Source organism: Glutamicibacter sp. GQ173 (genome assembly GCF_059759215.1).
The window spans coordinates 172,454-230,124 of sequence record NZ_JCAXDT010000005.1 but is presented as its reverse complement, the minus strand read 5'-3'; the positions used below and the strand labels follow the sequence as shown (position 1 = coordinate 230,124).

Genomic DNA, 57,671 nt, shown 5'->3' with positions numbered 1-57,671 from the left:
GACGCTGAAAAAAGCTTGTTGGCTCTGCGCACCGAGCAGCTAGGCCAAAGCGCGTTGCGCCTGGCAGCTGCGCTGGAGGAGGGGCAGCCTTGCCTGGTGTGCGGTTCAGCGGAGCATCCTGCCCCGGCGCAAGCAGATGCTGATGCCGCTTTGATCGACGACAAGCAGATCCAGATCTCCGAGGAGCTGGTGGCCTCTGCCCGTGCTGAAGGACAAAAGGCCGCCCAGGCGCGGGACACGCTGGCGGCCAAACTGGAAACGGCGCAGGTCTCCGCGGGCGAACAAAGCGTCGCTCAATTGCGCGAGGAACTGGGCGCGGCGCAAAGCCAACTGGAACTGGCACGCAAGGAGCAAGCCGAGATCTCTGCCCGCGTGGCAAAGCTAGACCAGCTTCGTGCGCGGATCGAGCAGCGTACGGCTCGCGCAGCCCAAGCCACCCTCGAACATTCCACAGCGCGGCAAAACGCCCAGTCATTGGCTGCCCAGCTGGAACAGCTTGACGCGAAGCTGGAAGAGCTGCGTGCTGGCAAGGAAAGCCTGTCCGACCAGGTCCTCGGGCTTCAGAGGAAATCCGAGGGGCTGGCCGCTTCCGTGCAGGCCTTGCGCCAGTTGCTCGAAGCCCGGAAAGCGTTGATCGAGGCCGAATCCGCGTGGGATAGGGAACGGAGGGAAGCCGGCTTTGAAACCATTGGCGAGTTCGATGCCGCTGTGCTGGAGGCCGTAGAACGCGAGAGGCTGAAGCAGCTGCACCGGGCGGATGCAGATCTTGCCAGCGCCATTGCAACCCTCGAAAAATCCGAAGACTGCCGTGCGGCTCGGGAACTGGAAGCCAAGGGCGTCCAGGCTCCGAACGATGATGAAATTCTCCAATCGCGTGCCCTGGCCGCGGCTGCAGAGGAACAGTATGAAGCGGCCCGCGAACAGGTGGTTCTGGCGGCAACCTGCTTGGAACGCCACGAGGAATCGGTTGGACAGCTGCAGCGCCTTCGGGCAGATGCGGGTCCGGTGATCGAAGCCTACCGGCGCTTGCGCGGGCTGGCTGAAGTGATCCGTGGCGGGGGAGAGAACCTCTACAAGATGACGCTCAGCACCTATGTTTTGGCTGCCCGGCTGGAGGAAGTAGCCATTGCCGCCACCGAGCGCCTGGATGCGATGTCCGGTGGCCGCTATTCGCTGCATCATGATGATTCCAAGCAAGGGAATTCAAAGTCCGGATTGGGTCTGCGGGTTTTGGACTCGTGGACCGGAAAGTACCGGGAAACCCAAACGCTGTCCGGCGGCGAGACGTTCATGGCATCTTTGGCTTTGGCTCTGGGCTTGGCAGATGTGATTTCCCATCACTCGGGCGCGGTGGACATGCAAACCCTCTTTGTTGATGAGGGCTTTGGATCCCTGGATGCCGAGACCCTGGAAGAGGTGATGCAAGCGCTGGAGAACTTGCGAGCGGGCGGACGAACGATCGGCCTGGTATCCCACGTTGCCGAGATGAAGCAACGCATCTCCAACCGGGTGTCCGTGCTCAAGACCCAGCACGGCTCGACCATCCAGCGCGATAGCCTGCTGGGCACTGGCCAATAGGATTGGACTTGCCGCTTGCTGGTGGCTATCTTGAAGGTAGTGCCATCAGGCATGTCTGGGAATTTGTGCGTCGGGGGGTGTGGGACGGCGCACGCTTCGTTATGGAGTTTTGTTGACTCAGTATGCGTTGTCGAAAGAAAAACGCGAGGATTCGGCGATGAAATCCGGTTACTCTGCGCTTGTTCCCTTGGTCGGAGCCCCGTTCCTGCCACTGACATTCCTGGCCCGCTTGCCTTTGGCGATGCTGACCATCGGGTCGATGACCTTGGTCACCGCCACCACCGGATCTTACGCCTTGGGCGGACTTGCTGCGGCCATGGTTGGCCTTGGTTCTGCGGTAGGCGGACCCAGCATTGGCTATCTTGCCGACCGCTTCGGGCAGCGCCCCGTCCTGGTCACCGTCGCCTTGATCCACAGCATCTTGCTGGTTTTGCTGACCCTTTTGGGAAATAGCGGCCCGGACTTATCGGTGCCCCTGCTGGTCGCCATGTGCCTGGTCACCGGTGCTACCGGACCCCAGGTCGGTCCGATGTCGCGCGTGCGCTGGATTGCCATGACCCGCCAGCAGAAGAAGAATCCGAAGGTCTTGTCGGCTGCCTTGAGCCTGGAATCCATGTTTGATGAATTGGGATTCGTTTTTGGGCCAGTGGCGGTGGGCCTGCTGGCTTCGCTGGTGAACCCGGTGCTGCCGTTGTATCTGGCGGCAATCATGACCTTGGTATTGGTCCCGATTTTTGCCACCCACTCCACCGGTCGCGCGGTCAAGCCGGCCGCGGCCACCGCGACCACCGAGAAGGTGCGGATCTCCGGTGCCCAAGTGGCTTCGATCAGCGCACTGGTATTGGGCATGATCGCACTGGGTACGGTCTTTGGCTCATCGGCCGCTGGAACTTTGGCCTTCGCCGGAGACCAGGGAAATTCGAATGAGGGCGGCCTGCTCTACGGCGCCATGGGCTTGTCCAGCGCCATCGCGGCCATCTCGGTAGCTGCATGGCCACAGTACTTCCGGCAGATCAACCGCTGGATTCTCTGCGGCGCGCTATTGACAATCTTGAGCTTCGGGCTCCACATGGCTGCTACGACGCCATGGATGATCGTGGCGCTGTTTATTGCAGGTTTTGCCGTGGGACCCGTAATCGTCACCGTTATGACCTTGGGTGGAGAAGTCGCGCCGGCTTCCCGCCTGTCCACGGTGATGACGATGCTTTCGGCCGGCATCGTCGTCGGCACGGCAATCGGCAATGGCTTGGCCGGAGTCTTTGCCGAGTCGTTGGGCTACTTGGGGGCGTTTTGGGTATCCACCGGTGGCGCGGCAGTCATCTTCCTCGCGGCGCTGGCGATGAAGGTGATCGTCGCTAAGTCGCCGACGCTCTCCAGGGTTCGCTAAGGCACCTTTAGGCAGATAAGGGAAACCCGCAGCGGATCCAACTCGGATCCGCTGCGGGTTTCATGTTTATACGAGGGGTCGCAGCTAGTGGGCCAGCTTCTGGCTGATCCGTCCAGCTGACAGCTTCAGCGCTTCGATCACCGGCTGGTATGAGTCCACGGTGCTTGTCGCGAAGACGACGGCGAGGGCTGCAGGAGCTTGCCCGGGCTGTTCGATGGGCACGGCCAGCGAGGTGACGCCTTGGATGACTTCGTTTTCGCTCATGGCATAGCCGTCGAGCCGTGCTTGCGCTGCGGCATCGCGATAGGCAACGGAGGTGTCCATCGCTTCCCAGGCTTCCTTGCTGTAGCTCGATTGGATAGCGATGCCCGCGGCGCCCACGTCCATGCCGTGAACCGAACCAGGGCGATGGACGATGGCGCGCTGCGAGTTCAGTGGCGACACGGACTGCAATGTCGTGCACAGGTCGTATTCCCACACAGCGACGAATGCCGTCATTGAGAGTTGATTGGCCAGCGTGGTGAGTTCCGCGGTCGCTGTAGCCTGCAAGTCATGCTGAACGGAGCGGGCAAGTGCTGCTAGGCCTGACGCTGGGCGAATGTGGCCTGCCGCGTCGCGGTTGAGCAGGTGGTGTTGTTCGAGCGTGCGGATGATTCGATACGCAATTGAACGATGGACCTCAAGCTTCTCGGCAATTTCTGCAATCGACAGGTGTACCGGGGAGTCGGCGACCATTTCGAGGACGCGGATTCCGCGGGAAAGGGTCTGGGAAGTAGGCATGGAACTTCAATCTGGCGCGTGGCATTTGAGTAATGCTCGTCAGCGCCCTCGCGGTGAGCCTTGCGACTGCTGAATAGTTGCTTTAACCGCAATTTTAGTCGTTCTCTATTAGAACACCGAATTCTCTTCAGACGCGGGCGGCGGATCCTGGCTTCTAGCTTTGCCCTCCAGTCGCCGGTGTTGTGATCTTGTTCACTCTCAGATTATGATAGTGAGAACAATATACCGTCCGAACGGTCGGTAAAGTAACGGGCAAAGGGCAACTCATGTCATCTACAGTCACTCGCACCCAGGAAGAGCGCCGGGTACTCGCCGGAACTCTCGTGGGAACCACCATTGAGTGGTATGACTTCTTCATCTTCGCGCAGCTCACGGCCACCTTGCTGGCACCGCTGTTCCTCGCGCCGCTGGGGGAGTCGAATCCCGGACTAGCTCAGATCCTCTCCTTCGCGATGATCGGCATTTCCTTCTTCTTCCGTCCCCTGGGCGCTATTGTGGCCGGCCATCTCGGCGACCGGTATGGACGCAAGAAGATCCTGGTCCTGACCCTGATCTTGATGGGTGCCGCCACGGCGCTCATCGGCGTTCTTCCCACCTACGCTTCGATCGGTATTGCTGCACCTATCCTGCTGGTGCTGCTTCGCGTCATCCAGGGCTTCTCGGCCGGCGGCGAATGGGGCGGCGCGGCATTGATGGCAGTGGAGCACGCACCAAAGAGCCGTCGTGGCTACTTTGGCGCCTACCCGCAGATCGGTGTGCCGATCGGCATGATCCTGGCTACGGGACTGCTCTACATTCTTCGTGTGGCCATGTCTCCAGAAGCTTTTGCCGCCTGGGGCTGGCGCATTCCGTTCTTGCTTTCGATTTTGCTGATCCTCGTGGGCTACATGATCCGTCGCGCAGTAGAGGAATCGCCGGTCTTCAAGCAGCTGGCCTTGCGCAAGGCCGCAGAGCACACCCCGCTGCGCGAACTGATGGCCAAGCACTCAAAGCAGGTATTGCAGGCGGCGCTGATCTTCATTTCCAACAATGCTGCCGGCTACTTGGTGATTGCGTTCTTCATTTCCTACACCACCGCAGTCCTGAAGATGCCGGTGGCACCTGTGCTGTTGGCGACCACCATCGGTTCGGTAGGCTGGCTGATCTTCACCCTCGTCGGTGGATGGCTTTCGGATCTGATTGGACGCCGTACAACCTTTGTTATCGGCTACGCGATTGTCTTCGTATGGATGATCCCGATGTTCATGCTGGTGGATACCGGGAATATCGTTCTATACGCGGTGGCGATCTTCGTGCTGACCGTGGGCCTGGGATTGTCTTACGGTCCGCAGTCGGCCATGTACGCAGAGATGTTCCCGGCCCACGTGCGCTACTCCGGCATTTCGATCGGCTATGCCATTGGCGCCATTCTCGGCGGCGCCTTCGCTGCGACGGTGGCGCAGATTCTGCTGGAATCCACTGGAGCATCGATCTCGATCGCCATCTACATCATGGTGCTGACGATTATTTCGGTGGCCGCGGTGTTGTGGGCCGGAGAGACCCGAGGACGGAATCTGCACGTTGAAGAGGTCGAAGGAAGCTCCGAAGACCTGAGGGCTTCCCACTAAAAAGCAATCCAGAAGCAACCTGCCCGCGCCCTTGACCGGATTCGAACGATCCGGCCAACGGCGCGGGCAGCTTTTTAAGCCTGGACACGGTGCTGAAGGCGAGGGCTCGCTGTGAAGCGGGCAGTCTAGGACGCGTCGAGGGGGCGCGTGGTTGACGAGCGGACCACCAGGCGGTGATCAACCGTGTGCGCGTGCGCAGGCTCCTCGCCGCGGATGGCCCGCAGCAGCATGGCAACAGCCAACTCGCCTTGTTCATGAGGCCGTTGCTCTATGGTGGTCAAGCCGAACATTTCCGACAGGTCGTGGTTATCCACGCCAATGACCGAAAGGTCGCGGGGGACTTGCAGCCCAAGATCGCGGGCCGCGAGAATCGCGCCAATGGCCATTTCGTCGCTGGCGGCCATGAGAGCGGTGGGACGCGCAATCGGAGCGCCCAATAATTGCTTGGCCGCCGCGTAGGCCTGCGGCATGGTGAAATCCGCGCCAACGCAGAGCTTGTCGTCAATTTCGATGCCGGCCTGATCCAGCGCCTGCTCGTAGCCGGTGCGCCGTCGGCTTGGAACGCGGAAATCCACGTCGGTTTCCTCGTTCCCGCCAATAAACCCGATGCGCCTGTGCCCCAGGGAAATCAAGTGCTGGGTCGCGAGCGCAGAGATTCCTTCATCGTCAACATGCAGCGTGGGCACGCCAGGCAGCGGGCCGCCGACTCCCACCAGGGGCTTATCCAGTGCATGCAATGCCTGGACTTCCTCGGAATTCAGCTCAACATTGACCGCGATGACTGCATCGACGCGCTGGCGCAGGAGGAAGTCGGAAAAGACTTTTTCACGCTGGATGCGATCCTTCGTCAACTGGTAGAGCGTGGTGTCGTAGCCCTCGTCCATGAGCGTGCTGGAAATGCCTTCCAGGACGCTGGCATAGAACCAGTGGTTGATCACCGGGACCAGAACGCCGATATTTCGGGTGCGGCCCGAGGCCAGTCCGGAGGCTGAGGATGAAACGACGTATCCCAGCTCGGCAGCAGCGCGTTGCACCGCTTCCTGGGCGGTGGTTGACACCGATCCCCGCCCGGACAGGGCGCGGGAGACTGTTGCCACCGAGACTCCGGCAGCTTGGGCGACATCTTTGATCCCGGCCACAATACGTCCTTCCTTCAGGTATGTGGCCGCGATATGCGTGAAAGTGCATTGAGCACAGCGCGGCCACTGTTCAACGATACCCGGTGTCCTTGACGCCGGGACTGATTTCCTTGGCTATGCCAGCAAGAACCACATGGTGGTTTCGGCGGGAATCATCCCCGGGGCGGTGCTGTCCCGGGGCTGGCTGCGAACCAGTTCCTGGACGTTCTGCGCGAGCGACGGTAGCGCAAGCGGCGCGGCTCCAAAGTTGGCAACGACCAGCACCTTGCCATTGCTGAAGGCCAGCAAGTCCGGCTGGTCTCCTGGCACCCACTCAAGACCGCCGGTGCCCAACCCGTGGTCCTTGCGCAGCTGGAGCAGCTGGCGGTAGAGGTTCAATGTGGAATCTGGATCTTCTGCCTGCAGGTCGCGGGCATAGGAAGCCCACGATGATGGCTGCGGAAGCCAGCTTTTGCCGCTGTCGCTGAAACCATAGGACGGGGCATCGCCCTTCCATGGCAGGGGGACCCGGCACCCGTCGCGGCCGTAGCGCTCGCCATTGGTGCGGAACCATGTGGGGTCCTGGCGGGCATCATCGGGCAGATCCACGGCCTCGGGCAATCCGAGCTCCTCGCCCTGGTAAAGGTACGCGCCGCCCGGAAGCGCGAGCATGAGCGCAGTCGAGGATCGGGCCCGGCGCAGCCCGGTGGCCGGATCGGGAAGGTTCGGAGTCTTGGGGCCGATCCCTTCGCCCTGGGGATTCTCGTCGGTCAGGGCCAAACGGGTGGCATGGCGCACGACGTCGTGGTTGGACAAGACCCACGTGCTCGGTGCCCCTACCGCGCCAAACTCGTGCAGTGATTCATCGATGGTTTCCCGCAGTTGCTGCGCATCGTAGTCGCAAGAGAGGTACGGGAAGTTGAAGGCCTGGTGCATTTCATCGGTGCGAACCCATTTGGCCATCAGCGACAGCGGGTTAACCCATGCTTCTGCGCACAAGACGCGGTCGCCTTCGTATTCATCGATCACCTGGCGCCATTCGCGGTAGATCTCGTGCACTCCGTCCTGGCCCCACCATGGGGCGAGTTCTTCGGTGCCGCCCATCGAAGCGCCAGCCGGATCCGGGGTGAAATCGGGAAGCCCTTCTGCCTTGATCAGCCCGTGGGCCACGTCTACGCGGAACCCGTCGGTGCCGCGGTCTAGCCAGAAACGCAAGACATCGCGGAACATCGCGCGCACGTCCTCGTTTTTCCAGTTGAAGTCCGGCTGCGATGAATCGAAGATGTGCAGGTACGACTGGCCCGCGCTGCCGTCCGGGTTGGTGGTTGGCGTCCACATCGGCCCGCCGAAGACCGACTCCCAATTATTGGGGTGGCCCTGTTGCACAGGATCCTTGAAAATAAATCGATCACGCTCCGGGGAACCCGGGGCCGCGGCAAGGGCTGCTTGGAACCAGGGATGCTGGTCCGAGCAGTGGTTAGGCACCAGATCGATAATGACTTTCAGCCCTAGTTCGTGGGCTCGGGCAACCATCTCATCAAAGTCCGCGAGCGTGCCGAAGAGCGGGTCGACATCGCAGTAGTCAGCGACGTCGTAGCCTGCATCCTTCTGCGGGGAAGTGAAAAACGGGGAAAGCCAAATAGCATCAACTGATAGTTGGGCGATGCTCTCCAGGTGCTGGGTAATGCCACGCAGATCGCCCATGCCATCGGCATTGGAATCAGCAAATGAGCGTGGGTAGATCTGGTAGATCACCGACGAGCGCCACCATTGGGAATTTTCGGTTTGCAACGGGTTATCTGCTTCTGCGCGAGTTTGAGTCATGCCCGTAACGATAATCGAAGCGCGTCGGAATGTAAACGCTTGCAATATTACTTTGGGGCTCGGAATGTGCGTGAGGGCCCAGAGCGGCAGTCCGTTGCCCTTAAGGCTGATTTTATCTGCCGTCTTGCCAACCCTGGTGATATGTGCCACTCTGGAAACGCTTACAAAACGACGAGCCACTCGCACTTCCTCTGCCTAACCGGCGGTCCCGCGGGATTCCCGCACCCCGAACTGGCCCCTCGGACAAAGTTGTCACGAAAGGACATCACATGAAGGTGAACACACGCCCCTGGCTTCTAGGCGGAGCACTGACGGCTATTGCAGCCCTGTCGCTCACCGCCTGCGGCGCTTCCGGATCATCCGAAACCTCCTCCAGCCCAGCAGCCGAACAGTCCTCGCCAGCTGCCGCTTCAGGTGGTTCCCTGACTGTTTGGGTCGACGCAAACCGCGAGCCAGTGCTGAAGGAAGCCGCGGCTGACTTCGAAAAGCAGTCCGGCGTCAAGGTCGACCTGGTCATCAAGGACTTCTCCAAGATCCAGGAAGATTTCCTGCGCCAGGTGCCCACCGGCAAGGGGCCAGATATCACCATTGGCGCGCACGACTGGCTGGGAAATCTTGTGAACAACGGCGTGGTTCAGCCAGTTGAGCTGGGCGACAAGGCCTCGGAATTCCAGGATGTCTCCATCAACGCAATGAGCTACGAGGGCAGCACCTACGGTGTCCCGTATGCCACCGAAAACCTGGCACTGCTGCGCAATGCTGATCTGGTGGATGAAGCCCCCGAGACCTTTGACGACATGATTGAAGCCGGCAAGGAAGCCGGCACGGAATTCCCGTTCCTGGTTCAGGTCACCGATGTGGGCGACCCGTTTCACGCCTACCCATTCCAGACCTCATTCGGCGCACCGGTCTTCGGTTCCGATGACACCGGGGCCTACGACCCGGCCGACCTGCAGATCGGCAATGAAGGCGGCGTGGAATTCGCAAAGTGGCTGGCCGAGCAAGGCAAGGCTGGAACCCTGAAAACCAGTATCGATGCGGACATCGCCAAAGAGAAGTTCGTCTCCGGCGATTCGCCATTCTTCCTGACCGGCCCGTGGAATGTGGAAGCAGCTGAAAAGGCCAAGATGAATCTGGCCATTGACCCGATTCCGACGGCCGGTGGCGAAGAAGCCCAGCCTTTTGTCGCAGTGCAGGGATTCTTCGTTTCTTCCAAGACCGAGAACCTGTTGGCAGCTACCGAATTCCTGACCAACTACATCGGCACCGAGGAAGTCCAGACCGACCTCTACGAGGTGGGCAACCGTCCTCCAGCGAACAAGGCCGCCTTCGAAGCAGCCAAGTCCGACGAGATGATTGCTTCCTTCGGCGAGGTTGGCGCCCATGGCGTGCCAATGCCCAACATCCCGGAGATGGCAGCAGTCTGGGAATTCTGGGGTGTAGCCGAGGCGGAAATCATTACCGGCAAGGCCGACCCGGCCAAGCGCTGGAAGCAGATGACCGAGGATATCGAAAAGGCCATCAGCAAGTAGGCCTGCCTGCAAGCACCACTCAAGCTGGAGCCGGCGCAGCACCACGCCGGCTCCAGCCGCCTGACCAGGCCAGCACTAACTGAACTTTACTGACAGGGACATCTGGAAGATGACTAAGACTGCCCCAGAGGCACCGACACGTCGCACCGACGAATCGAAACGCAAGCTGTCGCCGGCTGCACAACGTTTCGCCAACGCATCAGGCACGAGCCTCGGCTCCATCCTGGCCAAGATCATTCTCATCGCGATCGTGGACGCCACCGCGGTCTTTGCGCTCTTCACGGCGCTGGGACGCGAAGCATGGTTCATTGCCGCCGTCATTGCCGTGATCACCGTGCTAATCAACGTCGTCTACTTCAAGAAGGGATGGCTCCCGGCCAAATACTTGTTGCCCGGCACCATCTTCTTGCTGATCTTCCAAGTTTTTGTCATTGGATACACCGGCTACATCGCCTTCACCAACTACGGTTCGGGCCACAACTCCGACAAAGCCGATGCCATCTCGGCACTGTTGCAATCCAATCAGGAACGAGTTGAAGGCTCACCTGGCTATCCGGTCAAGGTCTACAGTGGCGATGATGGACTGGCCATGCTCATCGAGCGCGAAGGCCAGCAGCTCATCGGCGATGAAAACGATGCCCTTGCGCCAGCGGATCCTGCAACCCTGGGGGACTACACCGAACTGACCTTTGCGGACCTGCTCGGCCGGCAGCAAGAAGTCACTTCGTTGAAGGTGCCGGTCAGCGATGACCCGGCAGATGGCACGCTGCGCACCAGCGACGGCCGCACTGCCTACCAGTACACCTCATCGCTGAAATACGATGAAACAGCTGAGAGCATGACCGATCAGGCTACCGGACTGGTCTACAAGGACACCGGTGTCGGCGCATTTACCGCTGAAGACGGAACACAGCTGATGCCCGGCTGGTCCATCAACGTAGGTTTTGACAACTTCACCCGCGCGTTCACGGATTCTTCCATCAGGGGTGCCTTGTTCTCGGTCTCCGTATGGACTTTCGCTTTCGCATTCCTGTCCGTGGCTTCCACCTTCTTCCTCGGGCTTTTCCTGGCCATCGTCTTCAACGACATGCGCATGAAGGGCCGCAAGATCTATCGCGTCATTTCAATCCTTCCCTATGCCTTCCCGGCATTCCTTGGCGGTTTGGTCTGGGCTGGCATGCTCAACCGGGACTTCGGGTTCGTGAACCAAGTGCTCTTCGGGGGCGCTGGCATTCCATGGCTGACCGACCCATGGCTGGCCAAGCTCTCAGTACTCTGGGTCAACCTGTGGCTGGGCTTCCCGTATATGTTCCTGGTGTGCACCGGTGCATTGCAGTCGATCCCGCAAGAGCTCTCGGAAGCGGCGACCATCGATGGGGCGAAGCCGTTCCAGATCTTCCGCCTGATCAAGCTCCCCCTGCTGCTGGTTTCTGTGGCACCGTTGCTGATCAGCTCCTTCGCCTTCAATTTCAACAACTTCAACGTGATCTACATGCTCACCGAAGGCGGACCGCGCCTTGAGGATGCCGGACTGAACGTGGGTGCCACTGACATCCTGATTTCGATGGTCTACAAGGTAGCTTTCGTCGGTTCCCAGCGAGATTACGGCTTGGCCAGCGCGTTCTCCATCATCATCTTCGTGATCGTCGCGATCATCTCGATCATCAGCTTTAAGCAGACCAAGGCACTGGAGGAGTTGAACTAATGAGTACCGAAACCTCAACGAGGCAAACCACTGCGGACCTGCGCCAGGCCCCGGCCCCAGCGCGGCGTACCTTCGGCAAGTGGTTCGCCACCACCGGATGGCGCCACCTCATCGGCGTGGCGCTGTGCATCTACTCGGCCTTCCCGTTGCTCTATGTGCTCTCGGCTTCCATGAACCCCAACGGCACCCTGCTTTCCTCCAATGGATTCTTCTCCACTATCGGCCTGCAAAGCTACATTGATCTTTTCCAGAATCAGCAGCGTCCTTATGCGGCATGGTTTGCCAACACCCTGTTCATCGGACTGACCACGGCTGCGGCCTCGGTCTTCCTCGGGGCCTTGGCGGCCTACAGTTTTTCGCGCATGAGATTCACCGGACGCCGCGTGGGACTGGTCAGCTTGCTGATTGTGCAGATCTTCCCCCAGCTGCTCGCTGTGGTGGCGATCTTCATCCTGCTCACCTCGCTTGGTGATGTTTTCCCTGCCTTGGGAATCGACAACCAGATCGCCTTGATCATGGTGTACCTTGGCGGCGCCCTGGGAGTGAACACCTACCTGATGTATGGCTTCTTCAACACGATTCCCGTGGAAATCGACGAAGCAGCCAAGATTGATGGCGCTGGCCACGCACGCATTTTCTTCACGATGATCCTCAGACTGGTGGCACCGATTCTTGCCGTGGTCGGACTGCTGTCCTTCATCTCCAGCACCAGCGACTTTGTCCTGGCTTCTGTTGTGCTGGTTTCTCCTGAAAACCAGACGCTGGCCGTGGGACTGTATTCCTATGTGTCAGAGGAGTTCACCTCCAACTGGTCCGTTTTCGCCGCGGGCGCGGTACTGGCAGCACTGCCGGTGATGGCATTGTTCCTGTTCCTGCAGAAGTACATCGTCGGCGGGCTGACCGCCGGTGCGGGAAAGTAGCTGACAGGAATCCACAGGGCGCAGCACAGCGGGGCACCTCACGACGGTGCACCGCAGTGCTGCGCCCTTTGCCAGCTAAGAACACGTAAAGTAAAGGCATGAAGTCTTACCTGCCGCGGGCTGCCCGTAATTATTTGGAGCAGCTGCGCCGAGCCTTGGATTTCCTCTCGGAACAGGAACGAAAGCAAGTCCTCGAACAGACAAGGGAAGAAATCCACCGCCTGCCGGACAGGGGACGCCGCAAGCGCGAACTCATCAGCATGCTGGGCGAGCCAGCAGCCAGGGCACGCAAATTTGAACGCACAGAGCCTGAAGATCTGGAAGTTCGAAGCGGCAAGCACTTCCTGACCAGGATCCTGGCATGGCCCATTTTTGCACTAGCGCTGTTGACGGTCATCGTGGTTCTTTTTGCGCCCCCGCAGCAAGCGCTCATTGGAACCCAGGGCCTGGACCAGTTCTTGTCACCGGGCCAAGGCTGGCTTGCGGATCTCGAAGAAGCCATAGGTAGCCAGCTGATCTGGCTTGCCTTCATCCCGGTGGTCTTCAGCTTGCTGCCGTTGTGGCTCAGCGGCGCGCCAGGACAGATCCTCCAAATCCTTGGCGCCGTTGCCATGAGCGCGGTGTGCCTCGGGGGTGGAATCCTGCCGATGTACTTCATCCCGGTCACACTGCTGTTGTGGGCCCAGGTTTTCACGCCGATGCTGATGATACGCGGTTCGATGGCCCGTCCGGGACCCGGCTGGCTGGTGGTCGCGGCGGTCTTGCTCGTTGCCTGCGTCGGCTTGGCCACGTACCAGGGGATGGCAAGCTTTGCCGGTCCGCAGTGGCTGGTGCTGGCGCCTGCCGCTGTGCTGGTGGTACTTGCTGGTTTGCTCCCTACCCGGTGGAAAGCAGCGCATATTGCCCTGGTTGCCGCAGGGCTGCTGGTGATGGCGGCAGGATTTATCGCGGCGCTGCCAGGAACATACAACGCCGTGCTGCTGTGGCCGTGGCTGGCTGGCGGATTATCCTTCGCGCTCGCCCATTTGGCTGTTGCCGCGGGCATGTGGCATGAGCGTGCGCGGAAGCTTCTCGCCTTGTTCTAACTGGATTACGCGAACAAGGGTGAATTACTCGGCTCTTGCGTATATTCTCGTGACATGGCCGATAATAAGGAAATTTCCCCCGCGCCATCCGCGAAGCGCGGACGCGGGCGCCCACGCAAGGACTCGGAATTCATCAGCCTGAGCAAAGAGCTGCTCGGGCAAAAAGCCTTGGAGATTGTCGGTTCCGAGGGCTATGGCGCCCTGACCATGCACCGGTTGGCCATGGAATTCGGGGTAACCCCGCGCGCCCTGTACAACTACGTGTCAGACCGCGAAGAAGTTATCGGCCTTGCCCTGCAGCAGTTCCTGGCCATCAGCCCGACGCTCGAACTCGACTGCACCCACTGGAAGGACGGGGTGCGGGACGCCTATCTTGCCACTAGATCGGCCTACCGCGCATATCCGCGGGCTTCGCAGCTGAGCATGGACGAGAAAACACACGTAATCCCGGGTCCACGACGGACCGAGCTGGTTGAACGCGTGTTGAAGTTCTACGTCGAAATGGGGCTGACGCTGAAGCAGGCAACGGGAATGGTCCGCGCGCTGGAACGGGACGTCCTTGGATTCGTGTTGCATATTGATTATTTCTACGATCGGCGCCAGCCGGATTGTCCCGACTTTTTCAGCCATCCGGTACCCAGGCAATGGCTTGATTTGTATCCGGAAGTCACTGCACCCTACGCGCAACAGGCTCTTGAACTTCCGGAACAAAATAGCGACGAGCTGTTCGAGGAGGTCATCGAGCTGCGGGTGCTCGCGATGGAGCGGCTGCTGCAGCTCAATAGCCAAAACCAGGACGGCCAAGACTGAAAAGTACCCCGTCAGGGAATAATTCGCGACGGGACCGCGCTGAATCGGACAGTGCCACAACTGACCTGCGGCCGAAACTATGCGGAGAGATGCCCCCATGCCAGTAAGCAAGTCCGAAGCAGCAAAAGAGCCTAGCGAGTTATCTGCAGGTGCCCGCTGGCGACTGCTCGGCGTCTTGCTGGCCGCCATGTTCATGTCGCTGGTTTCGGTCAGCATCGTGAATGTGGTGCTGCCCTCCATTGGCTCAACGCTGCATGCGAGCGAAGCCGACATGCAATGGGTCTTGGCTGGCTATGCGCTGACCTTTGGCGTGGTCCTTGTAGCTGCAGGGCGTGCCGGAGACTTGCTGGGCCGCGGAGTCATGTTCGTCGCAGGCGTAGCCATATTCACGGTGGCCAGCATCCTGGCCGGCCTGGCAGCGGACCCGATGCTGCTGAACGTCGCGCGCTTCATCATGGGCATCGGCTCCGGTTTCCTCAACCCCCAGGTCATGGGAATGATTCAGCAGCACTTCCGTGGCGCGGCTCGTGGCCGTGCCTATGGGCTGCTGGGCACCGTGGTCGGCTTCTCGGTTGCTGTGGGCCCGGTGCTGGGCGGGTTGCTGATCAATTGGCTTGGCGCCGATGCAGGCTGGCGTTCAACATTCCTGATCAACGTGCCCGTTGGCATTTTGGCTATCGTCCTGGCCGTGCTCTGGCTTCCAAAGCCCCTATTCACTAAGCCTGCAGGCAAGCTGGATCTGGACCCGGTCGGAGGAATTGTTCTGGCCCTGAGCATTTTTGCCTTGCTGCTTCCCTTCGTCCAAGGCCGCGATAACCCGGCGCTATGGTGGCTTTTGGCAGCGGCGCTGATCCTGCTGGCGGTGTGGATCTGGTGGGAGAAGCGGTACAAGGAACGCGGCAGGGAGCCGATGGTTGAATTGGCGCTCTTCAGGATTCGCAGCTTCACCAACGGCACGCTGATCGCTGGCCTGTACTTCATGGGCGTCTCCAGCGTATGGGTGCTCGTGGCCATCTACGTTCAGGAATCCCAAGGCTTCAGCGCCCTCGAAGCGGGCTTGATTTGCCTCCCGGCAGCGCTGCTCTCGGCTTTCAGCTCGCATATCGCAGGCCGCTACGCCACGACCTTGGGACGCAACCTGGTCATTGGCGGCACGCTCAGCGCGTTGTTCGGGCTGCTGGCCACCATAGCTGTCGTGTACTTTGAAGACCGGCTCAATCTTAACGTTTGGTGGATGCTGCTTTCCTTGGCCTTTATCGGCATTGCCCAGGGCTTCATCATTTCCCCGAACCAGGCATTGACCCTGATGGAAGTGCCGGTAGCCAACTCCGGCAGCGCCGGGGGACTGATGCAGACCTCGCAGCGTGTCGGCACGGCAGTGGGCATTGCAGTGATCACGGCGGTGTTCTACGGGCTCAACCATGTGGCAGGGTATTCGGTGGCGATGCAGATTTCATTTGTCGCCATTGCGCTCCTGGTTGTGGCCACGCTGCTGGTGGCAGTGGCGGACATGCGCCACGGACATGCGAAGGTACCGGCCGCAACCCGTCAAGAGTATGTTCCTGTCGCCACCGGCGCGCAGCACACCGTCACTGGAGCGATCGACGTAGTAGGCCCCAAGGAACCAAGCCAGCCGGTGGATTCCCAGCCCTGAAGTCCTGGCGAGCAGCCAGCTGAAAAGCCAGCCGGCCCAGGGACCCGCCACGGCAAGAGCAGGTTGAGGACATGCGCGCTTGCCGCAACGGGCTCGTTTTGCGCGGGCGATGATACGGTGCCCGCGATGCTGGAGAAAGCCGGTTGGCCGCTTGTGGCTTAAGCGGAAAAGAGCTGGGAATCCTCGCCACGGGTGGCAAGAATTCCCAGCTCTTTCCGTCTGGTTCCTGTGCGGCCTATGAGCTGATGCGGTAACCGGAAATCATCGGGCAATCGAAGGGATCTCGCGCCGAGAGGCCGACCTTGTTCAGGTAGGTGATCACCTGGGCGTAGGATTCGCGAATGCTAGCCACGGTGTAGGGGATCTGGTGCTCTGCGCAGTACTGGCGAACAATGGCCGATACTGCTGCCAGATTGGCGCGCGGCATCGACGGGAACAGGTGGTGCTCAACCTGGTAGTTCAGGCCGCCGAACAGGTGCGAGAGCACCCGGTTGCCCCATGAAGAGCGTGCCATGATATTGCGGCTGGTGAGGACCTGGCGGGAGAAGAAGTCGATGCGTGCATCGCCCGGAACCATCGGCATGCCCTTGTGATTCGGCGCGAACGAGGCGCCCATGTAAATGCCAAAGACTGCCAGTTGTACTCCGATGAAGGCAAAGGCCATTCCGGTCGGCAGGAAAACGAATATCAGCGCAACATAGAGTCCCACACGCAGGGCGATGGCCAGCATTTCGCGCTTGCGTCGCTTGGTGCGGTTCGCGGTGAAGAGGTAGCGAATTGACTGGATATGAAGGTTCAATCCCTCCAGCGTCAGCAGCGGGAAGAAGAGGTAGCCCTGTCGCTCGGTGATCCATTTGAGCAATCCGCGCTGCCGCTGGGCATCAGCAGGCTGGAATGAGATGGTGTCCCATTCGATATCAGGATCCTTGCCAATGGTGTTGGGCGTGGCATGGTGCTTATTGTGCTTGTTCATCCACCACTGGTAGCTAATTCCAACCACGACATTGGCTAGGAAGCGGCCCAGCTTGTCATTGGTCTTGCCCGAGGACAGGATCTGCCGGTGGGCGGCTTCATGGGCCAGGAAGGCGAACTGGGTGAGCAGGATGCCCAAAGCCGCGGCAATGAGCAATTGGTACCAGCTGTGGCCCAGCAAGATCGAGCCGGCGACCGCTGAGCCCAGAAGGATGATCAGCACAGATCCCAGCCCCAGGTAATGTGCCCGTCGACGTCCGGAAAGCCCGGCTTCTTGAACGAGCTTCTTTACATGGAAAAAGCTTTGGGGATCCCCTGGCCTGGCTGAAGGTGCGGGGGGCTGAAGAACAGAACTGCTACTCAAGTCGTATCCTTGGCTGTTGTAGCGGGCGACATCTCAGTCGAAAGAACTGAAAGTCTCGGCTCCTATGCTTTAAGCGTACGGTACGCGACTGTGAACCAGCCTTAAAAATACACAGTTTTACCGGCGGATCAGTAGTGGACGGTGAGCTGCCCGTTGGAAATTTCCCAGCGGGTCGTCAAGCGGACATTCTGCAGCAGCCGGCGGTCGTGGGTCACCAGCAGCAGCGCGCCTTCGTAGGCTTCCAGCGCCTCTTCCAGCTGCTCGATGGCCGGAACATCAAGGTGGTTGGTCGGTTCGTCGAGAACCAGCAGGTTCACACCGCGTGCCTGGAGCAAGGCCATGGACGCGCGGGTTCGTTCACCCGGCGACAGGGAATCGACCAGTGCGTTGGATTGGTCGGCTTTCAGCCCGAACTTCGCCAACAGGGTGCGCACTTCGGCCGAGGAATATTCAGGCACGGCATTCTCGAAAGCCTGGCCCAGGGGAACGTCGCCGGGAAGCTGGGTGCGAGCCTGGTCGATTTCCCCGATGCTCACCGAGCTTCCCCGGGAGGCCGTGCCCTGATCGGGGAACTGCTTGCCGAGCAGGAGTTTGAGCAGCGTGGATTTTCCGGCGCCGTTAGGGCCGGTGATGCCGATCCGGTCAGTTGCATTAACCTGTACGGACACCGGGCCAAAGGTGAATTCTCCTTGTTGCAGCCTCGCCTCGTTCAAGGTGCACATCACCGATGAGCCGCGCGGCGCGGCGGCGATGGAAAACTGCAGGACCCATTCCTTGCGCGGCTCGGCCACTTCCTCTAGGCGCGCGATGCGGGATTCCATCTGCCGGACCTTGGCGGCCTGTTTTTCGGAGGACTCGCTGTTGGCTCGACGGCGGATCTTGTCATTGTCCGGTGACTTGCGCATCGCGTTGCGCACGCCTTGGGACGACCATTCGCGCTGGGTGCGGGCACGGGAGACCAGATCTGCCTTCTGATTTTCAAACTGCTCGTAGGCTTCCCGGGCATGGGTGCGGTTGACGGCCCGCTCTGCCAGGTATGCGTCATAGCCGCCCTCGTAGACGGCGACGCTATTCTGGGCCAGATCGAGTTCGATGATCCCGGTGGTGCAGCGGGCCAGAAACTCGCGGTCATGGGATACCAGGATGACCGGGGCGCGCAAGGCATTGATGAACTCTTCGAGCAGTTCCAGTCCTGCAAGATCAAGGTCATTGGTTGGCTCATCGAGCAGCACGATGTCGAAGCGCGAGAGCAGCAGCGCCGCCAAGGCGACGCGGGCGACTTGTCCACCCGACAGGGCGGTCATTTCTGTTTCGACCGGCAAGGTGAAGCCCAATTTCGCGAGGACTTCAGGGATTCGATCGTCCAGGTCCATGGCACCTGAGGCCATCCAGTGATCAAATGCCGTTGAATAAGCGTCGTCGGCCCCCGGCTTCTCGCTGCCCAGATCCTGGGCGGTTTCTTCCATCCGGGCCGTGGCCTGCGCGCATCCGGTGCGGCGAGCCAAGTAGGCTGCGATCGTTTCTCCGGGGATGCGTTCATGCTCCTGCGGCAACCAGCCAATGAAGGCCGAGTCCGGGGCGGTATCCACCGCACCGGACTGCGCGGTGGCGGCCTTGGCAAGCAGCGACAGCAACGTGGATTTTCCTGCGCCGTTGGCTCCCACCACACCGTAAACATCTGAAGTTGTCGCGGTGAAGCTCAAGTTGGAAAACAGGGTTCGGTGGGCGTGGCCACCGGTGAGGTCTTTGGCCACGAGCGTTGCAGTCATGGGGTTAAGTCTAGTGCGCCAGCACGGGGCGATGCGCACGGTTGGGCGCGAGAGTGAAAGGCGCCTGCCGATGGACGCTGGGGTGCAGCGAAGCGAGCTGATTGAAGATTTTCCGCAGATCTCTTGATGTGCCCCACGTCACTTGCTACAGTCTTACCGTCAAAAGGGAAGGTAATCCCATTGGGTGGGATATTGGATTCAAGGGTAGATGAAAACGGGAGCGTTTCATGACGAATCGGCTGAACGAAGACAAGCAGGACCTGCCACTAGCGGGCATCCGTGTGTTGGAGCTGGGGAACTTCATTGCCGCACCTTTCGCTGGCATGGTTTTCGGCGATTTTGGTGCTGAGGTGATCAAGATTGAACGTCCCGATGGAGGCGATGAACTTCGGGATTGGCGCAAGGCCCGCGGGAAGACGTCCATGCTGTTTCGGACCATCGGGCGCAATAAGAAATCCGTGGAACTGGACCTGAGAAGCGATTTTGGTGTTCAGGCCATCAAGAAGATTATCGAGAAGACTGACGTGATCATCGAGAACTTCCGTCCTGGGACACTGGAAAAATGGGGTATTGGCCCGGAAGTGCTCACCGCGATCAATCCGGACCTGGTCATCGTTCGAATATCCGGTTATGGGCAAACGGGTCCCTACAAGGACCGGGCCGGGTTCGGCAGCTCGGCAGAATCATTTGCCGGCCTGCGCTATGTGACCGGTGAACCCGACCGGCCGGCTGGTCGCTCCGCGGCCTCCCTGGGCGACACCGTTGCTGGCCTCTATGGGGTTATTGGCGCGCTGATGCTGATGTTCAACAAGGCCAAGGTCGGCGCCAAGAGCGGCAGCAATATTGTCGATGTGGCGCTCTACGAGGGTGTCTTTTCCCTGCTGGAATCCTTGGTTCCCGATTACGATGCCTACGGATTGATCCGCCAACGCACCGGTGGGAGACTGCCCGGGGTTGTGCCCACCGGTTCCTATACCTGTGGCGATGGGCTGGAAGTGGTGATCGGCGGCAATTCGAATTCGGTTTTCGTCCGCCTGATGCATGCAATCGAGCGGCGGGATCTGGCGGAGGACCAGACGCTGCTGGCCACCGAGGCGCGACGGCTTCGTGAAGATGAACTCAACAGAGCAATTGAAGCATTCACCAAATCCCAGCCGCTGGAACAGGTGCTCACTGCCCTGGACGCGGCGGGCGTTCCCGCGGCCCCGGTCTTTGACGCACCTGCCATCGCCAAGGACGAGCACTACCTTGCCCGCGACATGATTCAAACCCACGAAGTCGTTGTTGACGGAGCGCCGGAACTCGTTCGGTTCCCCGGGGTTGTCCCCAAGATTCCGGGCCATCAAGGAAAGGTGCGTTGGCTTGGGCCAGATCTGGGGGCGCACACCGAGCAGGTGCTTCGAGATCTAGCCGGTTTCGACGCGGAACAGATCGCAGCAACCAGCATGAAGTTGGCCCGCTGATGCAGATCGAAATCACCGATGTCTTTCTTCGCGACGGTTTGCAAGATGAACCTGTCATCGTTGAAACCCGGCACAAACTGGAAATTGCCGCGGCCCTCGGTGTGGCCGGAGTGCGCCGGATGGAGGTTGCCTCCTTCGTGAACCCTGTTCGTGTACCGCAGATGGCCGACGCTGCCGAGGTTATTCAACGGCTGCCACAGGATCAGGCAATCCGCTATACGGCGCTGGCCCTGAATGGCAGGGGAATTGCCCGTGCTGCCACGGCCGGTGCAGCCGAAATCCAGGTGGTCGCCTCGGCCAGCCAAACGCACAGCAGCGCAAATGCCGGAGCGAGTATTGACCAGGCGCTGGATTCGTTGGCTGTTGATGTTGCCCGGCATCCGCAGCTCAGCTTTTTTGCCGGGATATCCACGGCGTTCACCTGTCCCTTTGAAGGGGAGATTGAACCAGTTCGATTGCTGAGGATCGTTCGGGCATTCAAGCGCATGGGCATCAAGGACATCGGCCTGGCCGATACCTTGGGAACTACTGCGCCACAAAAATTGATGGACAGCGTGAAATTCGTCCAGGACGCTGAGCCAGAGCTCACTTATTACCTGCATTTGCACAATGCGCATGGCCAAGCCCTGGAAACGGTCAATCTGGCCATTGGCGCGGGCATCACCCACTTTGATGCTGCCCTGGGCGGATTCGGCGGCTGCCCGTTTGCACCAGGAGCTGCCGGAAACCTGTCCACTTCGGAGCTTGTCCATTTTGTTCATGCTCAAGGACATGAGACAGGAATTGACGAAAAATTGCTGAGCAATGCCGCAGACCAGGCACGCTCCATTCTCCGCTCCGGCCAGCCCATTAGGACCGAAAAACTTTCAGCCAACTAGGCAATGACGCCTCGACCATTGAGAGAATAAGATGTCAAAGATTGAACAAGAAGCCCAGCTTCCTCGAAACGCTGGACATGAAGACAACGAAGTCTTGGAAAAACTCATTCGCAAAGCACAAGTGCCCAGAGGCACCCACCACTGGAATTCGAAGCATCGGGAAATCGCCGGAATGCCGATCTGGCTCTATGTGCTCTTGGTTGCCGTCGTGCTTATTGCGGCGCTCACCGGCAGGCTTCCCGGAGGGATGCTGCCAGGTTTCGCCGTATCGATGCTGCTCGGTGGCCTGCTGATTTGGTTCGGAAACCTGTTCCCGCTGGTTCGCGACTTCGGTCTGCCCACGATTTTGTGCACCTTCGTGCCAGCTACGCTAATTTTCTTCGGAGTCATGCCTGAGCCCATCAAGCTAGTTGTTACCGACTTTGTCACTACACATGGATTCTTGGATTTCTTTGTCGCCTCGGTCATCGCCGGATCGATTCTCGGTGCCCCTCGCGCCCTGCTGGTCAAGGCAGGCCCGCGATTCCTGATTCCGATGCTGGCTTGTGTCCTGCTTTCCTTCACCCTGACCGGGGTGATCGGAGCGGCAACCGGGTTTGGATTCTGGACAGCAGTGCTCACCGTTGCAGCACCGATCATGGCTGGTGGACTGGGACTCGGCGCCGTGCCGATGAGCGAGATGTTCGGTGCGCGCACCGGAGAAGACTCATCTGCATTCATGGGGGATCTGATGTCGGCGGTAGTTGTGGCCAACGTTTTCTGCATCCTGTTTGCGGGTATTCTCAATGGCGTTGGCAAACGTAAGCAGCTGTTTGTCGGATTCAGCGGCAACGGCGAATTAATGAGAGTTAAGAGTTCCCGCCAGGACCTGGCCAGCCCGCCGAAGCGCACCGTTGCCAGCTTTCTGACGCTGGGCAAGGGACTGGCCCTTACTGCGGTGCTCTTTGTGCTGGGAGAACTGCTAGGCGGATTCTTTGAATTCCTCCACCCCTACGCGTGGATGATCATCGCTGTTGCGTTCTTGAAAATCTTTGGGCTCCTGCCCAAGGACCTGGAGGAGTCGACGACCGACTGGGGCGAAATGGTGACCGCGGTAATGGTGCCGGCGCTATTGGTAGGAGTGAGCATTTCCTATATCAACATCAGCGAAGTACTGACTTCGCTGATCAATCCAATGTTCATTGTCCTGGTGATTTGCACGGTGTTGATCGCTTCCTTGAGCTCTGGTTTTGTCGGCTGGTTATTGAAGTTCAATTTTGTCGAAGCCGCGATTACCCCTGGATTAGTCATGGCTGACACCGGAGGATCTGGCGACGTGTCCGTGCTTAGCGCAGCCGAACGCATGCACCTGATGCCATTCGCCGCATTGACCAACCGAATCGGCGGGGCCTTGGTGCTCTTCCTGACGACACTGCTCGTTCCGTTCCTGCCCATTGGCTAGCTAAGAAGATTGGCGACTGAACCTGATTGAGCCACCTTCCGTGGGTGGCTCAATCTATTTCAATGGCGGCTGTTGCTACTGGGACTTCTGTCGCGTCGAACCAGGCCTGTCGCGCGATCACCGCTGGTTATTGAATGCCTCCGATATCTTCGCGGCGGTGCGGGACAAGGTATCGCCGTGGTCTTCGCCAGGAGAAACCTTGCAACGCGATAACGGCATGGCCAGGCAAATGGAGGCGATGGCGTGATTCTTTTGCATAATTGGTGCGCTGACGGAGCCAAGCCCCGGAGTACGAAGTCCAACTGATTCGACCCAACCGCGAGCCTCAACTGATGCGATCGCATCGGAGTCGAAGGAGAGGAGTCGCCCGCTGGAACCGTGTGGCAACGCCAAGCTCGCTCCGACGGGCAAAGTGGCTTTGAGCTCCTGACGGGAGTCAACCGAGGCAATGCACACGCGAGTGTCACCACGTCGAATCCACAGTTGAGCTGTCTCTCCGGTCATATCGCGCAGTTCCGTGAGGTGGCTCAGGCCGATGATCTCCAGCCGGCTTCTTATGAAGCGGCGACCGAGGCTGAATTGTCCGGAGGACTCGCGCCGCAAGAACTCGAAGTCCGTCAGCGACAGGGCCAGCCGATGAGCGGTTGACGTAGACAGTCCGGTGATTCGGGCCAGCTCGCTGGCCGTGGCTTCACCGAATTCCAGTGCATCGAGGATCAAGCTGATGCGTTCGAGCTGGCGATTCGCGGTACTCTCGGACAATTTCTGGCCTCTTGAACTAGTGGGACGAGTTAATTCCTACTGTATGGGAATTGTTTACCAAATTCTAATGCCAAAATCGCGACAAGGTGTAGGAATCCATCTCAGCTACTGATATCGTATTCCCACTAAATAGCAATGAAATCCCATTCTATGGGAATAGTTGAAAAGGAAGGTATGCAATGGCGCACTACGAAATTTCCGTGATCCCGGGTGACGGCATCGGTCCTGAAGTTGTTGACGCTGCTAGGTCAGTGCTCGACCAAGGAGCGGACGCTTTTGGGTACACCCTGAACTACACCGACTACGATTTCTCTGCGGATCTCTATCGTCGAACTGGACGCAAGATCACTGAGAAGGACATGGACGAAATCGGCAAAACCGACGCAGTGCTTTTCGGAGCCATGGGGCTCCCCGATGTTCGAGGCCCAGAGGGACTAGAACTCGGTGCTCAGGTGGAGATGCGAGCGCACTACAAGCTCTTCGCCAGCCTTCGCCCGGCTCGTTTATTCGCTGGCGTCAATTCAGCAGTCAAGGCCAAGAATGTTGACATGCTGGTGATTCGCGAAACTTCGGAGGGCATGTTTGCTGGCCTGCATGACAAACATGCACCGAGCAACGAAGAGGCAACAGACCGCATGACGATCACGCGGGCGACCAGTGAGAAGCTCTTCGACATGGCTTTCGAACAAGCACGAGCCCGCAAGAATCGCGGTACCCCGGGATGTGTGACGCTCTTGCATAAGTCGAACGCGCTGCGAAGCAACGTGCTGATGGAAAAAGTCTTCGACGAGGTCGCAGCCAGAAATTCCGACGTGGAGAGCAACAAGTTCTATATCGATGCCGGCGCAATGTACATGGTGACCGACCCAGAGCGTTTCGACGTAATTGTCAGTGAAAACATTTTTGGCGACGTCACCTCGGAAATCGCGGCAGGCTTGGTCGGCGGCTTGGGCGTCGCTCCATCGGCTGACGTCAGCGAACAGCATGGGGTCTTCCAGCCCTCACATGGGAGCGCGCCAGATATTGCAGGTACTGGCGTCGCCAACCCCATCGCCATGATTCTTTCTGCGGCCATGATGCTTGATTGGCTGGGACAGAAAAACAATGATGCACAGCTAATCGCGGCGGCACGCGGAATCAATGAAGCGGTAGAGCACGTATTGGCCAACGGTCCGCAGCCCAAAGACCTCGGAGGAGAGGCAAGCACCGAAGACGTCACCGAAGCAGTGCTCAATGCCCTGCATTCCATCGCTCAAGTGCCCGCAGCGGCCAAGGCCTAGGAGATCCAGAGATGACTTATAAAGTTCTCTTCATCAACCCGCTTGCTGACTATGTCGAGGGAATGCACGCAGCCACACCCGAGGGCTTCAGCCTCACGGTGATGGCACCCGACACCAGCGTCAACGAACTGTGCTTGGAAGCTGATAACGCGGACTTCATCATTTCCGGAATTGAAGTTCCCGAGCAAGTTTTCCGAGCCGCCCGACAAGCCAAGTTTATTCAATACATGAGTTCTGGCTATGGCCAGCTGCCTCTGGAGGTGCTCAACGACTTGGCAATTCCAGTGGCCCAGATGAAGACCCACTCCATTTCCGTCGCAGAGCATGCTCTCACGCTCATCTTGTCGCTGCTTCGCAGAATTCCCGTATCCTCGCAGCTCTTGCGTGAGGGCAAATGGCGCCAGGACCTGCAGGAGGCCTCCTACGCTGAGCTGTACAACAAAACTGTCGGCATTGTCGGACTGGGAAACATCGGCCGATGGATCGGCAAAGTTGTGCACCACGGCTTTGGGGCCAACGTCATCTATTACGACAATGCGGAAATACCGCTGACTGTCGCGGAGCTCATTTCGGCGAAGCAGGTTTCGCTCGAGACGCTGATGCGCGAATCAGATGTTGTCAGTGTGAGTCTTCCGTTGAACGACGGAACGTCCAAGCTGATCTGTGAAAAAGAACTTGCCCTCATGAAGGAAAGCGCGGTGCTGGTCAACGTGGGGCGCGGCGAAGTCATTGACGAAGAAGCCTTGCTGAAGGCTCTGCAGGAGATGAAAATTGCCGGGGCCGGGTTGGATGTCTTCGACCGCGAACCGCTGAATCTGGACAGTGGACTGCTCAGCTTGCCGCAGGTGATTTGCACCCCGCACATGGCTGGCGTTGGCTGGGAAAACGTTCAGCGCCGCATTGCCACGGCATGGGAGAACATCGACGCGGTGATGCGTGGTGAAGCGCCTCGTGGAGTTGTTACCGATATCAAGCGAGCCCCATCCATCCAGGCCACCAGCTAGCAACAATTCAACGGCGCAAACGATTCAGAAGTTCGAACCTCACGGGGTTCGAACCTCTGAATCACTGGAACCCCCTAGTCGGCGGCTTCGCCGAGGTTCTGGAACTTCAGCTGTCGTCGAGCGAGCCGATGAGCATCAGGGATGGCCCGGGCTAGCGAGATTTCTGCGGCGATCGCTGCGCCCAGTTCCTGGCAGAACTCTCGCGGGCGGCTGGCAGCATCGTTCTGTTCCTCCACCACATGGTCAACGAGCCCGAAACTGCACAGGTCCGGAACACCGATCTTTTGCTGCCTGGCCATTTCCGCGGCGCGGTCTGTCGTGCGGTGGATTATGGCGCTGGCGCCTTCCGGCGGCAGCGGAGATAGCCAGGAATTTTCGGCCGCCAGCGTCCGATCCGCAGGAAGCAGTGCCAACGCGGCGCCTCCTGTGCCCTGTCCCAGCAGCACAGAGACGGAAGGGGAGCTCAGGCCAATCAGTTCACTGAGCGAGCGCGCGATTTCCCCCGCCAATCCGCCTTCTTCAGACTGCACGGAGAGTTCGGCGCCGGTGGTGTCGATGATGGTCACCAAGGGAAGCTTGAGCTCTTGGGCTAATTGCATGCCACGGCGGGCTTCGCGCAATGATGCCGGCCCCAGGCTGGCCGTCTCCGGATGCCGTGGCCGTTGCTGCCCGAGGACCACGCAGGGTTGATCGCCAAATCGTGCCAAGGCCAGGATCAACCCCGGATCCTTTTCGCCTTGGCCGGTGCCGTTCAGGGGCATTGCCTCATTGGCCGAGGCCAGCAGCATGCGGGTATCGGGACGGCGCGGGTTGCGGCTTAGCTGCACCGAAGCCCACACGTCCTTGGCCTCGCGCACATAGGGCCGGCCGGCCGGAGCCGGGAATCGGCCACCGGTTGATGCTGGCTGCAAGACGGACAGGGCACGAGCGATCAGGTTCGGCAGTTCTTGGGGCGGGACCACCGCGTCAATCAGCCCCTTGCGGAAAAGATTCTCTGAAATCTGCACCCCGTCCGGGAACTTTTGGCCATATAGAGCTTCATAGACGCGCGGGCCCAAGAAGCCCAGCAGCGCGCCGGGCTCGGCCACGGTGATATGGCCCAATGATCCCCAAGAAGCCATGACCCCACCGGTAGTCGGGTGGCGCAGGTAGACCAGGTAGGGAAGTCCCGCCTCCTTATGCCGGCGCACCGCATCGGTGATGGGCACCATGCCCAAAAACGCGAGAGTGCCCTCTTGCATGCGGGTGCCGCCAGACGCAGGACCTGCCAGCAGCGGCAGCTTTTCGGCAGTGGCGCGCTGAATCGCCGCCACAATGCGTTGTGCCGCTGCCTGTCCAATGGAACCAGCCAGGAAATTGAACTCCGAAACGATGACCGCGACCTCGCGCCCGTGGATCCGGCCTTTGCCGGTGATGACTGCCTCGTCGGTGCCGCTCTTGGCAGCGGCCGCTTCCAGGTCTGCGGCGTACTGGGCGCTGAGCTTGGGCTGCCGCGGGGCCTGGTCCCAGGACTCGTAGGAGTCCTGGTCCAAAACAGTATCCAGGAGTGTGGCCGCGTTAATGCGCAAGGTTCTGGTGCTCATGGGGTTTCGTCCTTTCGGGAAGCCAGCCACTGTTCGATTTCCTGGGCGTTGGCGTTGAGCACCGGCGGGGCACTGTGCGCCGTGCGCGTGGTTTCGTTGTTGGTGGCTGGATCGAAGAAGCGCAGCGGTGGGCCGGGCAGATTGATTTTGCCCAGTACCTCATGTTCCACCTCGACGATGAGTCCTTGGGATTTCACCTGGTCCCATTCATAGACTTCTTCAATGGTGCGGACCTTGCCCGAGGGGATCCCCGCTTCATCGAGGGTTCTGAGTAATTCTGCTGCGTCGTAGGTGGAGAATGCCTGTTCGATGAGCTCGTTGAGTGCCGGACGGTTCTCCACCCGGTCGGAATTGCTGGCAAAGCGCGGGTCATCTGCGGGCAGGCCAAAGGCGCTGGCAAAATTCTGCCAGAGCTTTTCACTGCCGATGCTGATCTGCACCTTGGAATCCTTGCAGCCGTATAGGCCGTAGGGGGCAATGGAAGGGTGGTGGTTGCCGATGGCCTTGGGGTTTTGCCCGGCCACGGTGGCGCGCGTTCCCTGGAAAGCGTGCACCCCAACGATCGATGCCAGCAGCGAGGTGCGCACGACCTGGCCGCGCCCGGTGCTCTCCCGCTCCAGCAGGGCTGCCAGTGCGCCATAGGCACCGTACATGCCGGAGAGCAGGTCTGCGATGGGCACTCCGACTTTCTGCGGATCCTCCGGGCCTGAACCAGTGATGGACATCAGGCCGGCTTCCCCCTGCAAGATCTGGTCGTAGCCGCTGCGATGGGCTTCGGGCCCGTCGTGCCCGAATCCGGTGATGGACAAGATGACCAGCCGGGGGTTGAGCTCGTGCAGAACCTGGACACTGAAGCCCAGCCGGTCCAGCACGCCGGTGCGGAAGTTCTCCATCAGGACGTCGCTGTTCTTGATGAGCTCCACCAGCTTCTCCTTGTGTTCCTGATCTTTCAGATTCAGCGACAGGGAGAGCTTATTGCGGTTGCAGGACAGGAAATAGGTGGCCTGGCGGTTGTCTTCCGGGCCGACAAAGGGCGGACCCCAGCCTCGGGTGTCATCTCCGGTGCCAACGGTTTCGATCTTGATGACCTTAGCCCCGAGATCGCCCATCATCATTCCGGCATGGGGGCCGGCCAATGCGCGGGTGAGGTCTAGTACCACGTAGCCGCTCAGCGGTCCGGTGGCGGCGCCGTGGATTGTCGTATCTTCGGCAGTCAGGGAACTCAATGGATCCTCCTCGAATTATTCAGCTCAGTGGTGGGGATGATCGTCTACAGCCAGCCGGGCAGCACCAGCAGTGCCCACGCCACAACCGGTCCGGCCAGAACGACGATGCCGCCGTAGCCCAAGACCTGCTTGTAGAAGCGCTCCTTGTCCGTGCCTTCGGGAGCATTGGCAAGAACCAGCGCGCCGTTGGTGGAGAAAGGCGAGACGTCCACGACGGTGGAGGCAATGGCCAAGGCGCAGATCAGGCCGGTGGCGCTGATGGAGCCGGTGTTCAGGAACGGGATGGCCAGCGGGATCAGCGCGGCCAGGATGGCGGTGGATGAAGCGAAGGCGGAGACCACGGCGCCGATGTAGCAGATCAGCAGGCCCGCCAGCAGCGGTGCGCCAAGGTTGGCAACGCCGTTGGAAACATATTCGATAGTTCCCGCTTCTTCCAGTACCCCAACAAAGGTGAGCATGCCGCAGATCAACAGCACGGTGGACCAGCTGATCTTGTTGACGGCGCCCTTTTGCCCAGCCGGGTTCACCAGTGCGAGGAACACGGCGATGGTGATTGATACGAATCCAACATCGACCTTGAAGCCCAGGGCGATGACGGCCAGTGCGATCAGGCCGATGATGGTCATGATCTGGCCAAAACGCTGTCCTGGTGCCTTCGGCGCGGCGCCGTCGCCGGCGGGATCGCGGGGACCGTAGGTGCCCGAGCCGCTGCCCTTGAAATCGACATCTGCGGCGTGGGCGCCGGCAGAAACCTTCAGCCGTGCTTCGGCAACTCGTTCGGCAATGGCTCCGGCACGCTGGCCAGCTAGCTGGCGACCGCCCAGGACCAGGAACAAGACGATGGCGATGACCAGGTTGAAGATGAAGCTGGTGAGGAACAGCGCGGTGGGGCTGAAATCGAATCCGGCTTTTTCAATGAGCCCGTTGACAATGACGCCATAGACCGCGATGGGGGAGAAGCCGCCAGCCTGGGCGCCGTGAACGATGAGCATGCCCATCATCAGCGGGTTGATCTTGTAGCGCTGTGCGAAGTTCAGGCCGATGGGCGCGATGATTGCGACCGCTGCCGGGCCCAGTGCGCCAATGGCGGTGATGGCTGCGGTGATGGCGAACATGACCCAGGGGATCAACGAGATCCGGCTATCGACCAATTTGACGGCCTTGTCGACGAGGATGTCGATGGTGCCGTTATTTTGCGCTATGGCAAAGAGATAGGTGACACCCACGAGGGTGAGGAAGAGCCCGCCAGGGAAGCTGGCGAGGATGTCCTTGGTGTCCATCCCAAGGAAGACGGCGCCGAGCAGGAACGCTCCGACAAAGGCCAAGGCCCCCATGTTGATGGGGAACATCGTGGCGATGATGAACATCACCGCCAAGATGATGATGGAGACTAGCGCGACAGACATGGGGAATATCCTTTTCGTGAAGGCCGCAAAGCGAGTGGATTTTTGTGTGACAGGAGTCACTGGCTCACTGGCCTAGCCTCCTAGACTCAGAGTGTCTTGTCAAGCAAAATTTCGGTGTAAGTTTGATCTAGGACACATCAAAAGGAGTGAACGTGGCTGAAATCAAGAAGCCTAGGGCTTTTGCCAAGGTGCAACGCCCCAGGCTCTATGAGCAGCTCATGCAGCAGATCTTGGCCTTCGTGGAAGAAGAGCGGCTGGGGCCTGGGGACCATCTGCCGGCCGAACGGGAACTAGCGGACCAGCTGGGCGTTTCCCGGGCTACCTTGGCGCAGGCGTTGGTCGCGCTGGAGGTCTTGGGCGTCATAGACGTCAAGCACGGAACCGGTGCCGTCTTGGTGTACCGTCCCACAGTCGCGACGGTCTTGCGAGAGCTGCATGAACACAAGAACCGGCTTCCAGATATTGTTGAAGCGCGCAGCACCCTGGAAGTGAAATTGGCATGGCTCGCCGCAGAGCGGCGCACCGACGATGACCTCAAGCGCATTAACCACGCGCTGGAAGTGATGGCCCAGGAGATTGCGGCTGGGGACCGCGGTGAAAAGGGCGACGAGCTTTTCCATGAGGCCATTACCGGGGCAGCGAAATCGTCGGTCCTGCAGAAATTGATGACTTTCATCGCTGAAATGGTGCTCGAAACGCGCTTGGAATCCCTGGGGCAGCCGGGGCGCCCGGAACGGTCCTTGGAATCGCACCGGAAAATCACTGAGGCCATTGCTGCCGGAGACCCGCAGGCGGCAGCCGAGGCGATGCAGGAGCACATCGAGCTTGTTTCCGACGTGGCCCTGCTGAAGGAAATCCAGTAGATTCCTGTCTGCTGCCCGTGCTGGCTAGTTGCTCTTCATGACATCGGTGATGTGCTGGATCAGTGCCGTTACCAAGGCGGGCTGGCGGCGGCGGGGCATTGTCAGAATCTGCGCCGTGCGTTCGGCGAAAGCTGGATGGTCAATGCGGATGAACTCCAAGCCCTCGCTCAATGCGCTGTCCCGCGCGAATTGGCTCAAGAGCGTCACTCCCGCGCCCGAGCGCGCGAATTCCATCGCCGGGTTGATATGGTCCGTCGTCAACGCAATGTTCGGGGTCAACCCTGCCATGGACATCGCAATGTCGAACAGCTCGCGCTGGGTAATGCCCTTGGCGGTCATGGACAGGGGATAGCAGCACAACTCCTCCAGCGAGATCTGGGATTTGCCCGCCAGAGGATGACCTGTGGCAAGGACCGCATAGGCCGGGGCGGGGCGGGAGCACTCGACTTGCACATCGCGTTGCAACCCCAGGGTGAAGACCGTCGCTATATCCGCGGTCCCCTCGACGATCTGGCGCGCCGCGTCAGCTGATGGAAGCACCGTCAGGTGCACCGACACTTGAGGATGGAGCTTGCAGAACGCGGCGATCGCCCTCGGGGTGACCGAGGCGGCCAGCCCTTCGGAGCTGACGACTTTGATGCTCCGTGAAATTCCGCTGGAGATCTGGCCGAGGTCCTGGAGAAGCTGCTCGCCCTCCGCCTGGACTCGACGGGTATGGGTGAGCAAAAGTACTCCTGCATCAGTGAGTTCCATGCCGCGGGCATGCCGGCGAAACACCGGAGAGCCTATCTGCCGTTCAAGCTGGCTGATTTGCCGGCTAATCGCCGAGGGGGAAACGTGCTGGGTTTCAGCTGCCTCGGAGATCGACCCGGTGGTAGCCACCTCATGGAAATAACGCAGGGCGGTGGGTAGCGTTTGCATATTGCTGAACTCTCGTTCTGAGTAGGTTTGTCTTTAAGTCAAACCTAGTGCTCGAAACGGCACTGGTTCAAGCCCCTCCTGGTCTCGTAATGTGATCTCCAGTACAGGAAACCATCGAGGGGAAATCGTGGCAACGAGACATGAGCTATTGGAAAAAGCGGAGCAGTTCGCCGACTCTGGGGAGTTGTTCAATGAACTTTCGCAGCTGGTAGCACGGCCGACGGTGAGCAGCGACCCCGCGCAAAGCGTTGCTGTCAACGCATATCTCGACGGCATTCTCCTTGAACGATTCGAAGCCATGGGCTTCTCAGTGACTACGGATCTGAATTGGCAGGGTTCAGGAAATTCCTTTCTGATCGCCACTCGCATCGAGGCTCAGCAGTACCCGACGGTGCTGTGCTATGGGCATGCGGATGTGGTTGACGGGCAAGCCGGACAGTGGGACGCGGGGCGGGATCCCTTTGAGCTGTGTGCTGAGGGGGACCGCTGGTATGGGCGCGGCGCCGCCGATAACAAGGGCCAGCATCTGGTGAACCTCAAAGCCATCGAGCTGATCCTGGCAGAACAAGGATCCCTGGGATTCAACATCACCTTCCTCTTCGAGGCCGGGGAGGAAATCGGATCGCCCCAGCTGGATGAATATGCCGCGGCGCATCGCGAACTGCTTGAGGCGGATGTCTTCATTGCCTCGGATGGTCCGCGGCAGAGCGCGGACAAGCCCACCATCTTCCTCGGAGCACGCGGCGGGGCGACCTTTGAGCTGAGCGTTCCCCTGCGCCAAGGCGGATACCACTCGGGAAACTGGGGCGGGTTGCTGCGCAATCCAGCGACGACACTGGCCGGCGCGATTGGAACACTCGTAGATGGCCACGGACGTATCAGGGTCCCTGAATTGCTGCCGGACAGCTTGCCGGACTCCGTGCGCGAGGTATTGGCGCCGGTTCAAGTCGGGCAGGGAAAACAGGATCCAGAAGTGGCGGCAGGCTGGGCGGATACGAGCCTGAGCGCCGCCGAGCGGCTCTATGGGTGGAACACCTTGGAAGTCCTGGCGATGAACTCGGCGGATGTCCAGGTGCCAGTGAATGCGATACCTGGACAAGCGCGGGCAGTTCTGCAGCTGCGGTTTGTCGTCGGAACAAACACCGACAAGATCGAATCGGCGATTCGCCGGGCCTTGGATGACGCCGGGTATTCGATGGTGCAATTGAGCATGGGCCAATGTTTTCCGGCAAGCCGTATTGAACCGGAGAATCCGTGGGTGCAATGGGCGAGCAATTCCCTGGAAAAAACCACCGGCCAGCCCACCACGATCCTGCCGAATATTGGCGGCTCGCTTCCCAACGCCGTTTTCGAATCCACGCTGGGGTTGCCGACCCTCTGGATTCCGCATTCCTACCCTGGGTGCCAGCAGCACGGCCCCAACGAACATGCGCTGGAATCGGTCCTGCGCGAAGGAGTGCAAATGATGTGCGGCCTGTTCCACGATCTGGGAACGCGCCAAGACGCGCCGAGCGCAAGCGCGCTGGCCAGTGGAAAGATATAGGAACCAGCATGGACAAGCAACAACGAGATTTGGTCGCGGAAGTTCCCGCGCCTGCACGCCAGTCCGCGGCACGAGGCATTGCGGCGGCCACCATTGGCAATGCCCTGGAATGGTACGACATGTCCATCTATGCGCTGCTGGCCATCTACATCGGGCATAATTTCTTCCCCTCGGAGAATGCGGCCGTGGAAGTAATCCAGGCGTTTGCCGTCTTCGGGATCTCCTACCTGATCCGGCCGCTGGGTGGCTTGGTGCTCGGCTCCTATGCAGACCGCAAGGGAATGAAAAAAGGCCTGATCCTCACCATCAGATTGATGGTAGTGGGCACCGCAATCATCGCTTTCATGCCTGGTTATGGAACTATCGGGCTGCTGGCTCCGCTGGGGCTGATCGTTGGCCGACTGGTCCAGGGATTCTCGGCCGGCGGCGAATTCGGAGCAGCAACCTCGTACCTGCTGGCCCAAAACAAGGGGCGCAAGGGCTTCTTGGGAAGTTTCCAGTTTGCCAGCCAGGGGCTTGGCGCGCTGATGGCTGCAATCACGGTCGTCATACTGACCAGCGTCTTCACTACAGAGCAAATGAACGACTGGGCATGGCGCATTCCGTTCTTCGTCGGACTGCTGGTGGGTCCCGCCGGATGGTGGATCCGCCGGCATGTTGACGAGGCGCCGATTGAGAAGGCCGACGACCAGCAGGCTGAGGGCGGCACGAAGCAAAATCATGCGCCGGTGCAGCAGCTATTCCGGTCGCATAAGGTTTCGGTGCTGATTGCCGGTGGTGCCCTGGCCATCTCGACTGCGTTGAACTTCGTCCTGCAATACATGCCGACTTTCGGGATCAAGCAGCTGGGCATGAATCCGTCCGTATCATTTTCATCATTGATTATTTCTGGCATGATCCTCACCTTCGCGACTCCAGTCGTCGGCCACCTGTCGGACCGGTACGGCCGCCTGAAAATCATGATCCCTGCAGTCATCGGGATTGTCCTGTTGACGATTCCGCTGTTCCTCTGGCTCATCGCAGGCAAGAGCTTCCTGGTCCTGGCCGTGGTGATGACGATTCTTGGACTGCTCAAGGCCTTGTATTTCGGGGCGCTGCCTTCGGTCATGGCCGACGTGTTTACCGGCTCGGTCCGGGCCACGGGCCTGTCATTCAGCTACAACGCGGCAGTGGCGGTCTTTGGCGGGTTCACCCCGATGATCTGTGCATTCCTGATTGAAACGACGGGACAGCCGGTGGCGCCGGGATACTATCTCGCCGTCCTGTCCATCGTCAGCATCACGGCCTTGGGAGCGGCATTCCGCTTCCGGTCAGTACGCTGAATGAGGTCTTGGAAAAAGGGTGCAAAGCACAACGGCCAGCAACCGCAAAGGTTGCTGGCCGTTTGTTGTACTGCCTTCAAGAACCGGCACCCAGCAGCTTGAGAACGTTGTCTTGATCGACCTGGCTGAAGTCCTTGTAGAACGCACCGACAGCTCCAAAGCGGTGCGGCTTGAGCAGCTCAACCAGCCCATCCGCCAGCGGAGCCAGTTCGGTGAGGGTTTCCGGGGCAATCACCGGGGACGCGACGATGATGGACTGGGGATGCAGCTGGGCAACGAGTTCCAGCGAGGCTTTCATCGTTGCCCCGGTGGCGATGCCGTCGTCGCAGAGAATCACGGATTGTCCCGCCAGATCCGGTGCATAGGCCCGGAACGCGTGGGCCAGGGCCAGCAAATCGGCATGGGTTCCATTTTCCACCGAGGCCAGCTCCTCTGGCCCAAAATACTGCAAAGCCCGACGGTGCACCTCGGCATTGAGGTAGCGGCCGCCGACGGCGGAGTACTGTGCGATGGCGCCGAAGGCCAATTCCGGATTATTGGGCACTCCGAGCTTTCGCACCGCCAAGACACCCAAGCGAGCGCCCAATGCCTGGGCTACTTCGTACGCGATGGGAACGCCGCCGCGCAATAGCCCCAGCACCGTGTACTCGCCAGCGGGCAAGGTCGTGGCCAGCTTCATGCCCAACGCGGCTCCGGCGTGGCTACGGTCGTCAAACTTGGAACTGTTTTCACTGACCATGGTTCCAGTCTTGCCCAAAGTCAGCGAAATGAATAGCAACAGCCAGAAATTCAAGCGGTTCATTCACCCGCCAGGTGGCCAGCTAGGAGAAACGCCAGAGGGCTCCCCTGATCTGAACGGAATAATCCGCCCGGAACACGAGAGCCCTTGATGGCTATTGGCGCTTAGAGCTGGTTGCCCAGCTTGAAGCCCTTGGAAGCCTGCCCGTGGTACGAGCCGTCTTCGTCACCGGCACGGGTGTAGGAAAAGCCGTCGGCGCCAATGGTGACTTCCAGCTCGGAGTCATCGGTGCGCTCGACGACTTCCTGCACGTTGCCGTCCAGGTCCAGGACCTTGGAAGCTTCGGTGTACCAGGATGGAACAACCGGGTTGCCCCACCAGTCGCGGCGCTGGTTGTCATGCACGTTCCAGGTGATGGTCGGGTTGTCCGGGTCGCCGGTGTAGTAGTCCTGGGTGTAGATCTCGATGCGGTGGTCATCTGGATCCAGGATGTACAGGTAGAACGCGTTGGACACGCCATGGCGGCCCGGGCCGCGCTCGATGCGATCCGAGATGCGCAGGGCGCCCATCTTGTCGCAGATCTGGATGATGTTGTGCTTCTCGTGGGTGGAGAAGGCCACGTGGTGCAGGCGCGGGCCGTTGCCACCGGTCAGCGCGGTGTCGTGCACGGTGCCCTTGCGGTGCATCCAGGCTGCATAGGTGGTGCCTTCATCGTCCTGGATGTCCTCGGTGACGCGGAAGCCCAGGTCCTCGAGGTAGGCGCGGCCACGAGGCACATTCGGGGTGACCTGGTTGAAGTGGTCCAGGCGGACCAATTCGCCGGCCGAGTACAGGTCGTAGCGCATGTGCAGGCGCTCAACGTGGGTGGTTTCGAAGAAGAACTCGTAGGGGAAGCCCAGCGGATCCTCCACGCGCACCGCGTCTCCGATGCCCTTGACGAAGCCTTCGGTGCGGCGCTCGGTGCGGCAGCCCAATTCCTTGTAGTAGGCCTCGGCCTTGTCCACGTCCTCGTTGGAGCGGACACGGAAGGCCATGGCCTTCAACGCGGCCACCGGGCCCTTGGTCAGCACCAGGTTGTGGTGGATGAATTCCTCGAAGGAACGCAGGTAGATCTGGTTCTTGTCCTCGTAGGAGACATGCAGGCCCAGAACGTCAACGTAGAAGTTGCGCGAGCGCTCCAGGTCGGTGACCACCAGTTCGGCGTAGGCGCAGCGCAGGATATCCGGTGCTGGAACCGAAGGGGTGGGAATCGGGTTCTCGATCTCTTTGCTCATGATTTGCTCCTTTGCAAGCAGGAAAGATTAGTGGAGGGAAGCGGGAGCTTCCTAGACGCCGAACTTGGGGGAGTGGGCTTCGTTCAGGGTGATCTGGATGGACTGCTGGGTGGTGTAGAAATCCACCGAGCGGTAGCCGCCCTCGCGGCCCAGGCCCGAAGCCTTCACGCCGCCGAAGGGGGTGCGCAGGTCGCGGACGTTATTGGAGTTCAGCCACACCATGCCGGACTCGATCTGGTGCGCGAAGTTGTGCGCGCGCTTCAGGTTGCTGGTCCACACATACGCGGCCAGGCCGTACTTGGTGTTGTTGGCCAGCTCGAGTGCTTCCTCGTCGGTGTCGAACGGGGTGATCGCCACGACCGGGCCGAAGATCTCGTCCTGGAAGATCTGGGCATCGGGGGCGACATCGGCGAACACGGTCGGTGCAACATAGTTGCCCTCGCCCTCGAAGCCTTCTGCGCGCCCGCCGCCGGCCAGCAGCCGGCCCTCGGTCTTGCCGATTTCGATGTAGCTCATGACCTTCTCGAAGTGCTTCGGGTGCACCAGCGAGCCCACCTCGGTCTTCGGGTCGCTAGGCAGGCCGACACGGATGTTCTTGGCGCGCTGCGCGAACTTGGCAACGAAGTCATCGTAGATATCGCGCTGGACCAGAACGCGGGAACCTGCGGTGCAGCGCTCGCCGTTCAGCGAGAACACGCCGAAGACGGTGGCATCCAGGGCTGCGTCCAGGTCGGCGTCGGCGAAGACCACGGCCGGGGACTTGCCGCCCAGCTCCAGGGACAGGCCCTTGAACTGCGGAGCAGCGGCGGTGGAGATGGTGGCGCCGGTGGAGGAGTCGCCGGTGAAGGATACCAGCGGCACCTCCGGGTGCTTGACCAGGTAGTCGCCGGCTACGCCGCCGGAACCGAAAATCAGGTTGAAGACGCCTTCTGGCAGGCCCGCCTCGCGGAAGATGTCTGGCCATAGCCCTGCGGAGAGCGGGGTGTAGCTGGCGGGCTTGAGGACTACCGAGTTGCCGGTGGCGATGGCCGGGGCCAGCTTCCAGGATTCTTGCATGAACGGGACGTTCCAGGGGGTGATCAACGCGGCCACGCCGATGGGCTTGCGGTTCACGTAGTTCATCTGGCGTCCTGGCACGCGGAAGGAGTTATCCACCTGCGCCACGATCAAGTCGGCGAAGAAGCGGAAGTTCTCGGCGGCGCGGCGGGCCTGGCCCTTGGCCTGGGTGATCGGCAGGCCGGAGTCGTAGGACTCGAGCAGCGCCAGCTCGTCGTCGCGGGACTCGACGATGTCAGCGATCTTGTGCAGCACGCGGGAGCGCTCGCGCGGCAGCATCTTGGACCATGGGCCTTCCTTGAAGGCCTTGCTTGCTGCGGCCACGGCCAGGTCCACGTCGGCCGGCTGCGCCGATGCAGCCGTGGCGTAGTTGGTGTTGGTTACTGGTTCCTGGACGTCGAAGGTTTCTCCGCCAATGGAGTCCACGAATTCGCCGTTGATGAAGTGCTGCAGGTGGGTTGGCAGGTTTTCTGGTACGAAGTGCTTGCTCATGGCAATTCCTCTCGTGCTCGCTGGTGTTGTTGATTCCGGCGTGGATGCCGGTGTGTCGTGAATATTGTCAGTTGCCTAGATCGCGCTGGGTTCCATGCCAGCGGCTTTCAAATAGCTGTTCAGGGTGTGGGCGCGGTGCTCGCGGCAGGCGGCTTCGATCTGGGCTGGGGTGGCGTGATCCGCGATCAAATCCAGCAGCGCGTCGTGCTCCTTGACGGATTCACGGGCGCGGTAGGGGATATGCGTGAAGCTGCTGGCCCGCATGGCTGCCAGCCGGCGCCAGCCGCGCTGCACCAGATCCAGGATGTGCGGGTTGGGGCACTGCCCGTAGAGCAGCTGGTGGAATTCGGTGTTCATCCGGGTGAATGCCACCGGATCGAAGTCCTCCAGGCATTGGCGCATCTTCTCGTTCAGCTCCCGGGCCTCGGCCAGCCAGGCGGCATCCATGGAGCCGGCGGCCAGCGCGGTGGCTGCCGGCTCTATGATCATCAGCGTCTGCATGGTGTGCAGGTACAGGGTCGAATCCACATGGGCCACGGTCGCCCCGACGTTGCGGGTGAAGTGGACCAGGCCTTCGGCTTCGAGCCGGCGGATGGCCTCGCGAACCGGGACGACCGAGCAGCCCAGCTCATCGGCGATGGTCCCCAACACCAGGCGGTAGCCCGGCGAGTAGGCGCCGTTGGTGATGCGCTCAGAGACCAGCTGGTAGGCGGCCTCGGATTTGGAGGCGGACGTTACAGTGCCCATGAGTCCAGCTCTGGGCTGCCGGCGTCTTTCCACGCGTGGTACTTGGCTTTCCACTGCGCGTTCATCGGGAACAGGCCCTCGATGCCGTAGCCGCGCTTGACCATGGCGAAGATGAATTCGTCATTGGATTCGGTGATTACCGCTTCAGCGGCGACTTCCTCCACCAGTGCTGGCGGAATGACCACGATGCCATCTGAGTCGGCCACGATCACATCTCCGGGCTGGACCGAAACGCCGCCGCAGGCCACGGTGATGTCCTTGTCCCAGGCCACATGCTTGCGCCCGAGCACTGCCGGGTGGGCTCCGTTGTAGAAGACCGGAATCTCCAAGTTGGAGACCGCGTCGAGGTCGCGCACGCCGCCATCGGAGATGATGCCTGCCGCGCCGAGCTGCTGGGAGCGCAGTGCCAAAATGTCGCCCAGGGTGGCGGAGCCGGTTTCGCCGCGGGCTTCCATGACGAGGATTTCGCCGTTCTCCAGTGAGTCGATGGACTGCTTCTGGGTGTTGTATCCGCCGCCGTGGGCCTTGAAGAGATCTTCGCGGTTGGGGATATAGCGCAGGGTGCGGGCGGTGCCAATCACGCGCTGCATGCCCTTGGTCGCGCCGGGCACTTCGATGTTGACGTTGTTCAGCCCTCGCTTGCGCAGGGTGGCGGACAGCGTGGCGGTGGCTACCGAAGCCAGCTGTTCGCGGACCTTGTCGGTGAGCACGTCCTTGCCGGTGACCAGCGGAGGCAGGCCGGCCGAGGCGCGGTCGCCGTAGGCATCTTCCTTGTCCTTGTCGCTGGCCTTGGGCTGGTTGCCGAAGGAGCCGAAGGCGGCCATTCCCTCGGTGGCCGTGGTTTTCAGCTTGCCGGTGGTGGTGCCGGTGATCAGGTCGGTGACTTCGACTTCCACGACATCGCCGGGGAAGAAGACGGTGGAGCCGGCGGGAGTTCCGGTGAGGATGATGTCGCCGGGCTGCAGGGTCATCTGCTGGGAGAGGTCTGCAATGATCTGCGCGAAGGAGAACAGCAGCTCGGAAGTGGTGGCGTCCTGGGCGATCTGGCCGTTGACCCAGGTCTGCACGCGCAGCTTGGCGGGGTCCAAGGCGGCGGCGTCCAGTGCGTTCGGGCCTAGCGGGGTGTAGCCGTCGCCGGACTTGGAGCGGATGTTCGATCCCTTGTCCGCGTACTTCATGTCATGCACGCCCAGGTCGTTGGAGGCGGTGACCGAACCTACGTGGTTCCAGGCCTCTTCTACCGTGACGCGGCGGGCGGCGGTGCCGATGATCAGCGCGATTTCGCCTTCGAAGGCAAGCAGCTCGGTGCCGGCTGGACGCTCAACGGTGCCGTTGGTGGCAGCCAGGGAGCTGCTGGCTTTCATGAAGTAGCTCGGGAATTTGGGGGTACGGCCGCGCTGTGCCGCGCGGGAGGAGTAGCTCAGGTGCACGGCCAGAACTTTGCCTGCCTGGGCGAAGGTCTCTTCGGTTACTGGGACAGTAGTGGTCACCGTTGATCGTCCTGCTTTCGTCATACATCATCTCGTACATCAAATCGTATACGATCAGTGTGCTCCCAATCTCATCCGCTGTCAAGAAGAGCATGGAAACTTCTTGCCCGGTTGACCGCCGTGGGCCGGGAATCCGCACAGCGGCGGGGTAAAACAAAGGCGCCGTCCAAAGCGGATTACTTTGAACGGCGCCTTCAGTTGGTGCGGCTGATTCGCTTCACATCACCTTCGGTTACACGCGGATCGCATCGACAATCCGCACTCTCGCGGCCACGAGCGCCGGGAGAACGCCGGTCAGCGCGCCAACGGCGATCGAAACTGAGATGCCGGCCAGGGCTGCCCCGATGGGGAACGCTGGTATCTGATCGATGCCAGAGCCAACGATCATATTGATCACCTTCGGGTTGGTCACCACGGCCACGGAAATCAGCACGCCCAGGCCGCCGGCAACGGCGGTGGCAACAACGCTTTCCATCATCACCGAGAAGAAGACCCTGCCGGTCGTTGCGCCAAAGCTTCGACGGATGCCCACCTCTCGAATGCGCTGCTTCATGGTCACCATGGCCACGTTCAACAGGCTCAAGGATCCAAGCAGGAGAATGATCCCGGCAATCCCTCCGGCTACCATGGCCAATTGCTTCAGGCTCTCATCCCCGCCCCAGGACAAATAGTCAGAGCGCATGGACTCGACAGAGTATCCGGGAAGCTCGGCCTGCATTTGCATCGCGAAATGCGCAGCTAGCTCCTCGGAGCCTTCAATGGGGACCCACATTTCATAGCTTGCATCAGCCAATGGAGAGGTAGCGGCAAACCAATGGTCATAGGTTTGCGGGAGCATCCACATCTGTCCGCCAAGTCCGCCATCCCTGGTTGATGTCGCCCCAATCACTGTGACCGACACCTTCTGCGCGCCTGCATTCATTTCAATGGAGGCGGGCAGCGGCCCCTGGTCCAATTCCAGCTCCTGGTACAGGGTCCGATCCACGACCACAGTCGGAGCCAGGTTTTGCGCATCTTCGGATTCCAGCCAACGGCCATGCTGCGCGAAGATCCGGTGAATGGGAGCGTAGTCAGGATCCACGACCATGACTTCCGAGTCGATGGTGGAACCTTGAGCGGAGGCCTTGTAGCCGTAAGTCCGGGAAACCATGGACGCGTATTCAACGTCAAAGCGCTCAGCGGTTTTCGTGAATGCGTTGGAGACCTGCGCGTTGGCCGAAGGGAACTGTTCGCTCTGCTCGCTAAATGCGTAGGTATTGATCAGTGCCGGCCGGCCATTGCGTTCCAGCTGTTCGGTCATCAGCTGCTGTGCCATGCCGGCTCCGGCAACTGCCGTGGTCAACGATGCCACTGCGATGGTGACGCCCACCAGGGACAACAAGACGCGCAGCTTGTGGATCCGCAGTTCCTGCCAAGCTTCCAGCAGGGCCGCCACGAATCCGGTGAAGAGTCTTAGCAAGGAATTCACCGCGCCACCTCCTGTGCCATGGTCTTGAGCATTCCGTCTTCCAGGCGGAATTGCTCGCGGGCCAGGGCCGCGACATTGATGTCGTGGGTGATCGTGATCAGCGCGGCGCCGGATTCGACCGTAGCGGCGTCGAGCAATTCCATAACTGCCCTGCCGGTGGCTACGTCCAAAGCGCCGGTTGGTTCATCGGCCAGGACAACTCGCGGCCGGCGCACCAGCGCCCGGGCAATGGCCACGCGCTGTTGCTCACCGCCCGAGAGGGTCTGTGGCATCGAGTCCAAGCGGGTACCGAGCCCCACCTTTTCCAGGGCCTCGGTCGCGAGGGTTCTCCGGCGCCAGAAATCACGGCCGGAGGCATACATCAACGGAGCCATGACATTCTCCAAGGCGGTGCGCCCGGGCAGCAGATTGAACTGCTGGAATACGAAACCGAGGTCGCGGCCGCGCGCATGGGCTGCACGCCGGGCACTGAGCCTGGTGGCATCCTGTCCACGCCACGCCAGGCTGCCCGAGGTAGGCCGGTCCAATAGGCCCAGGATATTGAGCAAGGTGGATTTGCCGGTGCCCGAGCGTCCAACAATGGCGATGTGATCTCCTTCGGAGACTGACAAGTTGATGCCGTTCAAAATGTGCAGCTCGCTGTCATCGGGCAGCAATACGCTGCGAGTGACATTTTCGAGCTTCAGCAGCTGGGCATCACTCATCAGGGAACGATCTCCATGCCCGGATCCATTTCAACGGCAGGGGCTGATCCCGGGACATATCGCAGAACCTCGGCATCGGCTTTGAGGCCGGAGCGGACTTCCACCACCTTGCCGTCGGTGATGCCAAGTTCTACTTCGGTGCGGATCTCCTTGCCTTCGCCGTTCAGGATCCAGACGGCGCCTTTGCCAACGAGCCCACGCACGCTGGTCACCGGCACGGTGAGCACATCGTCAGCAGAACCCGCATTGACATCCAAGTTCATATCCAAGCCGTCGAATACGACAACGTCCTCGGGGACATCGCAGGAAATTTCACTGCCCGAACTCGATTCGCCCTCCGTATCAACAGCAGGATCAGCCATTTCACCGTCTTCCCCAGGCGTTTCAGGTTCTACGTTCTTAGATGCAGAGTCCCCGATGCTGAGGTTTTTGCAGGTGAAGGGTTCAGGCCCGCCTTCAATGCTGACAGTCGCTTCAAGCGTTTCATCCATGATCCGGTAGCGATCCAGTGCCTTGATCGTTCCAACAGCGTGGAAGCCTTGCGGCTGTACCGTCGCGAGGCTTGCGCCCTTTTCGACGTCATCGCCGATCTCGATATCGAACTTTCCAATTTTGCCTGTAGCTGGTGCATAAACGTCGTGATAGGAGACGGCCGTTTCCGGCGAGCGGGTTTCCGAGTCTCCGTCTGGATCTGTCTGCGGCTGATCTTCGGCAGAAGATACCTCTGTTGTTGCCGGCTCCGTCGAACTTTCGACGCGAATCTGGAAAATCTTGTCGCCTTGGCTGACGTTGTCGCCAACTTTCACAAAGGCCCAATTGACGACGCCTGTGGAGGGCGCGGTCAGGGGCTGGGATTCGACAAGCTCGATGGTTCCAGGAATTGAAAGCGAGTTCTTGATCGTATTTTTTTCGACGAGGACAGTCTCCGCCGGGATTTCACCGGAAGGATAAAGCCGGTCGTCGGCGGCTGGAGTGCTCCCGCTGAAGGCTAGTTTTACCAAGCTGACGGCAATCAGCGCGCCGATGATTAACCACGCGCTGGGCAGGATGATGCGTCTGAAGACGCGTCGTTGGCTCATGCTACATCTCTATTCATCCTATCTTTTTATCAAAACGCTCAGGCAATACCAAGCCAATACGCAGATAGTATCCATATTGTTATTTGTTTTTCTAGACTTTTACACATCAGGTCAAGCGGTGGTTTGTACATGGGCGCTCTGAGTTCTAGTGGTACGATGCTGGCGCGCCTCAAGCGAACCGGGTAAGCGGATCGTAGTTAGGGGGAGCGGTCCTACAAAATACTGGTTCATAATCTTGAAGCCCGAATCAGCGGTGATCCGGGCTTCAAGATATTCAGTGGTTCATCTTTGCGAGTCCCTCATGAACCTGATGGGTCCTACTTGGACACGGACTTGCTGTTGGTTGAAGTTGCCCAGGAGGTGGTCGGAATGGACAAGCGGTAGGCCTTCTTCTTTGACTGCTTTAGGGTCAACTTGGCGGTTCCTTTTTGAGCGAGACCGTCTTCAAGGTCTTCCACGAGTTGCCGGTTTTGACCTGGAATTTGGCTGTCTTGGCGTTGTACTGGCCATAGCGGTACTTTTCCGGTGAATACACCTGGGCTTTGGCCGCCAGCGTTACCTTGCTGCCGGAGCGTTTTGCTGTCAGCGAGCTTTTGGTCTTGCCCCGAACGTAGAAGCTCTTGCTGGTCCGATCGGTGCAGTCGACGTAGTCGGTGTCCTGATACCCGAAATACGAGTCCCAGTAACTATAGGTAGCTGACACATCTGCTGGTCCCACTTTGTAGGTGCCCAATCCGTCCCACAAGGGGCAGATTAGAGCGCGATCGGACACCTTGCGGTTTTCAAACCTCAGTGAATCAACCGGGCCGCCATTTTGGGAAGCAAGGATGGATGCGTACGCGTCTTCGGAGTTCTTCTTGACCGTGGAAGATGCTTTGACCGAGCCATAATGGCAAAGTGCACTATTACCCCTCCCAAGCTCTCCAGAGTTTGGCATACTTGCCATCGGCGGACAGCAGTTGCTCATGGGTTCCGTCTTCAATAATTTCACCGTGGTCCATCACAATGATCCGATCAGCGTTTCTCGCCTGCGATAACCGGTGCGCGATGACTAGCGCGGTTCGTTCCTTTGTTAAGGTGGCTGCAGCCTTATCCAATTCTCGGGAGTTGCTTGATCCTGACTCTGCAGTAGCCTCGTCCATGACGACAATGCGCGGATCAAGCACGGCAATTCGCACTAAGGCTAGATGCTGCTCTTGATGGCTGGAGAGTTGGAAAGCATTGGAACCCAACAAGGAGTCCAAGCCTTCAGGCAAATCGTAGATCCACTCGGCATGGCAAGAAGCAATTGCTTGTTGAAGTTGGGCCTCGGAACACGGTGAAGTGGATCCTAGCGTGAGGTTTTCCCGAACCGTTCCGGAGAAGATATGGGTATCTTGCGAGATGAGTGCGATGTTCTGGCGAAGATTCGTCATGTCGTACGCGGACAACTGTTGCCCGTCCAACGCTGCGATGCCACTTGCTGGTTCGATAATGCCGGACAAAATCCGTGCCACAGTGGTTTTTCCTGCTCCGGTGGTGCCCACCAAAGCGACGCATTGCCCCTCAGCCAAGGACAAGTCAAGATCCTTGAGCACGGTCACTGCGGAGTCGAAGTGGTGACTAACTCGATGCAGAACCAGCCCGCCAGAGGGAGACAGCTCGTGGCGAATCTTAGAAGTTTCGCTGGGATTGCGGCGCTTCGCCAATAGGATGCCGGTAACTCGACGCAGTGCGATACCTGCCTCTTGAACGATGTCAAAGAGCGTGACCACTTCAGAAATCGGATCAAAAAGCCGATGGTAGAGCAGTGCTGCAGTGGTGACCGCACCCAGTGTCGTTGCGTCGGCCTGCACAAGGAAGAATCCGGCTGTCAGCAATGCTGCCATCGTTACGAATTCTGCTCGATTGTTGCGCGCGAAGTAGCGGGTGAGCATGCGGAACACCCGGTCTGCTACGTTTCGTGAATCGTAACTGGCCCGTTCCAACGCATCAACCTGTACCTGTGCCCAGCCTTGGGAATGCAGCATCGCGCGTCCATGGAATGCATTGAGGAACGTATTGGTGCGACGGGCAAGGATCTCACGTTCTTCACGGTATAGCGGTGCGCTTTGCGGCAGGTACCAGCGCAAGGACAGCCAGTACATTGGAATGGCGATCAGCCCGGTGAGGCCCAGAACCCAGTGCAGTGTGAATAGTGCTGGAACCGAGAGCACCAGCAAGGTGGTTGCCGACAAGAAGGCCGGCAAGAGCCACGCGACCGCTTGAGAAATTAATCGGGAATCATCCGAAACGCGCGAGACGAGCTCGCCGTCGCCGGCCCGCTCCAGGATTCCAGATTCCAAATTGAGTGCATGCTCTACGGCGTCTTCACGCAGAGTTGCTACCGCAGGTTCAGCGATTTTTGCGTAGAGTACGCGGGCGTACCAGGTGAGCGCGGCGCCACAGACCAACGAGGCCGCGATGGCAAGCAAGCAGCGGATCAGTGTGGGTTCGGGGGCGTTGGTGCCCAGTGCATCAACAAGAATGCCAATGGCAAATGGGGCCAGCATGGCACTAGCCGAGGCGGCCAGGGTGATCAGCGATGCCCAGATAATTAGCCACCTTTGCGGGCGTAGGGTTCGGCCCAATACTCGCCAGGCGGTAGCAATGCTGGCTGTGGGCAGCGCTGGTGTTACTTGATTGGTGTTTTCGGGGGTGAGGCTCATCGGCTAACCACCTTTTCATAGGTTGACTTTGCACAGAGATCCTGGTGTGTGGAACGGGTGATTGACCCGTCGTGGTCAAGGAAAACTACCTCATCGGCCGCGTGCAACAATGTGGGTGAGGTGCTCAGTAAGAGCAAAGTTCCGGCGCCTGCGCCGGTTACCTGAGCATGTTCGCGCCAACGGAGTAATCCTTGGGCGATATTCGCTTCGGTCACCGAATCCACTGCACTGGTCGGTTCTTGCAGGACCCTTACCAGCGAGCCGCCTGCCAGCGCGCGCGCAAGGGCAATGCGCTGCCTTTGCCCGCCCGAAAGGTTAAAACCGCGTCCTTGCACCCGGTGTTCTAAACCTTCTGGGTAGTTCTCCAATAATTCATCGACTCCGCTGGCGCGCAGCAGAAGTTGCAGCGTCTGCGGGTCGGGAATCGGTGCTTCACCAAAAATATTCTCCCTAATACTGCCTTCAACCAAGTGTGCTTGATGAGGGGCCAAGCGCAGCAAAGAGGGAAGATACGCGGGGTTGATCAGTGAAACGTCGACGCCATCGAGCAGAAGATGCTGGCGCGAAACAGGTGAACCTTGTGTTGTTACCTGTTGGTTAGAGCCAAGGCTGAGGGTCGTAGCAAGTTGTGCACGCAGGGAATCTTCTGCGCAAACCAGTACCGTGAAACTGCCGGTCCGGACGGTGAGTGGTCCTGCTGTCAACGCCGGCAAATCGATGGAGAGCGTGCATTCGCCGCGCGGAACCGGGCGTTGATCGCCCGACGCGTCTGCACCGTCGGCCAGCAGAGTTGCAACGCGGTCGGCTGCGGCCAAGGATCTGGTGCGGGCCTCGACTGTGGAGACCAAAGTGCCTAGTGGTGTGGCGAGGAATTGTGCGACGCCCAGGACGCCCAGTAGTGCTCCGATGCTCATGGAGCCGGCAGCTACTTGCCATGCACCCAGACCTGCTGCAGCCAACAGAACCGTCCCGGAGACCAGTACCTGGGCAGCGTCGATGCGTCCGGAGGCAGAGGCTGAAATGATTCCAGCGTTCGCGGCGCGTTGACTGGCATCGCGGTAGCGAGCGGCAGCTTGATCGTGACCACCAATGCCACGTAGCACCTGAACACCCGCCATGAGATCGGCGGCTGCGGCCCCGGACGCGGCGATGTCTGACTGTAGATTATCGCTGGCCTTGCTCAACCGTGGGGTGAGCCAGCGAAGTGCCGCCATGCCCAAGGGCGTGATGATCAGTACCGACAGACCCACCCACAGATTGGCCCAGATCAGGTACGCGGCACAGACCAGAATGCCACCTAGCGCGCTAAAGCCCAGCGCTGCCTGGCGGATGATCGAGGCGCAGACATCGGTATCCACCGAGGTGATGGTAGCGATTTCCCCTGGCATGCGGGCGTTGCGTGGCCGGTAGCTGGGGGCCATGACATGTTCGGCAATTCGAGTGCGTAGCTGGTGAACCTGCCGGTTCATTCCTGAGTTTCCCAGGCGGGCGCCAAAACGATAGCCGAAGGAAAGCATCGCGAAGCACAGTCCCAGGACGATGAGCCAGAGGATCAGTTGGGTCATGTTGCGGCCGGCTATCGCATGATCGATAGTCGTGCCGATCAAGGCTGGGACGAGAGCTTCGCCAGCAGTCCAACATGAAAGTAGAGCGACTGCGGCGATGATTCGGCCACGTTCTGCGCGCAGCAAAGCACGCAACAGTAGGAGCCCGGCGGGGCGAGATGAGGACATGAAATCTATATTATGTTATAAATATGTTTCGTAACTAATGTAGGTTAGCCTACGGTAACTTATTGAGGTGCACGGCTCCATCAGTCCTGTATGCACCGCCGCTCCAACCCTAAGGATCACTCGAATGCCCCGAACCTTCGCACGCACCTTTATGGTGCCCGCAGCCCTATTGGGGCTCGCCTCTCTTTCACTCACAGGTTGCGGACAATCTTCAGGCCAAGCTGCCGAAAACACATCCACGGCGGCGAATCAGACACCACTGGAGACGGTAGACCCGAAGGGACATGAAGTGAACCTGGATGGCCAACCGACCGCCGCTCTGGGTTTCTACACCACCGACGTTGATATTCTGGCTACTCTTGGCATACCGCTGGCCGCCGAACAGCCTATCCGGGGCGATTCTGGGTTCACGACTTTCCCCGATTATTTCCCGCAAGAAGCACTCGCAGAGGTGACCCCCTTCGCCAACTACCCAGAGTTCAACTATGAGCGGGTATTGGGAGCAGCTCCTGATTTCATCCTCAACGGCCTGGGCTACGATGCCGAAGTCCACGAGAAACTGGCAGCGATCGCTCCGACCTATACGACTGACGCCTTTGATGGTGAAACCTGGCAGTCACACTTCGAGCAGACCGCCAAGGACCTGGGCCGTCAACAACAGTACGACCAGTGGCTGAAGGATTATCAAGACCAAGGCGCGGAAGCCAAGAAAGCCATCGATGAAGCCGGCAACGGGGATCTGACGGTTGCCACCTTGGGCTACTGGGACGGAAAGGTCAATGTTGACTGTTACTCGTATTTGGAGTGCGGTGTCTTTGACACGATCGGGCTGAAGAGCGAAAAACTAAGCAGGCAAAAAGGATTGAGCCTGTCCTTGGAAGAATTGGATCAGCTCAAGAACGTTGATGCCGTGTGGATATCCATGGGTGTTGGAGACGACGCACAAGCAGAGCTGGATAAGTCTATTGCTGCCATGGAGAAGTCTCCGTATTGGAAGAACTTGCCATTTGTAAAAAATAACCGGATCTACACCTACAACATGGAAATGACCTATGGCTCGCCGTCCGGAGCAATAGCGTTCATGAACCAGGTCCGCAGCGATCTAGCCAAGTAGCCTCGGTGTTTTGCGCTGGCCGGGCACGGCATTGATATTTTCATTGCATGCTCCGGCCAGCTAGGCATCGCACCAAGCATCCCCATCCCGCAAAAGCCCCCTGAAACATCGGTGACCCCAAATATCTCCGGTGCATAGCATGGACAGGATCAGTCAATGGAAATTTTTGAAGCTACCGTTCAATCCACGCGCCATCTCTCACCTACCCTGAAGCGATTGCGCTTTGGCGTTCAAGGTTTTACCAGCACCAACATCGGCGATGAATACGTCAGGCTCTTCTTCCCGCACACCGAAGATCGCAACTTCCTCAGCCTGCCGGTTGCTGATGGTGATACTTGGCGCACCGTCGAGGGGCAGCCCGATGCACCGATGCGCACCTACACCATCCGTGATGCGGACGAAGGGTGGATCGAGATTGACTTCGTGGTTCATGACGGCGGCATCGCCGCCGCCTGGGCACTTGAAGCGCAAGTGGGCGATCGGATTGGGTTGAATTCGCCCACCGGTCTCTACGACTGCCCGTCAGGTACCTCATCCCAGGTGCTGATCTGTGATCTCACCGGCTTGCCAGCGGCCGTGCGCATTGCCGAACTCAGCCATGATCAGATGCGTACTGAACTCGTGGTGGAAATTCCCGGCGAATCATCTCGCCTCGAACTCACCCACCTGCCCCGGCTGACAGTCCAATGGATCGTGGCCGGCAACGGAGTGGCCCCCAGCGTACTTCCGCAGGTCGCCCGGAAAGCCGTGGAACGACTGGGCGATGACCAGCCGCGGCCCTATGTGTGGGTGGCTGGTCAATCCGCGGCGCTACGTGAAATTCGCAAGATGCTGCATCGGGAACTGCGTTGGGCCAACACCCAGTACAAGGTGATTGGTTACTGGGTGGAGCAGGCAGAAAAATGGCGCGAACGATGGGACGCCTTGGATGCTTCGACCAAATCTTCCTTAGACGAACTGTGGGACAGTTTTGAAGATCAAGACGAGGCGCTCATCGCCTACGAATCTGAACTTGCGCGCCTGGGGTTGTGAGCGTGGCGACCACCACACAACGTGGCGATACCAAAAATGCACCGCCGTTTGCCTCGGAACCTCAGGCGAAGCCGAGTCCTCCGCGGAACACCGAAGAACGCGCTGCCGAAAGCAACATGGTGGATTCCACCGGGGCAAAACTCGCGTGGCTCGTTGGCCTGCTAATTATCTTGGCCTTCACCATTCTGTGTTCATTGGCATTTGGCAGTCGGCACATAGATCTGTCGGTGGCGTGGCGCAGCATCGTTGAACCATCGTTGAATTCAGAGGAAGTTCAGGTCATCAAGCAACTACGAATCCCGCGCACTGTCTTGGGCGTGTTGGCGGGAATCGCCTTGGGCGTAGCTGGTGCGCTGATCCAGGCGTTAACGCGAAATCCGCTAGCTGATCCAGGAATCCTCGGCGTGAACGCTGGAGCGCAATTTGCGCTGGTCACTGCCAGCTTCTTCCTCGGCTCCCTGTCCGTCGTTGCCTCGATCTGGTGGGCGCTGGCAGGAGCCTTAGCCGCCACCCTTGCGGTGTATGGCTTATCCCTGTCACGGCCCGGGCGTAGCACAGAGCCTGCCACCTTGGTGCTGGCCGGTGTCGCTTTCGGCGCAGTTCTTTCCGGCGTTACCACTGCCCTGGTATTACTCAGGCCGCAAATTTTCGACATGATGCGGGTTTATGCGGCCGGAAACCTCAACGGTCATGAGCTCTCCACAGTAGTAGTGATCGTGCCCTTCGTTGCGGTGGGACTGGTCATTTCACTGTGCTGCGCCGGGTCGCTGAATGCGATCGCCTTGGGCGATGCTCCGGCTAAGGCCTTGGGCGTACGCATCGCACCGGTGCGCATCGCAGTGATCGCCTCGGTGACACTACTGTGCGGAGCGGCTACTGCCTTGGCTGGTCCCATCGGGTTTGTCGGATTGATGATTCCGCATGTTGTGCGGTGGCTCTTTGGTGTCCAACAGGGGTGGATCCTGGTTTTCACCACCGTGCTCGCGCCGGTCCTCCTGCTCGGTTCAGACATACTCGGCAGGATCATTCTTCCTCATGCGGAAGTGTCGGCAGGGATCGTCACCGCCTTCATTGGGGCGCCGGTGCTGCTGATCTTGGCCCGCCGAAAGAAAGCGAGCACGCTATGAGTAGCAAAAGCGTGATTGACCTTCCGGCGACCTTGGATCATGCAGTTGCCCACGGAGTGGTTGTCCCTACCGGGCGTCGGGAAATGCGTGTGCGGTTGGGCCGGTGGACTTGGCGTATTGACCGCACCTCCGCGTTGGCCGCTGGCCTGTTGGCATTGGCGGCCTTGCTCATAGGGATCATCTCGTTAGCCTTGGGCGACATCCGAGTTCCCTTTGACCAGCTCCTGCCAGCGCTGCTGGGAAACTCGGAGCGTCGTTACGAGGTGGTCGTGCGTGATTGGCGATTAACCCGCATGGTTCTCGCCTTGGTCTTTGGGTTCGCCCTTGGAATTTCCGGGGCACTGTTCCAGTCCTTGACGCGCAACCCGCTGGGTAGCCCTGATGTGATCGGGTTTAGTTCCGGCGCGTATACAGTGGCATTGGCGCTCATGTCGTTCACCACCGCCAGCGCGGCACAGATCGCAGTGGGATCTATCGTCGGTGGTTTACTCGCCGCAGCCTTGGTATTTATCATTGCAAGCCGCGATGGGACCAACGGTTTCCGGCTCATCGTGGTTGGGATCGGCGTGGGCGCGATGCTGGCTTCGGCCAACACATTCATGCTTTTGGCCGCGCAGCGCCAGCAGGCGATGTCGGCCGCCGTCTGGGGTTCGGGATCTTTGAACTCAGTAAGCAATACAGTCCTAGGCCCGTCCTTGGTTGGCATCGCACTATTTGCCGTGGCAGCGATGTTCCTGCAACGACAGGCTCGTATTTTGGAGTGCGGTGATGCCTTGGCCACCTCGCTGGGGGTCAACGCCCGATTGTTGCGCGCCTCGATGGTCATCGTTGGCGTCGGCTTGGTGGCTGTCACCACTGCAGCTGCAGGTCCCATCGCCTTTGTCGCTCTGGTCGCCCCGCAGATTGCCGCCCGGTTAACCCGAAGGGCGGAATTGGACTTGCTGCCAACCGGTTGTTTGGGCGCACTGCTTCTGGTGCTGGCCGACGCCGTTGCTCGCATTGCATTCATGCCCATCCAGCTGCCGGTCGGCATCGTGACTGTTTGCCTCGGCGGCGTGTACTTAATTTGGTTGTTGGTAAGGGAGAGCCGTTCATGACTTCACTGGAAATGGAACAAACGCAGTACGGGCAAAGGGCAGCGTCCGACGCGCAGGCTGACGCTGGGCGCCACGACCGGGTGAATTCCGGAAGGCTTCAGGTACGAGCGGTGCGCTTGGGGTACGACCGGAAACCCGTGATTAATTCTCTGAACCTGTCCTTTGAACCGGGCAAGTTCACTGCGATTATCGGTCCCAATGGCTGTGGAAAATCGACGTTGCTTAGCGCCTTGGCCCGACTTTTGAAACCATCCGCGGGCCAGATCTTACTGGGGGACGAGGCAATTGATTCTTTCAAGCCCAAAGCTTATGCGCGCGAGGTATCGTTATTGAGCCAACAAGCGGTGGCACCCTCGGGAATCACCGTAGCCCAACTTGTTTCTCGGGGGCGTTTTCCACATCAGGGTCTACTTGCACAGCACAGTAGTGAAGATGAGGCAGCCGTACACCAGGCGCTACTGTCTACCGGAACACTGGATTTGGCCACGCGGAGACTTTCAGATCTATCGGGTGGCCAGCGTCAGCGAGTTTGGGTGGCCACCACTCTGGCACAGCAGGCTCCGATCTTACTGCTGGATGAGCCGACTACGTATATGGACGTTGCTCACCAAGTAGATTTGCTTGATCTCTTCGCCTTGCAACGTGATGCCGGGAAGACTGTAATTACCGTGCTTCACGACATTAATCAGGCGATGCGCTACGCCGATACGGTGGTGCTCATGCATGAAGGTAAAGTGCTGGCCAGTGGTGCGCCGGATGAAGTGATCACCGTAGAGAGCCTAGCGGCCGCGTTCGGAGTTCACTGCGAGATCCATCCTGATCCCGTCACGGGTGGCCCGATGATGGTTACGGTTCCGGCCCCACGTCTGACGCTTTGAGGGGTTCCTTCCCCATACAGAAAGATCCTGAGCCACAAAATACTTTGTGGCTGTCTCCGATGGGAACCTATTGGATGAGAAGACGCGTGTGAGTACTGGCCCGGCACCTGCTCAATTTATCGCGTCTGAAGGCAACTAGGTCGGCTTCGAATGCTCGGTCGCAGCAGTACCTCTGGGCGATGCTCAGGTGGAAGAAATTCATGCTGGATTGGCGCGTGCTGGACGGGGTTGCGATCATGGAGCCGTCTGCGAAGAGATTATTTACCCACGGTGGCTGGCCGGCAAACCGTGTTCGACTTGGGCGCATCAGCGGTAGCGGTAGAAATGCACTGCATCCTTCGTTTCTTGGCTGATATTCTTCCCTCTAATTGCTGGCAAAAACCTCAGAGTCGGCGTAGTCTATCGCCATATCGTTGTCTCGAATTGGGGGATTTGAAGACGCTTTGAAACACTCGCATTCATTTTGCATCTTTAGATGTATTTGGGATTATTCCTGAGCCGTTGAGTCACTTGGGGTGACTGCACTGAGGTTTGGCCACTTAAAATGCAGGTCAGAGCCTCTATTTTGTACGCTCATTTGGTAAATCACTCCTGCGCCGGATGATTTGCCGCAGACATTCTTGTTGGGGGAGAGATGTCTAAGCATCAAAGGCGCGGCACCTTTATGCCATTTTTGCGCTTTCGTTTAATATCCAAAAAACTATTAAAGCAACTTTTAGCGGTAATTTCGTCTACCGCGTTGTGTATTGCAGTGGCAATTCCGGGTATGGCCGTGGCCGCGGAACCAACCGCCGGGGTCGAAATCCAAGAAACAGAAACGGCCGCAACGCTAGACGAGACGTCTGCGGATGCGTCAAAGCAATCAGAAAAGAGCACGGGGACGCCCACGGAAACTTCCGTTCTGAAATCGGAACCGAGCTCAACGGCTGTGGAACCGGAAACCGAATCAACGGAGCCAACCGAGTCCCCGGTGCCCGTGAAGAAATCAGCGCCCGCCAAAGTAGATGAGCCAAAAACCATCCAGGCGCCGACTGATAAAGCAGAGCCGTCGGCCGATGAATCAAAAGCAACGGTCACCAAGAATACTGCAAAGGCGCCAAGTCCTACTCCAACGGAATCGGCTGCCGAATCCACGAAGGCTGAGGCCAAGGCCTTAGAAGCCGCTGCGGCCGCATTGGAACCAGGCGTGCCTGTCACGTGTGACTACAACCAGGGCATGGGTTCAATCAACACGTTCATGCAAAAGAACGATGTGATGGCCGACTACGCTAACGGCAATATCAACAGCGGCCTGTATGAAGGCGGAGTTGTCCATCAGCGAATTCAAATGACCCTGCCCGCAGGCGAGAACGAGCTCGTTCTCAAATACCAGGTCAAGCAGGCCGGGAAGTGGGCCTATGACGAATTGCTGAACCAAACTGTCGATGGCGCAACGATTACCGGCTGGACCGTAGTGCCCGGCTCCGGCGATGACCGTCAGGACACTGTCTATGTCACCCTCTGGGTTGATGGGGAAGAGGGCGACGAGGCCAACGTGACCCTGTACTTTGATGCCCACATTGCATCAGAACTTGATCACGGCCCGGGAACAGGTGCCTCATCAATTAATGGTTCTCCCTACCATGTTTATATTGAGTCCTTGAATTGCAAATCGGCTGGTCAACGGGATAATCAAATTCAAGCCAGTGCAGTCCAGGCTGGCAAGGTGACCATCGTCAAAGACGCAACACCGGCTGATGGCACCGATTTTGACTTCACGATTCACGAAAACCGTTTTGGAAATTCAACAGGATTCAGTCTTGACGACAGTGCTGATTCTGACACCGGAGCAAGCCTGCCGGACTCGGTGACCTATACAGTCACGCCATCCACGGTGACCGTAACTGAATCAGACCTTCCGTCCGGGTGGAACTTGTCCGATATCTCTTGTACCGATAGCGGCGCCACCCGTTCTGGCCAAGCTATCAGCTTCGAGTTGAGCGATAACGAGGAAGTTACCTGTACCTTCGTCAACAGCAAGACGACGTACAAGGAATTGACCCTTCAGAAGGACGTCAAGGCGTCGTTTGATCGGGACTATGACTGGCAGCTGGAAAAGTCGCTGGCCGACGGACAAGATGCCACAGTCAAGTCCTCTGAAACAGGAGTCGAGGTTGACTACAACGTTGTAGCCACCGCCAGCGACGCCCAGGACGACAACTTTGAACTCACCGGGAACATCACGGTCAATAACCCCAATGATGCAGCGATCAGCGGCGTGACGCTCACCGACCAGCTTGATGGGGCCAACTGTGTCATCTCCGCCGGAGGATCACCGATCAGCAATCCGGTGACTGTAGATCCGGGCGAGACAGTTTACACGTACACATGCGATCTGCCAGAGGGAACCAGCGCATCGAGCTCTGGTACCAATACTGTCAGCGCGACATGGGACGCCGATGCCTATTACGGCACCGACGGCGAGGCGAGCGCTTCAGCTGATTACGATTTCGCCACAGTCACCCCAACGGTGACCGATGACGAAGTCACTGTCACAGACAGCGAATTCGACCTCTCATCCGTAGAAGGCGGCAATGTTGTCACCGTCGCGGACAGCCCGAAAACCTTTGCCTACAGCATCACCTGGGACGGGGTTCTCGGACAGTGCACCGATTACGTGAATACGGCAAGCTTGGCCGAGGACGACGGCCAGGTCTTGACGGATGACGCTGCTGTGGAAGTTTGTTTGGGCCAGGACCTGAACATCACCAAGAACGTCGTATCCAGCTTCAACCGGAGCTATGACTGGAGCATCGTCAAGGACGCCATCGGAGAGCAGCCATATACCGCGGATCCAGAAACTGGCGAATTCACAGCTGAATACTCGGTGACCGTCACCCCAGAAAGCTACTCGGATAGCGATTGGGCCATGAGCGGGCAAATCACCGTGGAAAATCCCAATGATTGGCAGTCGGTCTCAACCACCGTCAGCGATCAGGTGGATGTTGGCGGTGGAGCTGCATGCACCGTGGTTAGCGTCGTTGGCCATCCAGAGATCATGGATGCTGATCCAGGAACAGCCGGCTTCCAGATCGAGATTGCGGCCGGGCAGACGCTGGCTTTCGACTACAGCTGCACCTTTGAATCCAAGCCTAATTACGAGGGCAGCAACACTGCCGAAGTGACTTGGTCTGCAGACGAAGCATTCACCGCTTCGGGCAGCGCGCAGGAAGTCGTTCCGGTGAATGCCGATGACTGGACGCAGACTCCTCTCAACGACACGGTCGAAGTCACTGACCCGTTGCACGAATTCGACCCGGCATGGGTTATCCACTATTCGGATGGAGTACAGACAAAGACCTACACCTACACCTGGACAGTGGAGGAAGCAGGAACTTGCCAGAACTTCATGAACACCGCAACGATCACAGGTAGCAACCAACTGGTCAAAAGCGATGACGCCGAAGTCCAGGGCTGCTACGAGGCTGGCCTCACAGTGACCAAGGACGTGCAGGCATCCTACGATCGAACCTACCTCTGGGACATCGACAAGAAATTGGCCGAAGGCCAATCACCTGACGTTGTCGTAGAGGAAGACGGCACGGCTACGGTGAAGTACACGGTTGACGTGGACAACACCGGCTACACCGATTCTGACCAGCAGATCTCAGGCAGCATCACGGTCAACAACCCCAATGACTTCGAAGATATTGAAGTCACGGTCAGCGATCAGAACACGCTGCTTGCCGAATGCACCATCAATGCCGAGGACAGCAATCCAGATCTGGCCGGGGTACAGCAACTTGTGCCGCGCAACGACTCTGTTGTTGTTGCCTACACGTGCGACGCATCTGAGGTGACCGACGCTGACTACAGCGGCCATAGCAATACCGCGGTGGTTACGTGGGGCGATGGACAACAAGCTGAAAGCCAGCCGGTGCCCATTGAGTTCATGCTCGATGAGGCCATCGACGAATCTGTCGAAGTCTTCGATGACAATGCGGACCCTGAAAGCGAACCCACGCTCTTGGGAACCGTGAACCAGGCAGAGGCACCGAAGTCATTCACCTACGAGACCACCTACGAAGTGCCTCGGGATCAATGCCTGATCTTCACCAACACCGCGTGGGTGGTGCTCACGGGAGATGACGTCAGCGACTCACAAGATGTCAGCATCT

At 59.3% G+C, this 57,671-nt stretch carries 45 protein-coding genes (2 of these 45 running past the window's edge); 23 read left to right on the top strand and 22 right to left on the bottom strand.

The genetic code is table 11. The features are described from left to right. Both AC6CHO_RS10225 and AC6CHO_RS10220 read left to right on the top strand, forming a co-directional pair. Positions 1-1,578: the 3' portion of an AAA family ATPase gene (locus AC6CHO_RS10225; RefSeq protein ID WP_498214910.1), read on the top strand. Its footprint begins 1,476 nt before the window's first position; 1,578 of the gene's 3,054 nt are visible here — the last part of the coding sequence; the start codon falls outside the window, past its left edge; its stop codon occupies positions 1,576-1,578. 157 nt (positions 1,579-1,735) lie between these two features. Continuing rightward, positions 1,736-2,965: an MFS transporter gene (locus AC6CHO_RS10220; RefSeq protein WP_498214909.1), complete on the top strand. Its 1,230-nt coding sequence runs from the start codon at positions 1,736-1,738 to the stop codon at positions 2,963-2,965. 84 nt (positions 2,966-3,049) lie between these two features. Here AC6CHO_RS10220 and AC6CHO_RS10215 read toward each other — a convergent pair whose 3' ends face one another. Further along, positions 3,050-3,745 (bottom strand): IclR family transcriptional regulator, encoded by a 696-nt coding sequence (locus AC6CHO_RS10215; protein WP_498214908.1) that lies wholly within the window; start codon positions 3,743-3,745, stop codon positions 3,050-3,052. Positions 3,746-4,011: 266 nt separating this feature from the next. Between AC6CHO_RS10215 and AC6CHO_RS10210 the strand changes: the two genes are divergently transcribed. Next, positions 4,012-5,352 (top strand): MFS transporter, encoded by a 1,341-nt coding sequence (locus tag AC6CHO_RS10210; protein WP_498214907.1) that lies wholly within the window; start codon positions 4,012-4,014, stop codon positions 5,350-5,352. A gap of 125 nt (positions 5,353-5,477) precedes the next feature. Here the strand turns inward: AC6CHO_RS10210 and AC6CHO_RS10205 are convergent, their stop codons facing one another. Together AC6CHO_RS10205 and AC6CHO_RS10200 are read right to left on the bottom strand one after the other, a co-directional pair. Then, positions 5,478-6,491 (bottom strand): LacI family DNA-binding transcriptional regulator, encoded by a 1,014-nt coding sequence (locus AC6CHO_RS10205; RefSeq protein ID WP_146274901.1) that lies wholly within the window; start codon positions 6,489-6,491, stop codon positions 5,478-5,480. Between the two features lie 114 nt (positions 6,492-6,605). Further along, entirely contained in the window at positions 6,606-8,294 is a 1,689-nt protein-coding gene (locus AC6CHO_RS10200) for a glycoside hydrolase family 13 protein (protein WP_498214906.1), read from the bottom strand. Positions 8,295-8,563: 269 nt separating this feature from the next. Between AC6CHO_RS10200 and AC6CHO_RS10195 the strand changes: the two genes are divergently transcribed. The 6 genes from AC6CHO_RS10195 (at position 8,564) to AC6CHO_RS10170 (ending at position 16,000) form a co-directional block, all read left to right on the top strand. Next, the gene (locus tag AC6CHO_RS10195; protein WP_498214905.1) at positions 8,564-9,826 is read left to right on the top strand and encodes a sugar ABC transporter substrate-binding protein; all 1,263 of its coding nucleotides are present in this window, start codon (positions 8,564-8,566) and stop codon (positions 9,824-9,826) included. Positions 9,827-9,935: 109 nt separating this feature from the next. Next, positions 9,936-11,531, top strand: coding sequence for an ABC transporter permease subunit (locus AC6CHO_RS10190; RefSeq protein WP_498214904.1), 1,596 nt, complete (start codon positions 9,936-9,938; stop codon positions 11,529-11,531). Next, positions 11,531-12,451 carry a sugar ABC transporter permease gene (locus AC6CHO_RS10185; RefSeq protein WP_498214903.1) on the top strand — a complete coding sequence of 307 codons (921 nt, stop codon included), beginning with the start codon at positions 11,531-11,533 and terminating at the stop codon, positions 12,449-12,451. Before AC6CHO_RS10190 ends, AC6CHO_RS10185 begins: the two co-directional genes overlap by 1 nt. 98 nt (positions 12,452-12,549) lie before the next feature. Further along, positions 12,550-13,536 (top strand): DUF1700 domain-containing protein, encoded by a 987-nt coding sequence (locus AC6CHO_RS10180; protein WP_498214902.1) that lies wholly within the window; start codon positions 12,550-12,552, stop codon positions 13,534-13,536. Positions 13,537-13,590: 54 nt separating this feature from the next. Continuing rightward, positions 13,591-14,346 (top strand): TetR/AcrR family transcriptional regulator, encoded by a 756-nt coding sequence (locus AC6CHO_RS10175; protein ID WP_498214901.1) that lies wholly within the window; start codon positions 13,591-13,593, stop codon positions 14,344-14,346. 97 nt (positions 14,347-14,443) lie between these two features. Next, positions 14,444-16,000, top strand: coding sequence for an MFS transporter (locus tag AC6CHO_RS10170; protein WP_498214900.1), 1,557 nt, complete (start codon positions 14,444-14,446; stop codon positions 15,998-16,000). Positions 16,001-16,235: 235 nt separating this feature from the next. Here the strand turns inward: AC6CHO_RS10170 and AC6CHO_RS10165 are convergent, their stop codons facing one another. Then, complete coding sequence (locus AC6CHO_RS10165) at positions 16,236-17,336, bottom strand: fatty acid desaturase family protein (RefSeq protein ID WP_498214899.1); 1,101 nt, start codon at positions 17,334-17,336, stop codon at positions 16,236-16,238. Between the two features lie 128 nt (positions 17,337-17,464). Continuing rightward, positions 17,465-19,105: an ABC-F family ATP-binding cassette domain-containing protein gene (locus AC6CHO_RS10160; RefSeq protein ID WP_498214898.1), complete on the bottom strand. Its 1,641-nt coding sequence runs from the start codon at positions 19,103-19,105 to the stop codon at positions 17,465-17,467. Positions 19,106-19,332: 227 nt separating this feature from the next. On the opposite strand from AC6CHO_RS10160, the gene AC6CHO_RS10155 reads away from it, so the two are divergent. Genes AC6CHO_RS10155 through AC6CHO_RS10145 form a run of 3 tightly spaced genes read left to right on the top strand, consistent with a single transcriptional unit; the run spans position 19,333 to position 22,887 of the window. Beyond that, on the top strand, positions 19,333-20,568 hold the full coding sequence (locus tag AC6CHO_RS10155; RefSeq protein WP_498214897.1) for a CaiB/BaiF CoA transferase family protein: 1,236 nt from the start codon (positions 19,333-19,335) through the stop codon (positions 20,566-20,568). Further along, the gene (locus AC6CHO_RS10150) at positions 20,568-21,446 is read left to right on the top strand and encodes a hydroxymethylglutaryl-CoA lyase (protein WP_498214896.1); all 879 of its coding nucleotides are present in this window, start codon (positions 20,568-20,570) and stop codon (positions 21,444-21,446) included. The genes AC6CHO_RS10155 and AC6CHO_RS10150 overlap by 1 nt, the downstream gene beginning before the upstream one ends. A 31-nt stretch (positions 21,447-21,477) precedes the next feature. Then, on the top strand, positions 21,478-22,887 hold the full coding sequence (locus AC6CHO_RS10145; protein ID WP_498214895.1) for a 2-hydroxycarboxylate transporter family protein: 1,410 nt from the start codon (positions 21,478-21,480) through the stop codon (positions 22,885-22,887). Between the two features lie 117 nt (positions 22,888-23,004). Here the strand turns inward: AC6CHO_RS10145 and AC6CHO_RS10140 are convergent, their stop codons facing one another. Further along, a complete protein-coding gene (locus AC6CHO_RS10140) occupies positions 23,005-23,649 on the bottom strand; it encodes an IclR family transcriptional regulator (RefSeq protein WP_498214894.1) in 645 nt (214 codons plus the stop codon). Positions 23,650-23,828: 179 nt separating this feature from the next. Here AC6CHO_RS10140 and AC6CHO_RS10135 point away from each other — a divergent pair, with 179 nt between their 5' ends. Both AC6CHO_RS10135 and AC6CHO_RS10130 read left to right on the top strand, forming a co-directional pair. After that, positions 23,829-24,929 (top strand): isocitrate/isopropylmalate dehydrogenase family protein, encoded by a 1,101-nt coding sequence (locus AC6CHO_RS10135; RefSeq protein ID WP_498214893.1) that lies wholly within the window; start codon positions 23,829-23,831, stop codon positions 24,927-24,929. Between the two features lie 11 nt (positions 24,930-24,940). Beyond that, the gene (locus AC6CHO_RS10130) at positions 24,941-25,933 is read left to right on the top strand and encodes an NAD(P)-dependent oxidoreductase (RefSeq protein WP_498214892.1); all 993 of its coding nucleotides are present in this window, start codon (positions 24,941-24,943) and stop codon (positions 25,931-25,933) included. A gap of 74 nt (positions 25,934-26,007) precedes the next feature. Here AC6CHO_RS10130 and AC6CHO_RS10125 read toward each other — a convergent pair whose 3' ends face one another. From AC6CHO_RS10125 to AC6CHO_RS10115, 3 genes are read right to left on the bottom strand one after another with little or no spacing between them, the layout of a single operon-like run. Then, positions 26,008-27,516 carry a carboxyl transferase domain-containing protein gene (locus AC6CHO_RS10125; RefSeq protein ID WP_498214891.1) on the bottom strand — a complete coding sequence of 503 codons (1,509 nt, stop codon included), beginning with the start codon at positions 27,514-27,516 and terminating at the stop codon, positions 26,008-26,010. Then, entirely contained in the window at positions 27,513-28,742 is a 1,230-nt protein-coding gene (locus tag AC6CHO_RS10120; RefSeq protein ID WP_498214890.1) for a CaiB/BaiF CoA transferase family protein, read from the bottom strand. The genes AC6CHO_RS10125 and AC6CHO_RS10120 overlap by 4 nt, the downstream gene beginning before the upstream one ends. A gap of 44 nt (positions 28,743-28,786) precedes the next feature. Continuing rightward, positions 28,787-30,148, bottom strand: a complete 1,362-nt coding sequence (locus AC6CHO_RS10115; protein WP_498214889.1) for an SLC13 family permease — start codon at positions 30,146-30,148, stop codon at positions 28,787-28,789. Between the two features lie 161 nt (positions 30,149-30,309). Between AC6CHO_RS10115 and AC6CHO_RS10110 the strand changes: the two genes are divergently transcribed. Then, positions 30,310-31,011, top strand: coding sequence for a FadR/GntR family transcriptional regulator (locus AC6CHO_RS10110; protein ID WP_498214965.1), 702 nt, complete (start codon positions 30,310-30,312; stop codon positions 31,009-31,011). A gap of 24 nt (positions 31,012-31,035) precedes the next feature. Here AC6CHO_RS10110 and AC6CHO_RS10105 read toward each other — a convergent pair whose 3' ends face one another. Further along, a complete protein-coding gene (locus tag AC6CHO_RS10105) occupies positions 31,036-31,932 on the bottom strand; it encodes a LysR family transcriptional regulator (protein ID WP_498214888.1) in 897 nt (298 codons plus the stop codon). A 127-nt stretch (positions 31,933-32,059) separates the two neighbouring features. Between AC6CHO_RS10105 and AC6CHO_RS10100 the strand changes: the two genes are divergently transcribed. Together AC6CHO_RS10100 and AC6CHO_RS10095 are read left to right on the top strand one after the other, a co-directional pair. Beyond that, the gene (locus AC6CHO_RS10100; protein WP_498214887.1) at positions 32,060-33,475 is read left to right on the top strand and encodes a M20 family metallopeptidase; all 1,416 of its coding nucleotides are present in this window, start codon (positions 32,060-32,062) and stop codon (positions 33,473-33,475) included. A gap of 8 nt (positions 33,476-33,483) precedes the next feature. After that, entirely contained in the window at positions 33,484-34,797 is a 1,314-nt protein-coding gene (locus AC6CHO_RS10095) for an MFS transporter (RefSeq protein WP_498214886.1), read from the top strand. Between the two features lie 76 nt (positions 34,798-34,873). Here the strand turns inward: AC6CHO_RS10095 and AC6CHO_RS10090 are convergent, their stop codons facing one another. From AC6CHO_RS10090 to AC6CHO_RS10040, 11 genes are all read right to left on the bottom strand, one after another. After that, positions 34,874-35,599, bottom strand: coding sequence for a phosphoribosyltransferase (locus AC6CHO_RS10090; protein WP_498214885.1), 726 nt, complete (start codon positions 35,597-35,599; stop codon positions 34,874-34,876). Positions 35,600-35,700: 101 nt separating this feature from the next. Then, on the bottom strand, positions 35,701-36,798 hold the full coding sequence (hpaD, locus tag AC6CHO_RS10085) for a 3,4-dihydroxyphenylacetate 2,3-dioxygenase (protein ID WP_498214964.1): 1,098 nt from the start codon (positions 36,796-36,798) through the stop codon (positions 35,701-35,703). A gap of 63 nt (positions 36,799-36,861) precedes the next feature. Further along, positions 36,862-38,358 (bottom strand): 5-carboxymethyl-2-hydroxymuconate semialdehyde dehydrogenase, encoded by a 1,497-nt coding sequence (gene hpaE / locus AC6CHO_RS10080; protein WP_498214884.1) that lies wholly within the window; start codon positions 38,356-38,358, stop codon positions 36,862-36,864. Positions 38,359-38,433: 75 nt separating this feature from the next. Then, the gene (locus AC6CHO_RS10075) at positions 38,434-39,105 is read right to left on the bottom strand and encodes a GntR family transcriptional regulator (RefSeq protein ID WP_498214883.1); all 672 of its coding nucleotides are present in this window, start codon (positions 39,103-39,105) and stop codon (positions 38,434-38,436) included. Further along, positions 39,093-40,619: a fumarylacetoacetate hydrolase family protein gene (locus AC6CHO_RS10070; RefSeq protein WP_498214882.1), complete on the bottom strand. Its 1,527-nt coding sequence runs from the start codon at positions 40,617-40,619 to the stop codon at positions 39,093-39,095. Before AC6CHO_RS10070 ends, AC6CHO_RS10075 begins: the two co-directional genes overlap by 13 nt. A 208-nt stretch (positions 40,620-40,827) precedes the next feature. Continuing rightward, positions 40,828-42,063, bottom strand: a complete 1,236-nt coding sequence (locus tag AC6CHO_RS10065; protein WP_498214881.1) for an ABC transporter permease — start codon at positions 42,061-42,063, stop codon at positions 40,828-40,830. After that, positions 42,060-42,767: an ABC transporter ATP-binding protein gene (locus AC6CHO_RS10060; protein ID WP_498214880.1), complete on the bottom strand. Its 708-nt coding sequence runs from the start codon at positions 42,765-42,767 to the stop codon at positions 42,060-42,062. The genes AC6CHO_RS10065 and AC6CHO_RS10060 overlap by 4 nt, the downstream gene beginning before the upstream one ends. Next, a complete protein-coding gene (locus AC6CHO_RS10055; RefSeq protein WP_498214879.1) occupies positions 42,767-43,846 on the bottom strand; it encodes an efflux RND transporter periplasmic adaptor subunit in 1,080 nt (359 codons plus the stop codon). The genes AC6CHO_RS10060 and AC6CHO_RS10055 overlap by 1 nt, the downstream gene beginning before the upstream one ends. A gap of 409 nt (positions 43,847-44,255) precedes the next feature. Further along, positions 44,256-44,549 (bottom strand): hypothetical protein, encoded by a 294-nt coding sequence (locus tag AC6CHO_RS10050; protein WP_498214878.1) that lies wholly within the window; start codon positions 44,547-44,549, stop codon positions 44,256-44,258. A 202-nt stretch (positions 44,550-44,751) separates the two neighbouring features. Beyond that, complete coding sequence (locus AC6CHO_RS10045) at positions 44,752-46,533, bottom strand: ABC transporter ATP-binding protein (RefSeq protein ID WP_498214877.1); 1,782 nt, start codon at positions 46,531-46,533, stop codon at positions 44,752-44,754. Continuing rightward, on the bottom strand, positions 46,530-48,266 hold the full coding sequence (locus tag AC6CHO_RS10040; RefSeq protein WP_498214876.1) for an ABC transporter transmembrane domain-containing protein: 1,737 nt from the start codon (positions 48,264-48,266) through the stop codon (positions 46,530-46,532). Before AC6CHO_RS10040 ends, AC6CHO_RS10045 begins: the two co-directional genes overlap by 4 nt. Before the next feature lie 124 nt (positions 48,267-48,390). Between AC6CHO_RS10040 and AC6CHO_RS10035 the strand changes: the two genes are divergently transcribed. The 5 genes from AC6CHO_RS10035 to AC6CHO_RS10015 all read left to right on the top strand — a co-directional run bounded on the left by AC6CHO_RS10035 (position 48,391) and on the right by AC6CHO_RS10015 (position 53,514). Continuing rightward, a complete protein-coding gene (locus AC6CHO_RS10035; protein ID WP_498214875.1) occupies positions 48,391-49,380 on the top strand; it encodes an ABC transporter substrate-binding protein in 990 nt (329 codons plus the stop codon). 156 nt (positions 49,381-49,536) lie between these two features. After that, positions 49,537-50,412: a siderophore-interacting protein gene (locus AC6CHO_RS10030; protein ID WP_498214874.1), complete on the top strand. Its 876-nt coding sequence runs from the start codon at positions 49,537-49,539 to the stop codon at positions 50,410-50,412. A gap of 2 nt (positions 50,413-50,414) precedes the next feature. After that, complete coding sequence (locus tag AC6CHO_RS10025) at positions 50,415-51,539, top strand: FecCD family ABC transporter permease (RefSeq protein ID WP_498214873.1); 1,125 nt, start codon at positions 50,415-50,417, stop codon at positions 51,537-51,539. Next, complete coding sequence (locus AC6CHO_RS10020) at positions 51,536-52,636, top strand: FecCD family ABC transporter permease (RefSeq protein WP_498214872.1); 1,101 nt, start codon at positions 51,536-51,538, stop codon at positions 52,634-52,636. The genes AC6CHO_RS10025 and AC6CHO_RS10020 overlap by 4 nt, the downstream gene beginning before the upstream one ends. Continuing rightward, the gene (locus AC6CHO_RS10015) at positions 52,633-53,514 is read left to right on the top strand and encodes an ABC transporter ATP-binding protein (RefSeq protein WP_498214871.1); all 882 of its coding nucleotides are present in this window, start codon (positions 52,633-52,635) and stop codon (positions 53,512-53,514) included. Before AC6CHO_RS10020 ends, AC6CHO_RS10015 begins: the two co-directional genes overlap by 4 nt. A 645-nt stretch (positions 53,515-54,159) precedes the next feature. On the opposite strand, the gene AC6CHO_RS10010 is transcribed toward AC6CHO_RS10015, so the two are convergent. Then, positions 54,160-54,648, bottom strand: a complete 489-nt coding sequence (locus AC6CHO_RS10010; RefSeq protein ID WP_498214870.1) for a hypothetical protein — start codon at positions 54,646-54,648, stop codon at positions 54,160-54,162. A gap of 52 nt (positions 54,649-54,700) precedes the next feature. On the opposite strand from AC6CHO_RS10010, the gene AC6CHO_RS10005 reads away from it, so the two are divergent. Next, positions 54,701-57,671, top strand: the 5' end (the start) of a protein-coding gene (locus AC6CHO_RS10005; protein WP_498214869.1) for a prealbumin-like fold domain-containing protein. 4,388 nt of this gene lie beyond the right edge of the window; the window shows 2,971 of its 7,359 coding nt (coding positions 1-2,971); its start codon is at positions 54,701-54,703; its stop codon lies beyond the right edge, outside the window.

Excerpts from the sequence above, each read along its gene's own strand:
- AC6CHO_RS10030 (WP_498214874.1), top strand. The coding sequence starts at position 49,537 with ATGGAAATTTTTGAAGCTACCGTTCAATCCACGCGCCATCTCTCACCT.
- AC6CHO_RS10190 (WP_498214904.1), top strand. The coding sequence starts at position 9,936 with ATGACTAAGACTGCCCCAGAGGCACCGACACGTCGCACCGACGAATCG.
- AC6CHO_RS10125 (WP_498214891.1), bottom strand. The coding sequence starts at position 27,516 with ATGAGCACCAGAACCTTGCGCATTAACGCGGCCACACTCCTGGATACT.
- AC6CHO_RS10040 (WP_498214876.1), bottom strand. The coding sequence starts at position 48,266 with ATGTCCTCATCTCGCCCCGCCGGGCTCCTACTGTTGCGTGCTTTGCTG.
- AC6CHO_RS10035 (WP_498214875.1), top strand. The coding sequence starts at position 48,391 with ATGCCCCGAACCTTCGCACGCACCTTTATGGTGCCCGCAGCCCTATTG.
- AC6CHO_RS10020 (WP_498214872.1), top strand. The coding sequence starts at position 51,536 with ATGAGTAGCAAAAGCGTGATTGACCTTCCGGCGACCTTGGATCATGCA.
- AC6CHO_RS10130 (WP_498214892.1), top strand. The coding sequence starts at position 24,941 with ATGACTTATAAAGTTCTCTTCATCAACCCGCTTGCTGACTATGTCGAG.
- AC6CHO_RS10015 (WP_498214871.1), top strand. The coding sequence starts at position 52,633 with ATGACTTCACTGGAAATGGAACAAACGCAGTACGGGCAAAGGGCAGCG.
- AC6CHO_RS10220 (WP_498214909.1), top strand. The coding sequence starts at position 1,736 with ATGAAATCCGGTTACTCTGCGCTTGTTCCCTTGGTCGGAGCCCCGTTC.
- AC6CHO_RS10070 (WP_498214882.1), bottom strand. The coding sequence starts at position 40,619 with ATGACGAAAGCAGGACGATCAACGGTGACCACTACTGTCCCAGTAACC.
- AC6CHO_RS10210 (WP_498214907.1), top strand. The coding sequence starts at position 4,012 with ATGTCATCTACAGTCACTCGCACCCAGGAAGAGCGCCGGGTACTCGCC.
- AC6CHO_RS10060 (WP_498214880.1), bottom strand. The coding sequence starts at position 42,767 with ATGAGTGATGCCCAGCTGCTGAAGCTCGAAAATGTCACTCGCAGCGTA.
- AC6CHO_RS10195 (WP_498214905.1), top strand. The coding sequence starts at position 8,564 with ATGAAGGTGAACACACGCCCCTGGCTTCTAGGCGGAGCACTGACGGCT.
- AC6CHO_RS10135 (WP_498214893.1), top strand. The coding sequence starts at position 23,829 with ATGGCGCACTACGAAATTTCCGTGATCCCGGGTGACGGCATCGGTCCT.
- AC6CHO_RS10160 (WP_498214898.1), bottom strand. The coding sequence starts at position 19,105 with ATGACTGCAACGCTCGTGGCCAAAGACCTCACCGGTGGCCACGCCCAC.
- AC6CHO_RS10115 (WP_498214889.1), bottom strand. The coding sequence starts at position 30,148 with ATGTCTGTCGCGCTAGTCTCCATCATCATCTTGGCGGTGATGTTCATC.
- AC6CHO_RS10170 (WP_498214900.1), top strand. The coding sequence starts at position 14,444 with ATGCCAGTAAGCAAGTCCGAAGCAGCAAAAGAGCCTAGCGAGTTATCT.
- AC6CHO_RS10090 (WP_498214885.1), bottom strand. The coding sequence starts at position 35,599 with ATGAACCGCTTGAATTTCTGGCTGTTGCTATTCATTTCGCTGACTTTG.
- AC6CHO_RS10095 (WP_498214886.1), top strand. The coding sequence starts at position 33,484 with ATGGACAAGCAACAACGAGATTTGGTCGCGGAAGTTCCCGCGCCTGCA.
- AC6CHO_RS10155 (WP_498214897.1), top strand. The coding sequence starts at position 19,333 with ATGACGAATCGGCTGAACGAAGACAAGCAGGACCTGCCACTAGCGGGC.
- AC6CHO_RS10145 (WP_498214895.1), top strand. The coding sequence starts at position 21,478 with ATGTCAAAGATTGAACAAGAAGCCCAGCTTCCTCGAAACGCTGGACAT.
- AC6CHO_RS10175 (WP_498214901.1), top strand. The coding sequence starts at position 13,591 with ATGGCCGATAATAAGGAAATTTCCCCCGCGCCATCCGCGAAGCGCGGA.
- AC6CHO_RS10075 (WP_498214883.1), bottom strand. The coding sequence starts at position 39,105 with ATGGGCACTGTAACGTCCGCCTCCAAATCCGAGGCCGCCTACCAGCTG.
- AC6CHO_RS10200 (WP_498214906.1), bottom strand. The coding sequence starts at position 8,294 with ATGACTCAAACTCGCGCAGAAGCAGATAACCCGTTGCAAACCGAAAAT.
- hpaE (WP_498214884.1), bottom strand. The coding sequence starts at position 38,358 with ATGAGCAAGCACTTCGTACCAGAAAACCTGCCAACCCACCTGCAGCAC.
- AC6CHO_RS10045 (WP_498214877.1), bottom strand. The coding sequence starts at position 46,533 with ATGAGCCTCACCCCCGAAAACACCAATCAAGTAACACCAGCGCTGCCC.
- AC6CHO_RS10150 (WP_498214896.1), top strand. The coding sequence starts at position 20,568 with ATGCAGATCGAAATCACCGATGTCTTTCTTCGCGACGGTTTGCAAGAT.
- AC6CHO_RS10105 (WP_498214888.1), bottom strand. The coding sequence starts at position 31,932 with ATGCAAACGCTACCCACCGCCCTGCGTTATTTCCATGAGGTGGCTACC.
- AC6CHO_RS10055 (WP_498214879.1), bottom strand. The coding sequence starts at position 43,846 with ATGAGCCAACGACGCGTCTTCAGACGCATCATCCTGCCCAGCGCGTGG.
- AC6CHO_RS10185 (WP_498214903.1), top strand. The coding sequence starts at position 11,531 with ATGAGTACCGAAACCTCAACGAGGCAAACCACTGCGGACCTGCGCCAG.
- AC6CHO_RS10215 (WP_498214908.1), bottom strand. The coding sequence starts at position 3,745 with ATGCCTACTTCCCAGACCCTTTCCCGCGGAATCCGCGTCCTCGAAATG.
- AC6CHO_RS10180 (WP_498214902.1), top strand. The coding sequence starts at position 12,550 with ATGAAGTCTTACCTGCCGCGGGCTGCCCGTAATTATTTGGAGCAGCTG.